The following is a 57,671-nucleotide window of genomic DNA, read 5'->3' on the forward strand; positions in this document are numbered from 1 at the left end:
GCTGACGATGCTCAGACCTTGTCCATACATCTGCGTTAACCGACGATGCGTATTGGTCAAGCCAATACCTCCGGTTCGTCCTGAGCCCTGCTTAGGCCATGCCAACGCCCGCTCGATCTGCTCAGGTTGCATCCCCACGCCATCATCCATAATCTCAATGAGCGTGGCAGTAGCTTCGTGACTGATTCGGATGTGAACTGTTCCGCCAACGACTTTACTTAACACACCATGTCGAACCGCATTCTCAATAAGTGGCTGGATGGTTAATGGCGGCAGGAATAGGTTCAAGTCATCGGGAATATCCCAGACCACGTTCAGCCGCTCTTCGAAGCGTTCCTTCTCAATATAGAGATAGGCACGGGAAAGGTCTAACTCGTGTGAGATCTCAACCATTTTCTCCGAATTGACGAAATGGAAGCTCGTCTGCAAATATTCAATAAAGGCATCACCCAACTTCTGCATCCGCTCTGTATCAATCTCACTCAGAACCATAATGGAATTCAGCGTATTGAATAGAAAATGAGGCTGAATCTGCGCTTGTAAGTAAGCAGCCTCCATACGGAGCCGTTCATCAATCGATTGCTTGAGCACAATCAATGATCTAATCCGGTGCTTCATCTCAACCGCATCTACAGGCTTGGCGATATAGTCGGTAGCTCCTGCGAGAAATCCAGTGTAGATATCCGCAGGCTCATTACGTGCCGTAAGAAGTAGAATAGGTAACTCCGACACGGATAGACGCTCTCGCACCTTCTGTGTCAGTTCATACCCAGACATCTGAGGCATCATCACATCTGTAATGAGAAGATCCCATGTTTTCATATCCAGTAGTTGCAGTGCTTCATTCGCTGAGGCTACGAATTGGACATGGTAAGGTTCATCGGCAAGCATTGCGCGGAGAACACGCAGATTGACGGGATCATCATCAACCGCAAGAATGCTAGCCATAGGTTGGTCAGAATACGGCGAGCTTCGATGTGTGTTTTCTGGTGCAGGTGGAGCCACGAGTATCGGCTCTACCATCAATGCATTTTCGCTCGTGATCGGTTCCTCGGTCTGATCTGGCTGAGCTGGTTGTGAGGATCGGGTCTCTGGTGGGAACAAAATAAAGAATGTGGTTCCTTGCCCCAGGATGGATTGCACACTTAATTCGCCACCATGTAGCTCAACGAGCTGTTTGCATATGCTCAGGCCTAGACCGATTCCACCGCTCACCCGAGCTTGGGGTGTACCTTGTTCATAGGCATCGAATATTCGCTTTTGCGTCTCTGGACTCATGCCAATCCCCGAATCGGTGACCTGAATAAGTACTTGTCCCCTAACTTCACTAGCTGAGACGGTTATTGTACCTTCTTCCGTAAATTTCAGGGCATTGTGAATCAGGTTGTATAGAATCTGAATCAGTCTTCGTTCATCTGCCATCAACCGGGGCAAGGTATCTGGAACGTTCATAACCAATTGAATGGGCCTGCCCTCAGCCATAAATTTGAACATATCGAGGACACCCGTCACGACAGATGCAAGCCCAAGGGGCTTTTTATGCAGCGTAATCCGGTTTTCCTTCAGTCGAATGACATCCAACAGATCATCCACCAGCTGTGACATCCGGCGACCAATCGTAATGACCAGATTTAGATTTTCGACATGGTCACTAGAGGGGGAACGTTGATCAGTAACGGCGATGCTCTCTGCAATGTTAATAATCCCATGTAGTGGTGTTCGTAGCTCATGTGCGGTATTAGCGAGAAATTGATCCTTCTGCCGATCTTCTTCTTTCAGTTGTTCATAGAGACTTTCGATCTCGGAAGAGTTACGGAAGTATTTCTTGAACCAATACGCAGAGAACCCAAAGATCGCTGCCAGCACATCGATCGGATAATATACATTGGTAACTTCACTAATCGAGTTCACGAGCCCCCACAGCACACTAGATAGGCTACATGTTGCGGCGAAGAGCAGAAAGGTCGCGTCACTGCGCTTTTGTGCGGCCATTTTGACAAATAGATACACAGACCAAGTGATTGGAAATAGATATAGCGCATTGGAGAAGCCCAACTCAACCGGATAATAGATGAGGTGAACCGGGGCTACGAGTAAGAATGCACAATAGCTTCCAAGCAAGCCAGCATATATACGAAACATGGTTTCAGCTCGGGAGCTGTTCGAGAAGCTACGAGCCATCATCAGTAAGAAAAATGCAAATAAAGGATAGGAAAGAGCCTTTGCTTTGACCATCCAGGTGAAATTGAGCGGTAGCCAGCTTAACAATAATCCATCATGATCGGAGACCACGGTCATTGCTGCAGATAGAGTCAGCAGGGAGAAAATAAGTAGCCCTCGTTGTTTACGATTGAAGAAAAACATTAAACCGGCATACAGGCTATGTAATAGTAGCGCAGCAAAGGTGACTTTTTGCAAATCAATGGAGAGCCCATGCTCACTTGTTATGGCATCTTGTGTGCCAAAATAAACCGAGCGTATAATGCCCCCGTTAAACGGATCATCATAGTTGGCCGCACGTACAATAATCTCAAGCTCCTCAGCACTATCGAGGTTATAAGCAACGGTGAAGGTTGTCCTTTCTGGTTGATAGTCTTGGGCTTGGGCAGCAGGATGTCCGTATTCAGCGACCACCGTGCCGTTAAACTCGACGATGGAGGAGGCCTGAATTTTCTGCGCCCAGAGAGCGACTTCCTTAATCGATGGGTCGAGAAGAATACGTAGCCGATAGGTTCCATACCCATAGGATTCTGAATGAGCCATCACACTACGCCAATCACTCGGAACGTTAATCATTGGAGCAGATTGGTCTAACAGTGGCAACGTATGCTGCCCCAAGAACGCATTCGGATAAAACTCCCATTCGCCGTCCAGCGACAGCATGGGGGCTTCGGCAAAGTTCCAACCGCGAAGATCCAGCACACCATGCTCAGGATGCGGTTGTTCTGGCATGGCGAAGGACTCGGCCCATAACCAGCGGAATCCGAGTAGAACGGACAAGAATAAAATCGACATGACGACATATCGAGGGATGAGTTTACGAATGAACGGTTTCATAGCTGAGATAAGTTCGACACGATCCTGCAAAATCCTGCATGGGATACATAGGTCGCCTTATTTTGAGACACAGATAGTAGAGACACAGATTATGAAGATATAGCTTCTAAGCGAGCTATGATAAATAGATGCTTATCGCTTCCTCGCCAAAGTGTGCAATAACATCCGGGTAGGCGTTAATGTCAATCTGCTTCAATCGCATGATTCTCTGGATGAAGATCGTATCCGTGAACATTTTATTAATGATAATCCCGCACCAGGTCGGTGTGCTGCTGAAGTAATTCACCAGTGTGTGGATCTCATCAAACTTGAAGTGCAGAATGTAACATACATAGTTCTGGAGCAGTGTGGTGAAGCAATGTTCGCGGTACAGCGTGGAACGATCTTCAGCCAGGAAATCTCTCATGATATCAAATAGGGCCGAGGCATCGTCTTCGTATAGCTGTAGCATCAAATCCACGTTGTTAATCAGCTCTACCACCGCTTCCAGTCCTTCCTCCGAAGGCATGAGCAGTGGAGACGACTTGCCCTCAATGATGCGTAACAGCTCTAGTGTGAGGTGTTTGCTCGCTTGGATGTCGTCAGGATTGATGATGATGTGATCTCCATATTGATCCCAATGTTCACTGTAGTGGTCATGAAATGCTGAGAAATAATGCTGTAATGAGATATTCGTTTGGGTGTGGACTAAGCACTGCTCACGGAATGAACAGGCATAGAGTGTGTCTTCATTCACGGGATGGGCGTACAGATAGAAAAAGAAGAAAAAGTCGCGTAACTGGTGTTTCTGTTCTTCACTAATTCGAGACGCTGCACTACAGTGGGACAATTGAAAGAAGCTATAGCTTTTCATCCTATCATTCATGGCGTTGTAGACATTCGTCGGGCGGATCGTCAGCGTGCTGTTGATCGTGAATAGTAGGTGATACAGAATTAGTTCATCGTAGACATCCATCTGGTGGAACCTCTCGGCGAGCACAGGCTGCCAATCTGGACTTGCAACATAGTGGGCGTCTCGTGGTTGTAGATCGTACATCCAACTCGTAAAAGATTCTTCCGGTTCACCGACAAACGATAATTCTGCACAATCATCCTCATCCAAGCTGTATTGGAAAGCTCCCCACGGAGCTGGCTGCACATCCTGTTTGAATTTGATTCTAAAATATTCATAAATGAATGACTGAATTCTTGGCTGTATCTCCATTGATCATATCCTCGGTTCCTATATGGATTTTACTGTCGGCATAACTACATCTTCTGGTAAACGCTGTGCATTCTGTTCGTTATTAGGAACGATAGCACTCTGATGGATATTGTTCAAGCAGTGCCATCTTGCTATACCATGATCATCTCAAGTTGATCGCGTCTGATTTCAAGTCGTAATACTTTTGCCCTGTTGGGAGTTCATGGAATCTGAGATGATGGGTTCACCAAAGGTTCGGGTTACGAACTTCCGACCTTCGGCCTTCAGGCTATTGCGATCCTTCCTTCTACCATCATATTGAGATAATAGGGTCGCAGCTCTCCTGAAGGATTTTATGTCAGAGAGGAGGCGTCCAGGCTATCACATTCCTTCCTTCTACCCCTAACCTTTCATGTTATTTAGGGATGTGGCTTTCCTGGACTCTTTAATCATGAACAATACAATCTATTTGCGCAGAGCAAACAAACTTATCATTGAGCCGAGCGAATGCGAAGGGCAGAGACAGCTATCCAAAACGATTCTGGCGACAGCCCTCAAAAATGTGGAAGCCCTTGGATATACCTTCTCCAATGAGTTGATTCAAGCGGTGAAGCAGTTGTCCAAGGAGCAATTTGAAGCATTATATACACAGCTTATCCGTGATTTAAAAGTCATGGTGGGTGCCCATGTGGCGTACAAACCAATGTATCCAGGGTTCCCCCTTCAAGTGATGGAGGAGAATGAGGCAGATTTATATCTGAACGCCATCATCCACTATCTGACTCATGTAACCGCAGAGCATCTGGATCAACCATCGGTGGAGAGATCACCCTTCATGGAGCAAACGAAGCTGAACGTGATTGGTCTTGGCACCAAGCAAGCGTTCCAGACGCTAATCTGCCAGATGATCGAAGCCAAGGGTTCCATTTCGCAGACAGACAAGGAAGATATCGATGCAGTACTAGAACATGCAGATGCATGTGAGGTGGATGCCATCCTGCCTGCTGAGATCCCGTTCAAAGAAAATGTAGGCTTCGTGGTTGCTTCATTATTGCAGCATGAACAGGCAAGTATGGAGCGAATCGGTCTGTACTTCAAAACGGCAAGTGATGTCCTCCGTCTGGCGGTTGCCTGGTCGGATGGGGATGTCAGCCTGGCGCTGGCTTCGCCATTCCGTAAATTCAAGCGGCGTGAGAGACGTCTACTGCTCAGCCTGCTAGAGCAATGTGGCTCGATAACAGAGGATATGCTGCGGTACAAGGATCGCTGGATTCGCCTTGGTGAAATTCTACATCCTTCGGAATATAAGCATCGGTATCCGCGATGCCAAGAGGCTTTTGATATTTTGCGTAACAATAAACCGTATTCAACCTTTAACGGCAGCGTAGAGCTTGCTTTTCAATACCGGAATGTGTGGAGTCTCATCGACTTGTTGTCACAACGTCCGGGTGAATTCGCGAGAAGATTGGATCACTTGCTGCGGATAACCGAGGATGAGGTGTATGTCGTGCTGGCATTCAGCGAGGTTGTAGGGCAAGTGTCCACGCCGGTGCTGTTGCAGGTGAAGCAACACTTCGCACAGCGTAATGAACCGCAGGATCTGCGTGTCTTCTTCCCTAAAGGCAATGTGGCGAAAGCAGTCGCGATCCCGGATGAACTGCCTTATATCGATGAAGCGATCTGCCGTGATGTTGTGCAATTATGCGAACAGGAACTGGTAACGCGGTTTGCTACCCTTCCTCCACTGGGGAAGACGTATGTTGATCCAAGATTGCACCATTATCTGGTGCCCTTCTCCCAGAGATCGGCAAGTAAGGCGTTGCATACGATTGTACGTGGGAGCCGTGTGCCGATGGACGAGGGAGATACGATTCGTTTCTTCAACTGGTGGAAAGAAGGAGTCGTGAATGGTCAATCGACAGGTCGTGTGGATATTGATCTATCCGCCGTCATGTATGACGAGAACTGGAACTATGTGGAGCATATTTCCTACACCAACCTTCGGTCATCCAAGTATAAAGCCGTCCATAGCGGGGATATTGTGGCAGCACCACAAGGTGCATGTGAGTTTACTGATCTGCACATCCCGTCGATTGTGAACTATGGTGGACGATATGTGGTCGCTACGATGCTATCCTTTACCAGTCATCCCTACTGCGATCTGCCGGAATGTTTTGTTGGTTGGATGATGCGGAAGAAGCCTGGCTCAGGTGAAGTCTTTGAACCGACTACCGTATCTAACAAAATTGATGTCACCGCAGATACGCAAATTGCGATTCCTGTCATTCTAGATCTGGTAGAGCGTACCGTGATCTGGACAGATCTGGCCCTGACCCGACATCCAGAGCTGAATAACAACGTGGAAGGCAACCGGAAAGGCATGGTGCTGATGGGCAAAGCCCTTACGACGCTGCGCAAACCAGCTCTGCACGACCTGTTCCTGCTCCATGCGAAAGCCCGCGGTGAGCTGGTGGATACGATGGATCAGGCAGATACGATCTACTCGGTTGAGCAGGGGGTTACCCCTTATGATATTGAGCAGATTATGGCGGAGTATCTGGCCTGATGTCTGAATATGTACTTCAATGCATAGAGAAATGAATAGGAGATAGGGAAGAGCAGCCCAGGGCTGCTCTTTTTTGTGGATCAGATATAGATTGAACGGGTACATTTTACGGCTATATTGCAGAGTGGAAGATAAGTTGATGAACTAACCCGTGAAGTATGTTTAGCGAATCAACGAATTAGTTCAATGACTTTAGCTATATTTTCGTTTAAGGATGACATGGTCGTCTTATAGTCTTCTTTAATAATGAAATTCTCAGGATAACTAGTGATATTGTATAAGGTTGTACTTTCGGAAGAGCCAGAAGCGATCTGATTGGTGATCTCTTCTAGTAGTGTATGAACCTCGTTCCAATGGTCAGGGAAGTCTGCATTGTTCTCTTTAACATCAAAATAGTCCCTTAACTCGTAGATCATCAGGTACAGATTCTGATTTGTCTCGATAATGCGCTGTACTTCGTTCGTATTTTCACCATGGTCCATTTTCTGTATGATTGACTCTAGATACGTATAATGGTCTGCGCTCATGCCAGATATAAATCCATCGGAGAAGAATTTAGCTTCATTTCGTGTATGTGCATTGTTTAGGTTCACCAAAAACCTATATATATTCTGAACACCACTGGAGTAATCCGTGTATAAGTTCGCTTTACTTTCATAGATCGGTGGGAGGGTGTCATCCTTTTGCTCCATGTTGTTTTGATTAAATACATAGAATTGAATTACGTTAGAAATAAGTACTGCAGCAACAATGATGAAGATGTACTTTATTGCATTATTTTTTCTCAATGGTCGTTCTCCTTACATAAATATTTACATGCTTAGAAATACAACGCATCCAACGATTAAAAGTTATGATGTTTCTACAGAATGTATCGTACTCCATTAACTAACCATATCAGATCGAGCCTACAGAACGGTGCAAGTAAAGTCGGATGTGAACAGAGGGGTTTTGCTATGCTTCCAATAACGAGGGAGGGATGATGATATGGATTCGCTAACGCGCTTAAATGAAGCTCTGAATTACGTTGAAGAGAACCTGCTGTACACTGTCGATATGAAAGAGGTTGCCCGGATCGCCTGTTGCTCGGAATATCATTTTACACGGATGTTCTCGTTTCTTAGCGGTGTCACATTCTCAGAATACATTCGACGTCGGCGACTGACGTTAGCGGCGATGGAGCTAGGTCGAAACGATAGCAAGATTATTGATCTTGCACTAAAGTACGGTTACACTTCGCCAGACTCATTCACTCGAGCTTTTCAAAGCATGCATGGTGTTACGCCTTCCGAAGTGCGTGATCACAGTCCATCACTCAAAGCCTTCCCGCGGATGACATTTCAGTTAAGCATTCAAGGAGGAAGCGAAATGAACTACCGTATTGAGGAAAAAGAAGCGTTTCGAATTGTGGGCATTAGTGAACGGGTGCCAATCATATTCCATGGTGTGAATCCGCACATTGCTGCGATGGTTCAGCGTCTTACGCCCGAGCTCATTGATACCATTAAAGGGTTATCGAACGTCCAGCCCCATGGATTAATTAGCGCTTCGATTCATTTCAGTGAGGATCGGATGCAGGAGCAAGGAGAACTGGATCACTATATCGGTGCAGCGACAACACAAGAAGCACCAGAAGGTCTGGCACAACTGGAGGTAGCTGCTTCGACTTGGGCAATATTTACCGCTATTGGTCCATTTCCAAGCACACTTCAGGAGGTTTGGGGACGGATCTATGCAGAGTGGTTCCCATCATCCAATTATGAGCTGAGTGAAGGGCCAGAAATACTCTGGAATGAGCATAAGGATGTCACTGATCCGCAGTATAAGAGTGAGATTTGGATACCTGTGCAGAAGAGATGAGATCGCTTGTTGCCCACGTGTATATGAGCAGGAGAAGAGGTTCCATGTGTAGAATGGGTGTGAGATTCGTTTATATGTTGGCTGACTGACGTTGATCGTGCAAAATCATTCTAGGGCGTGTCTGAAAACTGTGAAAGACGCAGATGTTGAGACACGTCCTACACAGGGGGCACCTGAATCGATGAAGAATAGTGGTTTCTATAAACTAAAGTTTCTAGTGACACCAGAAGAAATGAGAAGTACATTGGAACTCTTTCAACAGAAGGAATGTCAATTTACTCTTTCGAATTATGCTGCGACCTCGCACGATCTAGATCAAGTGTGCGAAGCTTATGCAACCTATTTTCAGTATTTCACAGCACAAGAGAAGCCTAACCAACACCCTCATTGGGTGTATTCTGTTGTCTGTAATTTAGATGAACGAACCTCTGGGTTTTTTATGAAAAACGAAGGATATAGCTTCCCAGTTCAAGAACAGTGGGCAGAGGACGAATTCCCGTATATTTTGCTCTCGTTGCCAAAAGGCTTCCAAGTTAATCTCCAGGACGAACAGGGAAATTATTATATCTATGAAGATATTCGGGAGCACCTGCCGTTTACATATGCGTTATTTGCAGAGACTTCACAATCGGTCAAAAAAATGACCAAGCCACTTCGATTTAAGGTATACACGGGGGCATCATTAGATGCGTTACAGGAGCAGAAGCCACCAGTACGGATAAGCTCAAGTGCTGCCCAAGCGATGAGCACCTCCTGGTTCTTTGAAAAATATAGTTTATCTATGAGCGTGAAGTGAGATACAACGTGATATGGAGAATAGAAGGGAGGGACGAGATCCTAGTGAAACAGGTAAGGCTTCTTGTAATATTGTTACTGTTCGCTGTTATGATGAGCGCCTGCGGCGAAACTACGATGACAACGAATGCGATCGTCTCTGTGGTTGCTAAAGATTCATCTGACTCTGACTATTGGATTGACGTTCAAAATATAGACGACCCTGACCAAGAAACGACCAAACTGCATATAAGCGACGAGAATACATGGAATCTTATTGAGATCAATCAACACTACACGGTTACTTACATGCGGGATAAGGGCTCGACTGATGGGAATTTATCAACTATTAAGAAGTCGGAGTCGGAATAATTCAATGTCATAGGTTCATGTGCCACGATTAGAAATGGGGGTATTAAATGGAAGCCCTAAATCTTCAACTAGATGAAGCATGCATCTCATCGTTACATATATCGCAAGAACAACTAGAAATAGTAATTCAACGATGGGATCTGACCAGAATGAGCATAACGATTGCTCACTACACCAGGTTATACGAATACAACTCATTAGGCAGAGAGATCAATACTGTTAATGTACTTCGTGAATCAGAACTGCTTAAGATTGAAAAAAGAGAATTGAAGGAAATGGATCATGATCTAGAAGAATATGTAAATCTAGTCCACCTCCAGTTCATCGGTTTTAGCGATCTTCCTCTATTAGATATTATTGTCGACCCATCAAGAGTGAGTCTTTTATCCAAATAGGCCATTATAGTTTTAGTCAGTATGGGCTATACCTTAAAGAAGGTAGTAATGAACTGTACGCAAGGTCTTTCTTTCACGAGCCTCATGTATATAAGCTGAACCAAGATATGAAGTCATTCTTCTTATTTCATCTCGTGAGGAACGAAGTAGCGATGCAAATGAGGCAGGAAGGCAAATATACTACATATATCTATGCTGATGAGTTACGTAAACTATATGAAGAACTTGATCCAATTGCAATGGACAATGTTGAAGGGTATTGGTCGCATCTAATCGAGGATTACGAAACTGGACTATGAGTCCTTTTGTGCTCCTATGAACATCTAACTCTACAATCCGGCCTAACTGGAGACGAGCATCTGGAAAGTGGTATAATTTTCAACAAGTTGTTTAACGTGAATGAACGGGGAGGATAACCATGAGAGACGACCTATTGGTTCAGCTAGAAGAGTGGCATGAAGAGGATAAATACCAGAGTATTGTAGATGCAGTTCAAGCGATTCCTGTGGAAGAAAGAAATTATGAATTGGTTAACCATTTGGGGAGAGCGCTGAATAATCTGGAGCGTTATGAAGAGGCGGTTGAACAATTCCTGACGGTTGCCGAAGAGGGCAAAGGCGATGCACTGTGGCATTATCGGATTGGTTTAGCATATTACTATCTAGAGCAATATGATCATGCAGAGGAAGCTTTTGAGAGATCGGATGAACTGGAACCTGGGGATGAGGACACCCTAGAATTTCTGGAGTGGATTCGAAACAATGACAGTGATGACTCCGATGAGGAGACAGAAACTGAAGAAGATTCTGAATCTGAACATGAGTCTGAACTTGATTCGGAGTCTGTAGAAGAGATTACGACCTCTGCGCGTACAGTTCCAACAGTACAGCTTAATGAAAACTTCGATCCGACCCACTTCTGGAATGATAGTGAGCAGGCTTTGGAGCAATATGTATCTAATCCGCCAAGTGAAGGGCTCATTGCTTCCGTTGAAGAGGAACTGGTCTTCAGATTACCAGATTCTTATGTTCAGATGATGAAGAACCATAATGGAGGCGTGCCAAACAATCGGTATTTCCCTATTGGTGCAACAGATTCAGGTGTGGAAGAGTACATCGAGTTGAAGGGGATCTTGGGAATTGGCCGTGAGAAACCAAATTCACTGTGCGGTTCGGCGGGAAGCTGGGCTTTGATCGAGCAGGGTGGTTATCCGGAATTTGGAGTGGTTCTTAGTGAGTGCGCCTCTCAGTCCGGAGTGGTCATGCTGGATTATCGTTCATCTGGAAATGACGCGGAACCCGAGGTCGTTCACGTGGACAAGGACAACCAGTATAAGGTGACGACGCTTGCACCAAATTTTGAGACGTTTGTTCAGGGGCTTGTGCATCGAGAGTTCTAAAACTCCAAGGTGAGGGAGAGGCCAACTGGAGGGACAAGGATTCCGCATCCCTGCACGTGGACAAGCTCCAGTGTAGGGGATTAGGAAGCATTGTGAAAATGAAGGTCGCGGACAGTGTCTTTAAATAGGCCAGAGTCCAGTATGAAGTGAACTTAATCAAGTCAAAGCAATCTAAACAAGCCGTAGCAGGAGTGAATGCTCCTTCTACGGCTTATTGTCTTATCTATGATCCATGCGGGTTTATGCCGGGTAACCGCCTCCTGGTGGCGGCCATGCACCATAGAAGCGACGTAACAGTACAATCTCTCCTAGATGATAGGAGTTGTGAGATGCAATGTTGCGCAGCAGTCCGGCGATTGTCTCACCTGGGAAATACGGCAATGTGTCATCCAGTTGAGCTGTCTTCGCAATAGTTACTGCCTGATCAATACCAGCTAGAAAAGCCTGAATATCTGCTGTCCACGTCGCTTCATCCTGCGGACCTGTCTCTTCAGGCCAGCTCTCCATAACATTGGTAGGAAGCTGTGGCTTCCGTCCCTCGATATGAGTCAACATGAATTGTTGCCAGTAGTGCATGTGTTTAACGAGCTGATAGATCGTGTACGGCATATGTTCATGGACGCGCCCGGCGAGCTCTACGCTGATGTCGGGTAGAGCACGAGCAATGGGTAGATGCCCACGTTCCCCAACGAGTGATTGTACCAAAGCTTGTCCAAACGATTGATTTGCATCCGACATGCGGAGTCATCTCCTCTAATTCTCTAATTAAGTTTGTCACCTTAAGAGTAGTATACAATTAAATTTTGCAAAATAAAAATAGGGAGCAAGAGCCACCACACGACCAGTGGTTCAGAGTGATCTATATTGAAAGAAATGGTTTACCGTTAGTATGGATCTAAATTATACAGGTCATGCTACACAACCGATGGGATGAGTATATGGATGCGCATCGCGTTATGATGATCCAGCCGCAGAACTTAATCTTTGCTTCACAATGTGAAACCTGTCACGTACTTTTTACCCCTTTTGCGATATAGTGAGTGGTTAATGGAGGGGTTATATTGGCTATGGCTATGATCATTTCGAATGAAGCACTTGCTCCGCAAATCTATGTGATGAAAGTACAGGGGGACTACAAAGGGAAGATGGGACAGTTCTACATGTTGCGCAGTGGAATGAGTTATCCATTGCTACCTAGACCTATTAGTATTTATGACATCGGGGAACATGACATTTCTTTCTTGTACCGCGTCGTTGGGGAAGGAACACAGCAGTTATCCAAGCTATTGCCTGGTCAGGAGATTAAGCTGGAGGGTCCGTTTGGGAATGGTTTCCCACAGGTCGAGGGGAGCTTGGGTCTCATTGGAGGTGGCATGGGTACGGCTCCATTACTGCTGGCTGCCAAGCATTACCCTCATGCACATGTGTATCTAGGATTTGCGGAGCAATCCTTCGGCGTTGAAGCCTTTCAGGCTGTGGCAGCTTCTGTGCAAGTGAAGGTTGGCGGGAGTATTGTGGAACAGGTGAATCCAGCGCGTTACAAGTATATGTTCTCCTGTGGTCCGACTCCTATGCTTCAGGCTCTTGCGCTGCAAACGGTAGGGACATCTTCTCGTTTATACATTTCCACGGAACGGCATATGGCTTGTGGTATTGGTGCGTGCTTAGGTTGTACAATTCGCACCCGTACAGGTAATCGTAGGGTCTGTAAGGAAGGGCCTGTATTTCCCGTTGAGGAGGTGGAGTTGGATGATCTCCATGGCATGTAATATCGCAGGTGTGTCTATGAAAAATCCGATCATTATGGCTTCGGGTACGTATGGATTTGGACGTGAATATCAGGAATATGTGGCGCCTGCCTTGTTGGGTGGCATCGTTGGTAAGGGGTTAACCTTACATCCGAAGGACGGTAATCAGGGTGTGCGAATCAATGAAACGGCATCTGGATTGCTCAATAGTGTAGGTCTGGAGAATCCGGGGGTCGTTGCCTTTCTAAAAGATGAACTGGATGAAATGACGCGCTGGGATACGGCGGTAATTGCGAATATAGGCGGTGCCAATCTGGAAGAATACGTGCAGGCTGTTGCCTTGATTACGGAGAATGCACAGAAACGGCGTACGATGAATCGCAGGGGAGTGGATATGCTGGAGCTGAACATCTCTTGCCCCAATGTGAAGCAGGGAGGGATGCAATTCGGCGTTCAGACGGAAATGGCGCGAGATGTGGTGCGACAGGTGCGTAACGTAACAACACTCCCGCTGGTCGTTAAGTTATCTCCTAATGCAGAGAATATTACAGAGATGGCGATTATGTGTGAGAAAGAGGGTGCAGACGGCGTATCCCTAATTAACACCTTTTCAGCGATGAAAATTGATATCCGCCGTCGCCGGAGTGTATTTGAGAATACGTACGCAGGTCTCTCGGGGCCTGCGATCAAGCCGATTGCGTTACGAATGGTGCATCAAGTGGCTCAGGCGGTATCTATCCCAGTGATCGGCATCGGCGGAATTAGCTCTGTCGAGGATATTATTGAGTTCACGATGGCAGGTGCGGCAGCCATTCAGATTGGAACCTATAATTTCATTCAGTTGCGGGCAGGAGCGGAATTGGTAGAAGGGCTTGAACAGTGGATGCAGCGGGAAAAGGTGAATTCGTTGGATGAGATCCGAGGAATCATATAAGGGACGAAGGGCTTCTATTCTCATTTAGTTTATATAAACGTAAAGCTGTTGTTGGTAGTCATACCGAGGACAGCTTGTTTGGCGTGAATTTATATGGATTCATAGTCAGATCATTTAATTGATATTGTTGCAGATTTATAGACCCTGACCTATATTAAATAATAACAATTGTAATCGTTAAAAAATAAAACAGTAGATGGATTATCAAGAAGAAGAGAACTGTAAAATTCTGTGTTATAATAATATATCTCAAGACTTCGGAGTCAAGGAGGAAGCTCCTGTGAAGGTCATATTAGTTGACGATGAACGTTTAGCATTGATCGGTCTTCAGAAAATACTAGAGAAAGAAGTCAGTGGAGTTGAAATTCTGGCTACCTACTCTGATCCAACAGAGGTAATGACGGGGGTCATGATACAGCGCCCTGATGTGGTGTTTCTAGATATTCACATGCCGGAGATTGATGGTCTAGAGCTGGGCAGGAAGATCCAGCAGGCGGCACCTGATATCGAGATTATTTTTGTGACCAGTCATGATCAATATGCTGTGCATGCATTCGATTTACAGGCCTTAGACTATGTGATGAAGCCGATTAAGAAGGATCGTTTCCAGCAGACGTTAAGCCGAGTAAGGGAAAGATTAAATTTGAAACGGGAGCAAAAGGGCAGGGATACGAATACACCTCTCATTTGTTGTTTTAATCAGATACAATTCAAGTTACCTGGTCAGGAGGCGCAAACGGCCAAGTGGCGTACAAGTAAGGCCCAAGAGCTCTTCGCCTATCTGCTTCATCACCGCAATCAGATTATTCATCGGAGTACCTTGCTGGAGCTGTTATGGCCAGAGCTAGAAGAGGATAAGACAGTGCATCAGCTCTATACCGCGATGTACCATGTACGCCAAACCCTCAAAGCCTATCATATGGATATGGTTACGATCCAGAGTGGACATCTGGAAGCAGGTTACCGTCTGGAATTAGGTGAAGTTCAGTTAGATAGTGAGCGGTGGGAACAGGAAGTGAAGCAGTGGAAGAGTGTGGACTCCAGTACAGTGGATGCCTATGAGCATGTGCTAGGGTTATACAAAGGCACGTATCTTGGGAACTATGAGTATATGTGGGCAGAGCCCGAACGGGAAAGACTTCGGTATCTATGGTTATTCCATATGAGACAGCTCATCCATTATTATCAGCAACAAGGGCTGCATGAGAAGGTTATCGAGAATACACGCCGGATTCAGCAGTTGCTGCCTGATGAGGAAGAGAGTTATTTTATCCTGATGAAGTTATATGATGAGTTAGATAATGATTATGGTGTAGAAGAGCAATATCGCCTGCTGACGACTAGAATGGAACAGGATTTAGAGATTCCGGTCAGTCAGAGCATCAGGGAATGGTATCAGGATTGGAAGCAGGGTTTAACGAAGATTAGAAAATAATACACGGGTTCCTTGCTTACGCATCTCCCAATATTGAATATTGTATCAACACAGGTCACTGTGTTGTTATATATCCAAGACCGAATACTTTGTTTTCGGTCTTTTTTTGATGGTTGGAAGATGGGTTCCCTTATTTTAATTATTTCTAATGAACGTCCCATATGTTAGTATATTTAACATTAGAAGCGCGGAGTGTAACAATAAGCGCTAATCGTTGTAATAGTAGGTGGAGAGATTGATGCGTAACTGGGTCAGAAATGAAAACGTGCAGATGACCGCCATCGCCTTGGCTACAGCTATTGGTGCACAGTTCAAGATTAATCCTTTTCGGGAAGACTATTTTCGCATCGGTCTAGGTGTCAGCATTTTTTTATTTTTGCTGATGATTATGCCCCACTTATCTTATGTGAAGACAGGAATCCTGACAGGTATTGCTAATCTGATCTTTCAATCTGTAGATCTGCTGAGTCATGTCAGTACGATGCCGATCTTAGAAAGTATGCGTGATAATGTAGGTGCAGGCATGTACTATGTTGTATTCGCTTATGGCTTAAGTAAGATTAAACATCGATTTCATGCGTTCCAGCCACTGGTTCTTGGTGGAATGATTACAATTATAGACTTCTCTTCCAATATGACGGAGCTTCTGTTGCGCGGGATATTTAACGGTACGAACATTTTCTATATGAAGGAATGGTTGTATTTGTTGATTGTGGGAGCTCTGCGAAGCTACTTCGTTATTGGGTTATATAATAGCTTCGCGGTAAGGCAGATGCGGCTTCTTCATGCTGAACAGGAGAAACGGATGGAACAGATGATGAGTGTGAACTCAGGGTTATATGGTGAAGCCTTCTATCTGAAGAAGGCGATGAATACCATCGAAGGCATTACGGCGGATAGTTATGAGCTGTATCGGGATTTGCGAGAAAATGAGATGAATGAATATAGTCAACGGACACTGGGCATCGCACAGCAGATCCATGAGGTGAAGAAGGATTCTCAGCGTATTTTGGCAGGCCTGCTCAAGGTATATGATAGTGAAAAGGCAGTTCATCTTCAATTATCCGAAATGCTGCACTTCGCTGCCAAGGGCAATCGGAAATATGCGGAGATGTTGAATAAACAGATTACGATTAAGAAGCAACAGCAATTCGATTGTGAATCTCCATATTGTATTCCTCTACTCACCGTGATGAACAATCTGGTTGCGAATGCAGTAGAGTCGATTGAGACGCAAGGAACCATTCAGATTCATGTGTACGAACAGGGGATGGATGTGGTTTTTGAGGTTACGGACTCAGGCAAAGGAATTCCAGAATCGAAGCGGAAGATTATTTTTGAACCGGGGTATACGACCAAATACAATGAGGTAGGGATTGCTGCAACAGGCATCGGTCTATCTCATGTGCGTGATATTGTTCAATCCTTGGAAGGTACGATTACAGTAGATGTACCTGAAGGTGCTAAGGGCTCTAAATTTGTCGTGTGCATTCCAAAAGTGAGTTTGGTAAAGGAGGCCGGGGCCGATGACGCTTTCTATTCTGATCGTTGATGATGATATCGTAAGTAGAAGTATGTTAGAGGATATTATTGAGGAATGTGGAGCAGGTGAACTGGTAGGCACGGCAGAGGGGGGCATCGAAGGGGAGCAGATGATCATCAATCTGAGACCCGATGTTGTGCTTATTGATCTGCTAATGCCTGATCAGGATGGCATTGAGACCGTTGCCAGACTCAAGGCACTTGGTTTTGCAGGTAAGTTTATTATGATCTCCCAGGTGGATAACAAAGAAATGGTAGGTGCAGCTTACCAGCAAGGGATTGAGTTCTTCATCCATAAGCCCATTAATCGTGTGGAAGTCGAGCATGTGCTCAAAAGGGTGAATGAACAGTGGAAATATGAGCGTTATGTGCTGGAGATCCAGCAGTCCCTCACCAAATTCAACATTGTGGAGACACCCCCTATTGTGAAGGGACGCACTGTTCGTGATGTATCAAGAGTCATACTCATGGATTTAGGTATTCTGGGTGAGAGTGGCAGCAAAGATGTGATCGCATTGATGGAATATGTCATTGAACAGAAACAGGCTGTGGAATGGCCTTCGCTCAAGGAAATGTACGAAGCTGTTGCACAGACGTATAAGCCGACAGCCAAAGAGGTGGAGAAAGAAAGCAAGGCGATGGAACAGCGCATCCGGCGAACTGTTAATGCGGCGTTGACGAATATGGCTTCGATCGGCCTGACCGATTATAGCAATCACAAGTTCGAGCATTATGCACCGCTCTACTTTGACTTTCAGGATGTTCGGATGAAGATGCGGGCGATGGAAGAAGATCAGTCTGGTGATAGAGGCAAGGTCAACATTAAGAAGTTCCTGCATGTGTTCTACATGGAGACGGTTGAGAAATTAAATGGCGGCTGAACCTGCTAAATAGCGGTTCGGTCTTTTTGTGTTGGCCCATTAACTGTAATAACAAACTTGGTATAGTTGTCTGGGCATTTTTGGTATGATGAGAATACTGGCGCAGAATAAAGTCTAAGAAGAAGGGTTGTGTGATGATGGAAAATAATAAGTTACAGCACTATGCATTACCCGATGTTGCCCAGTTGAAGGTTCATGGTAGAACAACGGAGAGCAGGTCGCCGCTAACGTTGTTTTGGACAGGTAGCGCGGTGGAGCTGAACGTGACCGGGACAGAGCTATGGATAGAGGTCGATTCCAAATATGAAGTGTATGAACCATGGATCAGTGTTCTAATTAACAATGTAGTTGTAAGCCGCCAGATGTTGGTACACGGAAGGTATTGGGTGTGTATTTTCAGAGGAATGAACGAAAGCGTTACCAAAAATGTAAGAATCATAAAAGATACTCAGGCCATGAGTGGAGATCCGGGATGCTCGTTACAGATTCATGCGTTGAAATCGGATGGTGTATTCCAGTTGGTAGAGGATAGATCGTACAAGGTGGAATTCATCGGAGATAGTATTACATCAGGTGAAGGCGCAATCGGGGCTCAGGCCGAGGAGGATTGGATTCCGATGTGGTTCAGCGCGATTGACAATTATACGGCCATGACAGCGGAAGCTCTTCACGCAGATTATCGCGTCATCTCTCAGAGTGGCTGGGGCGTTATGACGAGCTGGGACAATAATCCCAATGCCAACATTCCACAGTACTATGATCAGGTGTGCGGTCTATTAACGGGGGAGATGAACGAAGCGCTTGGGGCGCATAGCCCGCATGACTTCAATGCATGGCAGCCGGATGTGGTGGTCGTGAATTTAGGCAGCAATGATGGCGGTGCCTTCCAGACACCAGAGTGGACAGATCCGAACACAGGGATCGCGTATAAACAACGATTGAATGCCGATGGGACGTACCATGGAGAAGACGTGGCTAAGTTCGAGCAAGCAGCATACCAATTCTTAATTCAATTGCGGAGAAATAACACCAAGGCACACATCGTCTGGGCTTACGGCATGCTTGGATTTCCGATGATGCCTGCGATATATCGCGCGGTGGATATCTACATGAAGGAAACGGGCGACCGAAATGTGTCGGTCATTCAATTACCAAATACAACGAGTGAGACAGTAGGTGCCAGAACTCATCCGGGGATGTTATCCCATAAGCGGGCAGCCGAAACCTTAACAGAGCATCTGAAAGGCATACTGCACCATTCCTAGAATACAGAACAAATTATGGCAAAGGAAAAGCGTTAGACACGCTGCCAGAGTTCTCTTCTAACGATACGAAATGAATGCAAACAAGCCCGCGACCTACGCCGTAGGCTTGTTTGTATTGCATTGGTTATAGAATTTTGTATCCGGAGTAGATTGTGATCGTTAGTAAATTGGCGTAGTCATTCCATAAGTTTAAACGCCTAAGCAGGCATTAAGCGTGTGCATGTTCTGCCTCATAGCGGATCGCAATGATCTGCCCGAGCGTCTTGGTCTCGATGGTCTTCCATAGACTCGGTACCGTGCCTTTGGGGAATAACGGGATGCCTTCACCCAGAATTTTCGGAATAATCGCCACTTCAATCTCATCCAGTAGATGCTGCTCCAGCACCGATTGAACCAGCTTTCCACCGCCAACAATCCATATATGCCCTGTTGTAGAAGCCTTAAGTCGGGCGATTAACTGTTCCACCGGCTCATCTGTAAATTCAACGTGCGGAGCTGGCGGCTGCTTCGCACGGGACATGACATATGTTGGACGATCAGCATACATAAAATCCTCAGCTAGTGTGAGCACTACCTCATAGGTGTCACGTCCCATGACAACGGAACCGATGTCTTGATAAAATGCTGCATATCCATTGTCACCTCCATCTCCCTCCACATCCATCAGCCAATCTACAGAACCGTCTGGTCTTGCGATATATCCATCCATACTCATTGCAACATACAAGATAACCTTAGTATCTGACATATGCATCGCTCCCTTCTTCTTGACTTTATGATACACTCTAACTATGACAAAAGTTGACGTAATTAAAGGTGGGAAATGATGAATAATCGCAAACTTGCCATCATGAGGCTGATGGATTCTAGGCGGAAATTTACGGCTCGCGAGCTGGCTGAGCGGTTCCAAGTGTCTATTCGTACGATCCAACGTGACCTGGATGCGTTGCAGTCGATGGGCTTTCCTCTATATACCGAAGTCGGTGTACATGGAGGATACCAGGTGCTACCGAATAGGTTATTGCCACCCCTCCAGCTCCATCAGAACGAGGCATTAGGTTTATTTCTAATGCTTGAATATTTGGAGAAAGTACCAGACTTCCCTTATGGATCGGTGCGAGAACATCTGGCAGAGCAGTACTTTTCGAGTCTGCCGCAGGATGTACAGGATCTCGTAATGCGAATGAGAAAACATATTACTTTTCTTCAGCCACATTCATCGGCGCATGCTCAGCCAATGACAACTACCATTTTGGATGCAGCGGTGGAGAAAAGAGGTGTTACCTTCCAGTATTCTTCCCGTAATGGACAGAAAACAGTAGAGGTCTTTCCAATCGGCATTTATTATGATCGTGGGTACTGGTACATGCCTGCACGCCATAAGGAGAGAGTGTTGCTATATCGTGTGGATCGCATGAGTGATCTTGAGATTACGGATGAAACGGATGGATCTATCCCGAACCTGCATGATTGGCTGCGTGCGGAGGATGAGCGGGAACGTGTGGAGGTCGTGCTACATTTTACGGATGCGGGTGCAAGGCAAGCTTCGTCAGATGTCGTATTTAAGTCTGTGCAGGGTCATGAGTGGAAAGGTGCAATTCCCGTAGCTGAGTTGCCATATACAGCACGTGGGCTGCTGGCGTATGGGCCAGAAGTGAAGGTTGTGGTTCCAGTAGAATTGAAGCAAATGGTGCGTAGTATGCTGGAGAAAAGTCTGGAGCAATATCTGTGAAGAGAACGTTATGATAGCATTTCCTCATTTTCTCAGTAAGATCATAAAGTTATTGATCATTGTTAACAAATGTAAATTACTATAGATGATACGACATGATGTAGAAGGAGATGAGAGTGGTGAATTTGAATTTAAATAAAATTACAACGATTATTTCTATAGTTTTACTCATCATGATAGCCATTTTTCGGAACAACGTTGCAGTCCTCATCTTCAGTGTGTTCATGATTGCGCTGATGGGGTACACCGCGTTTCGCGTGAGAACCAAATGGAATATAGCCACTGCTGTATGTCTAAGTGTGATCCTTGTGAGCTGGAATGTGTACCTTGGCTTGGAAAATCTATAACAAAGAGACCAGCCTTCTTCGCAAAGGCCGATCTCTCTAGACCACTTATACCAGACATTCACCATATTGATTCGTACATAACGAGCAGTGAAATGCAACGGATCGGTCGTGAAGCCATAGGTCAGATTGTTGGTGCGGTCTATTGAGGCAAAATGGACTCCATCGATGCTGATATGCCGGCCAACTGTTGGATGAGGCTACCCATGAGGTTTGGTAATTGCCATCATTGCTGTTGGATGCAGATGAGCAGTAGGCTGTGGAGCTGGCAGTAGCCGTTTTGCCTTGCGCATGATTGACGAGGGCAGGTATAAATACCGCATCACCTACTGGATACGAATTCAACTGCGGGATACGCATCACCAACTAGAGAAAGCATCGATACCAATACACAACAATAGGGATAGCAGACTTGGTATTAAGCCCGCTATCCCTATGTGATTTTGTATCTATTCTCTAGACGGTGAATAAATTTACTTCTTGCCCTTACGAACCTTGAGTTGCATCTTTTTAATCGTTGTATTTTGCATAAGCTCCAGTACGAGTGATCCTTTGCCATTCAGAATCTCCACATCCGTCACATTATCCAGAATCGTAATGATTCCGATGTCGTCAGCAGTAACGCCTTCAAGCTTGGCGATGGTGCCAACGAAGTCAACAGCACGGAGTTTCTTCTTCTTGCCCCCATTGAAGTTCAGCTTCATAATCTGCTGATTCAATTGTTCGCGCTTGTCCTTTTTGCGCTCAGGTACAATCTTAAGCCGCTTCTCGAATTCTTCTCTGCGGCGATCCACAGCATCTTCAGAAGGAGCCTTAATCACAGGAATCTCGAATCCAATATAGGATTCAATCTCAGCGAGGCGTCTGCCATCCTTCGGCGTGATGAAGGTAAAGGCTTTACCTGTCTGACCTGCACGCCCAGTACGGCCTGTGCGGTGAACATAGCTTTCCTTTTCAAGCGGAATATCGTAGTTGATGACATGTGTGATATTGGTAATGTCGATACCCCGAGCAGCTACATCCGTCGCAACTAAATAACGGAATTGTCCACGCCGGAAGGCATTCATGACCTCAATCCGCTCGTCCTGCTCCATGCCGCCATGGATGCGATCTGCCGGATAATCGAGGTCAGCCATCACGCGGAACAGCTTATCTACATTCTCCTGCGTGCGGCAGAATACGATACAGCTATCTGGATTTTCTACGATGAACAAGTCTTGTAGCAACGCCGTTTTGTTCACCTCAGAAGTATGAATAATCGCATGTTCAATCGTGGCAGTTGTCAGTCCGCTTGCCTTGATCTCGATCTCCACTGGGTTGTTCATGTATTTACGGGATAGATTGGCTACATCTTCCGGGAAGGTTGCGGAGAAGAGCATTGTTACACGCTCCCGTGGTAGCGCCTGAATAATAGCTCCCACCGTCTCAATGAAGCCCATATTCAGCATCTCATCGGCTTCATCAATGACCAGATAGGCGATTCGATCCAGTGGCAGTGTTCCGCGTTCGATATGATCCAATACCCGTCCGGGTGTACCTACAGCGACATGAGTTCGTTGCTTTAACTCGGCCTTTTGGACATGGAATGGCGATTGTCCGTATAGTGCGGTTGCCTTGATGCGTTTGAAACGGCCGATGTTGGTGATGTCTTCGGTAACCTGCAATGCCAGCTCGCGGGTAGGGGTCAGAATCAACGCTTGCGGTTTATTCTCGTTCCAATCGACCTGTTCACAGAGCGGGATGCCGTATGCAGCCGTTTTACCACTACCTGTCTGTGATTTGACGACCAGATCTTTATTCTCTAGGGCGACTGGAATGACTTTGGACTGAACCTCAGTTGCTGTCTCATAGCCCAGACTGTCCAGTGCTCGTACAATTTCTTCTCCAAGCTGAAACTCACTAAATTGTTGCTTGCTCATGATTAACCTCTTTTGCATTAGTTTTGAATACTACATATTAGCATTACACCGTACTATTTGCGTATACCTTCTTATTATACTCGATATGTTGGAGCGTTAACGGAATATTTGATGTAATTCAGATGTAATCATTAAAAATTAAACGAAAGGAGATCCCCTGCTCAAGCAGAGGTTCTCTTTTGAATTATTAGATGCTGTCTCTAGTGGAGTGTGACCAATACTATTAAATCCACTCTTCCCTAGCAACTTTGCACAGGAAAGATAGAGTTATAGAGAATACTATGAAACTATAAAACAGAAGGAGGATGATTTTAATGGGATACAACAACGGGAATTCGTACAACAACTATGCTATCGTATCAATTATTAAACAACTGGGATTGGGTGCCAATATTAGAGTTCATTTTCAAGGGCAAACGCATACCGGAAAATATGCCGGACTGAACAATGGAGTGCTTATTCTTAATAGATCGAATAATGAGACTGCTTATTTCCCAGTCAATCAAATTACAGCAATAGACGTTATCTAAAGAAGAAAAGACAAAAAGAAGAAGCGGAGAACTAGATTCTCCGCTTCTTTTTTCTTGGAAATATGACCTGCACAGCAGAAATCATGCGGGGATGGATATAGACAAGTGAATCACTCTTATTGATCACGACTGAATCAAAGGCAAACCCAGCATAGATTCCCTCAATAGACTTGGAATTTAGATATATTCGTACATGAGCTCCTAATTTGCATCTTTGCAATATATACACACTAAACATCGTAGTAGTCCTCCCATCGTCTTTATCGATAGGATATGCTAAAAAGATAGGTTTGCGTGGATGCTTGCTGAGATTTTAGCTTTCTAGCAGATTAAGTCTTGTGGGAGGATAGAGTGCTACTCGTTGCCTATTCAACATGAATTTATAATAGATTGTGCAGTATTTCTGATTACTTCAACATACTTACATATTTTCCATATACATAGACAACGCGTCCATCCAGTTTCACTTTCAACCAGCCATACTTCTCTGTGCTAATTACCTCAAGAATGGTTCCTTTAGGTACAGCCGTGACGATCTTGGCTTGGGATGAAGCACCAGCGCGAACATTCAGGTAAGCTGCGGTTACTTTGGCTTGTTTAACCTTGTTGTCTTTTACCGTATCAGGCTTCGTTGAACCTGGTGTAGTAGCAGGTTTGCCTGGTTTAGCTGGTTCTGGTGTTGGCTTCGGTTTCGTTGGTGTGACAGGCTTCTCCGGTGCAGGTGTAGGTGTACCCTCACCATTTCCAGCCGCAGCTTTACGAGCTGCGTTCAACTTCTGATAGAACTCACCTTTGGTTGATACGCCCGAGAATTGTGCTGCATCTACGTTTGCTTTGGCAGATAGGGCTTCAATCTCTTCTTGCGTCACAGCATCCAGAATGTTAATGGAGGCAATGTTGGTGTATTTTCCATCTTCTGTGTTAGGCACAGACATTACGCCCTCATTGATAAGCTCTACAACATCTGCACGCGCTGGTGCAGTGAGGTCAACGCCAGTGATGGTCCAGTTGTGCTGAATCTTCGGTTCATAAACACCGTTCATAACATCTTGCAGGTAGGCAATAGATAGGTTGCGAATGGTACCTTGAATCTCGCCGAATGCCGAAGCATCCTTGGAGGACCAGAGCATCTTGAACGTACGCCCTTCCAGTGCGCCGCCCTTCGCAATTAACGCTTCCATCCGGTAAGCATTCATGCCGAGCTTGAGTGTATCTTGTTCTTTGACTGCTTCACCATTGCTGTATTTGAGGTTCGTAATTCGGCTACCGTATGGCTTGGTGAGATCAATCTCATAGGTTACGCCGCCGAAGAAATCATTCGTACTGTACTTGGAGGCACGGCGCTTCGGATCAAAGCTAATCGTTACATCTCCTGGGCGTGTCGAGTTAAAGTACCCTACAGACCACTCCATGTAATCCTTCAGGTCACGTCCCGTTACTTCATATACAGTGACTTCACCGAAGGTATATTGATAGTTGAAGGCGATATCTTTTTTCTTGATCGGGCCAATATCTAGCTTGGCTTTGTCGTTATCAATCTGGTGTGCAACCACATCAGCATCGCTGTAATGAATCATAACTTCGGTGAAGAAGTCGGATAAAGGGGTCTCCTGAATCTGCACAGCAGGGATACCTTTGATCTCATCGGCAGGGACAAGGTTGGTACCTTTCAATTCAGCGACTTCGATGTTGGCATCTGCACGAGCGAACTCGTGGAACGGGTGCAGTGTCTCTTCAAGTCCTGCATCAGACACCTCGTAGGTACCATCTGCTGCTTTTACAGCGAGTGCCTGGGCTTCTTTACTTTTCAAAACAACGTTGTCGCCGTCTTTCTCAAAAGTCAGGTCGATTCGTGAGATGTGTGATCCGTATTTGTTCGGTTCGGAGATCAATACGCCGTTCACCGTTTGTGATTCGATTAAAGTATGCATATGTCCGGCAAAAATAGCCGCCAGCTCTGGGTTCGCATTCGCGATATCGGTTACTCCGGTTCCCGGATTGCCGTTCTCGTTGTCGAGACCCATATGCATAAGTCCAACCATGACATCTACTTTGCCTTTAAGCTCAGCAATGGCTTTTTTGGTCTCTTCGACAGGATCCTTAACAATAATGCCATCTAGGTGATCGGTACCTTTCTCGAACTCGGTAATCATCGGTGTGTTCATTCCAATGACGCCCACTTTAATGCCATCCTTCTCAATAATCGTATAAGCAGGCATGTAGCGGTCGCCGTTTTCTTTGAAAATGTTACCTACGAGAGGTTGTCCGTTGAATTGGGAAGAAATCTTCTCCAACACATCCAGACCAAAGTTAAACTCATGGTTACCCATAACCCATGCGTCATATTTCATCTCGTTCATTGCGACCATCATGGGAGATTGTGGTTGGTCATTGAAGAGCTCAGCAGAGTTATCCTGAATCATATCTCCTGCATCTAGCAGAATCGTATTGGGATTCTCAGCTCGTACTTTTTTAACGATGGTATAGAGCTGTGTCATACTTCCTGTTGGGTTTGGACCGTCTAGAGCGTAGTCCCATGGCATAAAACGCCCATGAATATCGGATGTGCCGAGCAACGTAATTTTAGTTTCTTTTGCTGATTCGGCTGCTTCAGCCGGGGCTGAAGTGAATGGAGCGAACAAAATGGAGGTACATAAGAGAAATGATAAAGACCATCCGGCGAAACCTTTCGTTGAAAATTTGCGCATGTTGTAATCTCCCTTGTTATCTAGTGTATGTAAAGATATGTGTCATTTTATACTAGATAAACATGAAGGGAATGTAAACCCGTATGTAACAATTATGTTCGATTGGGATAGGGTGAGCCCGGTTCTTTGGAACCATTCAGGCGTGAAGGGCATTACATTGTGGGGATATAACCAAAGACAGACGTGGGTACAACGGATCTCACCTGGTGAATAGTAGCGGCACGGAACGTCCGGCCTTGCAGTGGCTAGAAACTACCTAGCGAATAACCCTAAACCGTCGCATAGTTGGAGCCAAAAGCTGTCTAAAGGTTACCAGTGAATAAGAAGGAGCCTTATCTTGATATTACAAGATGAAGGCTCCAATTGATTTATCCATTTAGCTTATCTATCTTATCTATTTATGAGAAAGTTCAGCGCTTGGTGTGTCAATGATTAACGGTGTTGTTACCCAATAACAATGCTATTGAAGGAGTCGGCATCCAGCTCGAATGTTAGTGTCTGTTCTTCATAGGCGAGATGAAGCTCGCGCTTATCCTTGAAGGGATTGTTAATGACAATCACTAGACGACCATCCTCATTGCGGAAAGCGACTGCTTTACCAGCCCAAGCTCCTGAAAGTCCTAATCTCCGAGCACCTGGCGCCACTTGGTGAGCAAAATGTTTCATGACATAATACTCCGGATTGCGAGTGAGTTCCTTCAGCTCCGGATCAACTGTAATCATGGAGTTCTGCTCCCATCCCCAAGTACTGCGACCCTTCGGCTCAAGCACCATATTCCAATAGATGTACGCGTTCACCCCATTGCTGAAATAATGCTGGTATAGATTGAATACATATTTGGCATAGTTCCAGGAGTTGTTCCCGTCACCACATTCATTCTCGGTCTGCATATAACGAAGCTCGGGATAGCTTGCTACAGTACGTTGAATCGCATTTTTACCTGCCCATTGGTAGCCGACACCCTTAATATAGGCGTACGCTTTAGGATCGCTGAGAACAAGCCCGGCATATTCATCAAAATCATTCGTTTTCTTCTTCATCAATTCTTCCCATGGATCGGGTGCGTTGATCGTGCCTAACCAGATTTCCGTGTCCAAGCCGTGTTTGTCAAAAGCAGGGCCAAGATAATCGGCAATGAATTCACGGAGCTGTTCACCTGTCCACATGCAGGAAGGGAACTTCTGATCCGCAATGACCTCATTCTGAACATGAACCTGATGAATCGTTATACCCGCCTCTTGGTAAGCCTGTACGAATTTCACAAAATACAGAGCATAAGCTTCTAGAATTTCCTTCTCCCAGCGTAATGTGCCATAGTTATACGCTTTGGGTGTCTTCATCCAGGTTGGTGGACTCCAAGGGGAGGCGAAGAGTTGTAAGTTCGGATTATACGTGAGTGCTTCCTTAATGTACGGAATAAGATATTTGAAGTCGCGTTCAATTGAAAAATGCTCCATCGCCACGTCCCCATCAACCTCGTTGTGGCTATACCATTGCTCTGCATAATCACTTGCCCCAATCGGGAGTCGGCAGATGTTGAATTTATGTTCACCTTCAGGGTGAAAGAGGGAATGAAATACTTCACGCCGCTGCTCATCATTCAAGTGGGATAGGGCCATATAGCCCAGCTCATTGAAACATCCACCGAATCCTTCAACAAGCTGGTGCTCAGCACCGCTCAGTGTTAAGTTAGCGCTTTCTTTTGACGGTGTAAAAGAGATTTCTTTCCATGCAGTATCAGGTGTCGTAGAGTATCCTTGTATGTTTAGTGACAACTAATGTTCCTCCTCGCCTAAACCTCGGTTATGGTGTACAGTACAGTCAGTATAACAAGTCTTCTATGAAATGAAGATACACTGATCCGCGTAAAATTTGCCCTAATCCAAGGTGGTGGAATCCATGATTATCCCAGAACAATATCGTTCCTATTTATCGCGAGAGAGTCGCTGGCTACCCGCTACCAATTGGAATGTGAAGCTATTTGGTGCGCATATGCAGCAGGTGAAGCAAGGCTGGCGGGTACCGACGGAATCTCATCTAGCCTTTGAATTAATTCTTATTCTGGAAGGAATGCAGACGACGAGTATGGAGAATATTCATTACGAACTGCATCAAGGGGATATTCTGCTTATTCCACCAGGCTGTAGGCATACGAATGAATGTAATGAGGAACAAGGTTTAACCTACTTTATCGCTCATTTTAATGTGGACGAGGTGTTGTTTCGGCAGGAGATGAGTCAGCATGTGCAATGGTTATTTCCGAATGGCAGTGAAGAGAACCAGCGCATCAAGGATGTTATGCTGAAGTGGGTAGGGCTACTTAACCGCAATGAAGAATATACAACACCCGATCTGTTTCGTATGCAGGCAGGTCTGCTGGAGATTCTAGCGGTTTTAGCAGAACATAGCTCTTCACGTGCCAAGGAGGCTGTCTCTCCGACAGTAGCTCACTATGCGAAGCTGATTGCCGAGGCGATCAAGAGCCAGCTTAATATGGATTACATTCGAGATGGTGGGGTAGGAGACAAGGTAATTCGAATTAAAGAAATTGCATCCTCACTCCAGATCAGTACAGGGTACGCGCTGGAGACGTTTCAGAAAGTGTATGGTATCTCTCCTCGTAAATACTTATCCGAACTCAAGCTTCATGAAGCCAAGCAGCTCATTCATCAGCCCGACCTAAGTCTGACTCGGATTGCTACGATGCTTGGATATTCTTCTCTGCCCCATTTCAGTCGGCAATTTAGACGTTGGACAGGCATGAGTCCGAGTGAATACAGACAGACCGTTGGAGGTATTCATTTTTTCGAATAATTAAAAAAAGGCTTTCCCGGTATGGTTCCAACTAATGGTAAGGAACGATAACCCGGGAAAGCCTTTTTCGTTGTTCAAAAAGTACGTTTTTGATTACAAAGGATGCTTGGCGGCATTTTAGTGTAAGACGCAATTATATATGAGTTCGTTTAAGGCTGAGATTGTTCTCTGACCAATGGTTGCTTATTCTCGAAGATCAGGATCGTTTTGCTGCTGGCAATGTAGCCAACAGTTGTATCCAGTTGCTCAGAGATAAAGCGCACAGGCACGAAGGCTTTTCCGTTTCGCATTAACAGAGGTGCATCATCCATCATTAGTTGATCATTCACTCGCACCTGCTTGTTATCAGCGTTCCAGTGAATGGTCTGATCATTCTGTGTAATGGTAACCTCATGCGCAGCGGCATTCCAGTCCACATGGGCATTTAACTGCTCTGAGATAAAGCGTAAAGGAACGTAAGTCCGACCTTCATCAATGAAAGGTGCTGCATCCAGGGCGTATGCCTGATCCCCCACATAAGCTGTCGTAGAACCTTCAACTAAGCGTTGAAAACTACCCTGAGGGGTTCGTTTCTGCTCCCGTACATTCATCTGGTTCAACAAGCGCATCGTGTTACTTCCGCTGGTTACATCCAAATAGTTATTCTGTACCGTCAGCCCCCCAGATTCACTCTCGTTAACCGAGGTCTGCACATTCGTAGCAAAGGATACCGATGCGTTGATATCCGTGATGGTGTTCGTCGTATCTGCCCGAGTAAAAGAGAGCCCGGCGATTGGGCTTAGATCCCACACCCGATTATTAGCTAGTTGAAGCGCCTTGAGCTGCGTTAATGACGCTAGCGGTTCTAGGTCATAAATCTGGTTCGATTCAGCGTTCAGCTCGGTTAGATGGTGCATATTTGCAATAGCATGTAGATGCTGGATCTGGTTGCCACTAATATCGAGCGTCCGTATTCCTGTCATATGTTCAATGGGCGTCAGATCTGAAATTTCATTTCCCGCTACATTGAGTTTACGGAGGGTGTTAGGCAGATCAGCGAGATCGTCCAGATGCTGAATTCGATTGTTCGCTACATTCAACTGCTGCAGCTTGGTGGAATGTGCAAGTGGAGAGATGTCTGCAATCTTATTGTTAGCCAGCTCAACCCAAGTTAGATCAGACAGATCCGTCAGCGGTGTAATATCTGTAAGCTGGTTTCCACTAGCAAAGAACGTATGTAGCCGGGTGAATTCATCAATAACATCAATAGAAGAAATTGAATTGTTGCTAATCAAGAGTCGTCCGAGATCCTTCAGATCTGCAAGTGCATCAATAGACGTAATGTAATTGTTCCGTACATCAATCTCTCGAAGCTGGGTCAGATGCGTTAGCGGTGTCAGCGTCTCAATCTCGTTACCGTATAGCCGCAGATGCGTCAGGTTAGACGCCTGTTCAAGCCCTGCTAGACTTTGAATGCCCGCATTGCTTAGATCCACAACTGTAAGTTGTTGCAGATCAGATACAGTCAGGGGAGCATCCAGCGGTTTATTCAAAATAAGCTTCAAGCCATCTTCCAGTGCAGGGTCTTCAATAAGTCTGTCGCCCGATTCACCAGTTGGGTACGCCAAAGCTTGCCCGGCTGAGCCAATACTTAGGATAAATAGTAGAACTAGTAGAGCCACTCTTCTCATTACAACGATTCCCTCCGATTCTATGAATTGATGATGCGCCATTCGTTTGCACAACTTCTATGTAGTTCAAGCCTTATCGTCATGATATAGAGAGATCAGGATGCACACATCCCTAGTTATTAACCCATCGTATGAAAAAAGGAACACCTTATTCAGGATAAGCAAACAACTCTACTTCTATTTTATATGAATGTACCTTACACTGCACACTTCTGAGCATCTTTGCGCCAAAAAATTTAAATGCCTTCTTTTATTGTAATTCAATGCACGTTAAGAAAGGGTATAGATAGGTAAATACGCCATTTGGAGGAGAAGGTGCGAGTATGCGTCAAGCCATGATTATCAGTAATCCATCGTCCGGTAAAGAACAGGCTCAGCAGTATGTGTCCCAGGTCAAAAGAATTTTGGCATCACAGCAGTATGAGGTTGTTGTCAACGAAACAGCTCAAGAAGGAGATGCGACCAACTTCTGTCTAGATGCATGTAAAAACAGATGTGATCTCGTTATTTCAATTGGAGGGGATGGAACGCTGCATGAGACGATTAACGGCATGATGGATCAGGATCACCGTCCTACGCTTGGCGTCGTACCCCTGGGTACGGTCAATGATTTTGCACGAGCCCTTCATATCCCCCTTGATCCGGAAGAAGCTATTCGCGGGTTGAGTTCGAATCAAGTGCGTGCGGTAGATGTCGGGAATATGAATGGACGACTGTTTGCCAATGTTGTAGCAGCAGGTTCACTAGCCGAAGCGTTGTCCTCTGTTTCATCCGAAGAAAAATCGAAGCTAGGTTCATTTGCCTACCTGAAGGAAGGACTGAAGGACTTGGTGAATACCCCTGCGAAACGGCTCACCATTGAACATGACGGTCAGAGCTGGGAGGGCGACTCTCCCTTATTCCTCGCTGCGCTAACCAATTCCGTTGGTGGATTCGAGAAGCTGTCTCCAGATGCGGTGGTGGATGATGGGGTTATTCATTGTTTTGTGATCCGGAATATGAGTATGCTTAACACACTGACTTTGGGCACATCCTTGCTGTTCGGTAGCTTGAAAGACCATAAAGATGTGGAGTATTTTACTGCAAAAGAATTACGTGTAACATCTGATGAGCCCATTGGAACCAATGTAGATGGAGAGGAAGGGCCGTCACTACCCATCCAGATTCAAATTCTTCCTCAGTATATGAAGGTAATCGTCACAGAAGAAGTACAAGTCGAAGAAGATTAGAGAATACATGCGGTGCGTCATGGTTAGTCACAAACGGTCATTTTTCCATAGAAGAATTCGAAAAACCCATTGAAACCGATTGCAGATGTATGTCACAATCATAGACGGAAGACAAGTACCATCAACGATGATTGTAGCAATACAATTAAACAAAATATCCGAATATGGAGGGTAATCATCTTGAGAACAATTAAACTTGGCAGTAGCTCGCTGGAGGTACCGGTTGTAGCGGTTGGCTGCATGCGGATTAATACATTAGATGGTAAAGAAGCGGAGCATTTTGTTCGTTCTGCAATGGAGATTGGAGCCAATTTCTTCGATCACGCCGACATTTATGGAACAGGAAAATGTGAGGAGATCTTTGCAGAGGCTGTGCAGATGAGCCCTCAAGTTCGGGAAAACATCATTCTGCAATCCAAATGCGGGATTCGCAAGGGGATGTTTGATTTCTCGAAAGAGCACATTTTGAATTCAGTCGATGGTATCCTGCAGCGTCTGAAAACGGACTATTTGGATGTGCTGTTGTTGCACCGTCCGGATGCACTTGTTGAGCCGGAAGAGGTGGCAGAAGCCTTTGACCTGTTGGAGCGCGAAGGTAAAGTTCGTCACTTCGGCGTATCTAACCAGAATCCGAACCAGATTGAACTACTCAAAAAATATGTTAAACAGCCACTGGTCGCTAATCAGCTCCAGATGAGCATTACGAATACAACGATGATAGACAGTGGAATCAATGTGAACATGGAGAACGAAGCTGCAATTAACCGTGATGGTAGTATCATGGATTATTGCCGCCTGCATGATATCACGATCCAGCCATGGTCTCCTTTCCAATATGGATTCTTCGAAGGGGTCTTCTTGGGAAGCGACAAGTTCCCTGAGCTGAATGCGAAGATCGATGAGATTGCAGCGAAATATGATGTGAGCAACACCACGATTGCAATCGCTTGGTTGCTGCGTCATCCGGCACAGATGCAGCCCGTGACAGGTACGATGAACCTTGAACGTCTGCAAGACTGTGTTAAAGCGTCGGATGTACATCTTACTCGTCAGGAGTGGTACGACATCTATCGTGCTGCTGGGAATGTATTGCCATAAGCCTAGCAACAATGGCGTAGTGTTCTCTTAGAAATGGTCATGAAAACACGAGTGGATCTTTGCTCGTGTTTTTATGCTGTTCAGGTTATCAGGCTGAAGCTTTTATTGCATAAAATCGAAGGAATACTACCGTGATATAAAAGGATTAAATTGTAATTAATACAAATTAGTTCAAATTATTTTATTGACCCATACTTCATAAATACATATAATTACTTTAAAAATATCATTAATCTGGAATTCATTTCATCAACTTAATGAAGCGGATTCATTCGTTTATGTTTTTTTATTTTGGAGGGTGGTGTTCGTTTGGAGTCCACAACCACGATACGCGATCATTTGGAGAGTTATCTTAAGCGTGAGCAGAGGTCTATTAGCTTCTTTTCAGACACGTCAGGCATTAATTCAGGTACGCTGAGTAACATTCTTAATAAAAATCGCCCGATTGCTATGCAGCAATTGGATCGAATTACTGCGGCTATGGGATTAGAAGAAGGTCACTTCTATGAACTATACATAGATGAGTGTTTTGTGCATGCGACTCCTGACTGGCGGAGACTAGGGCCATTCCTCCATCGTTGTGCCGATTTGAATAAATTGAATTGTATTGAAGAGGTTATCCGTTTAATGATGGATAATCTATCCTATATTCCCTTGTTGTTTGAAGTGGCAGAAGAATTCTACCGTGATGGCAAACACGAACCGGCGATTCTTCTATACGAAACGATTGCCGAGAGTGAGAAAATGCAGCACTCGGAGCGGTTAGCCTTATGTCAATACCGCCTGTTCAAGCTGGGTCTATCCAAGGATCAGCAACGGAATCTGATCATCGCAGCACAGTTTGAATACTATGTAGATCGACTGGATGAACGATATCAGTTGGATGCCTTGAATGAGCTTATTAATGCATTTGGTGCACTACATCGTTGGAATAAGGTACAAGAGCTATCTGAAAAGTTACGAGTGAAAGCAACAATTCATTATGAATTGAATGGTAGAAAGAAGCCGGAAGAAACCAAACGCCCCATCATATTTTATATTTTATATTCATATCTAGCGGCAGGTAGTGCCTGTTATCAGCTCAAAGATTATGATCAAGCGCTTGAGTACGTGTCACTCTACGCGGTGAATAATTGGGTGAAAGAGTGTAACGAGGAAGAGGCGCTAGTCATCACTCAGTTTCAGGAATGGGCTGTGGGGAATCGTTATATCTACCGCTTGATGGCAGGGCAGTTCGAAGTATTGCCTGATTATTTGAACTATATATCAACGCGAGAGAATGAGATATTTCCAGCATTGTGCGATATCGTTACAGCAGCCAATCGATATAACGGAAATATCGATTTTGTGTTAGAACAATACGAATCTTACTTCACATACCAGGATCAAAGCAACCGAATTGGAAAGGTCAGCAAACAAGTCACTGATGATCGATATGTACGTCTTTTAGCTGACTTGGGAGCATATTATCTGAAGAAAGATGAGTTTCATAAAGGTATTGAATTTGTCATAAATAGTCTGAAATTTTCACTTGAAATTTGTAGTGGTAGAGCTATGCTTAGAGGTGTCGGGCTGTTTGAGCAATACAGGGATTTTGCGACAGACACCGCTAAACAGCAGTACAAAAATATAATTAGTGAGGTGCACAAACTCAATGAAGAGAACGTTGGCTTTGCTGATAGCCACATGTAGCATTTGGGTAAGTATCGTAATTCCTGCTCCTGAGCCTGTCTCTGGAAACGAAGCTCCAAGCCCCTCAATAGCGAGACCTGCTGATCATGGATTTGGTACCTAGCACATAACAAAATTAGAAGACGCCTCTGAAGCCTATTCAGGGGCTTTTTAGTTTGGAAAAATTAGTAATGTCATATGACTATAGTCCTACCGATTGACATAATCAGCTAAAATATGACAAAAGGAGGGGACACTATGGAACATACTGCGTTGATCGTCCAGATTGAATCGGCTAGGGAATTACTGTACACCATTGAGATGAAATATGGGAATCTACTGCACCCAGAAGTTATTCAGCAGTCCGTAGTGTTAGACGGTCTTATTAATCAATTCAATCAAGCGAAGCAGAAGGCATCCGTGAGAACACAATGATTCAACGAGCTAGCTTAGCAACGGATTAAGCTAGGGATAAGACTTCGAGTTAATCTTAGTGAAGCAGTTTTAATTTTGAAAAATAAAGATGAGTATGCATTTGACTATTTACTTTGCTGTCTTCGTGTACTATAGTTAGCTACATGAGTAACTAACCAACTAACAAACTGAATGACTAACTAACTAACTAACTAACTAACACAACAGACACAGACTATTATCATTAAATAACGAAAGTTGGATCTGCATGAAATCGACTTTGGATGAATCACAGCCTATTTTCCATCAGATTGCGATGATGATTATGGATGATATTGTAGAGGGCCGACTAAGGGTGGAAGAGCAGGTTCCTTCCACCAATGAACTTTCACGGTTTTACAATATCAATCCAGCCACAGCACGTAAGGGGCTGCAATCGCTAGTGGACAAAGGCGTTATTTACAAACAGCGGGGAGTAGGCATGTTTGTAGCGAAGGGAGCGCGAGATATGTTGCTAATGGAACGAAAGGAACACTTTTACGAAGAGTATATTAGACCACTGCTGGAGGAAGCACGGAGAATTCATATGAACGAAGATATGATTATTGACTTGATTAAGGGCAAGCAAGATAAGGAGGATGAATCATGATCCAATTAGAGCAGGTTAGCTACAGCTATCAACAGACCACCGTACTCAAGAATCTGAATTTCCATGAAACGGAGCCTGTTATCAGCGGGTTATGGGGAAGGAATGGTGCTGGTAAGACGACACTAATGAGTTTGATTGCGGGTCATAATCGTCCTGCAAGCGGCACAATTCGTGTAATGGGGCAGAATCCATACAACAACCTCAAGGTGCAGGATCAGCTATGTTATATCCAAGAATCGCATCCACTCGGCAAAAGTTGGACTGTTCGGGATCTGGTTCGATTCGGACAGTACTTTCACTCTAGTTGGGATCAGGATTTGGCGGAACGGCTTATTGAGATGTTTGAACTACCTACTAAAAAGAAAATCGCCACCTTTTCCAAAGGTATGAATTCTGCGGCACAGATGATATTGGGACTCGCTAGTAATGCCGATGTTACCATACTGGATGAACCAACGAACGGATTGGATGCGGAGAAACGTAAGTATTTTTACCGCGCATTATTGGACAGCTATGAAGATCACCCGCGATTAATTCTCGTGTCCAGCCATCATATTGAAGAGATTCAGCCTTTGTGTGAGTCACTTATTGTTCTTCATGATGGGGAGATCCTCATACACCAACAGATGGAGGAGGTACGCGAACAAGGGGTTCTGCTAACAGGGGGAATTCAAGATGTTAGTGAAGTTGTGCAACATGCAAAGGTGTTAGAATCTTCTGAACTTGGCTCAACGTTGAAAGTGATGATCGATGCCCCATACTCTGCCGAGTGGAAGGAAATTGCTCGTGATCATCGTCTTTCCATTGAGAAGGCTACACTACAAGATTACCTCATAAACATTACACGGAAGTCGGAGAGGGTGAGAGGATGAATGCAATTCGTGGAACACATCGACTAATTCTGGAAGATATGCGTTGGTTTCTTAAATTGTTTACGTTGATAACCTTGTTGCTAGTTCTAGCCTATGTCGCAGTAGGACTTATATTTGATGTGAGTTTCCCAGCAGCGGCATTTGGCCCTATGTATGGGGGGATATGCGGTTTTGCTGTTTCAGGAATGGTTGCTATATTTCCTGTCGCCATCGGGCTAGGCAGCACAAGAACTCAGTTTATGAAGTCGTTCTACCTGAACTCAGCGGGGATGGTTATTGGAGGGATTACCGTCCTGAACGTGATTTATGTTCTGATGCATTTACTCCATGCGAGCGGAATACTGGGTGTGACATTATACCAGCCAGGTCAGTTGTATATGAGTGCGTACGAATGGTACTCCTATTACTGGATCGATCTCATGGTTGGATTCCTCATACTGGGTCTTTCTGCATTCGTTACGGTTAGTTGGATACGTTTAGGCTTCCGAAATTTCTTCATCCTATTCTTCACCATTGCGCTTGGACTCACGTTATTCATTACGCTGTCTGATCTAAGTGGATTGGTTCGCTGGATTATGGAAACGAACAGTGTCTTGCTATTCACTCTCTTAGGTGCAATCGGTGGTTGTCTGCTATTATCCACTTACCCTATGATGAAACATGTGCCCCTTGTACGAAAAGGTAGCAAAGACTAATGATAAGCCGGTGAAAGACCTGAAGGAAAAGGCGCTTCTCTCGCAACGAACCGGAAAGTAGGCAATAGTTAAATAAAAACGTAGAAATCCATGGTGATCAGAAAAACACGAGGGAGCATCAGCTCGCCTCGTGTTTTTGCGTACGTTTGTTTATTTTAATTAAGCCTGAGCTTGCGGTTTGAATCCTTCCTCATGAAGGTATTCGCCAGCTTCACTGCGTGATTCATAAGCCATCTCTAGATCCTGACCGGCATACACACACCACATGTCATTATCATATTTTAACGTGAGCGTTTGTCCTTCTTCATTGATCCAGACTCCGCCGCCTGACGAGAGTGTAACTGGAGGAGCAGATTCTTTTGAAGCTGGGGCTTTCTCAACCACTTCAATTGCGTCTGGGTTGTAGGACATCGCCTGAAGTGTTGCATCCAGCAATGTGCGCAGATCTGTTTCGGAGTAATCACGAATATTGACAAACCCTTTGGCATCCGTCTCATAGTTTGGCAGCAGCCCTGCATAGATATAACCATTACCGTTCGGGTGAATATGAAGTGCTACAATCTTCTTCTCATAGGCGCTGTCCTCGTAGTGGAAATTCACACGCCCCAGAGAAACATTTTTGCGCTGCAGCTGAGGATACGATTCTAAAATTTTAAGCTTTTGTTCAACGTTAAGCATATATGCCTCCTGTTACTTGTTAGGTAGAGGGATTATACCACAGGTGAAGGTTGTAAACATCTTCTGCTCATGAGGAGAATGCAGCATTACGAACAATCCTCATTATTATGATCCTTATGACCCCATTATAATACGTTGCCCAAGGGCTTTCAGGTGCTCCATCACTTGCAGATAAGGATAAGGCCCATAGCTGATTCGTGCCACTCCTAGTGCAGCCAGTTGTCTAGGTGAAGGCTCGGGGGAAGTGACCATCACGTTGACGGGAAGCGGCGACTGATCACACAGTTTTTTAATCCATTGTGACTGCTGTAATCCTGGAACGAATAGACCGCTAGCCCCTGCTTCTGCGTAAGCCTTGGATCGTGCGATGGCTTCATTGAGTAACGCTTCATTATGCTGCTCAGGAGCCTGTTGCAGAAATAAATCTGTGCGTGCATTGATAAAAAGAGGAATGCCTGCTTGCTCTGCAGCATCTCGAGCGGCAGATAACCTCAAACAATGCTCTGTGACCGTGTACAGACCTTCGCCAGTGGGAAGCTGATCCTCGATATTGATGCCTACCGCGCCATGATCCATGATTTGCGATATATTTTGCTTCAATTCTGACGCGGACCTGCCATACCCTCCCTCTATGTCGATGGTTACAGGCAAATCTACGCTTTTTGTAATGCGTTCGAGGTTAGCCAGTACCAGCTGGAACGGCAGAGCTTCTCCATCCTGCTCACCGTGGGCTGCGGCAACAGACCAGCTTCCGGTAGCAATAGCTGCGGCTCCTGTAGATTGAATGGTCTGTGCACTTCCAGCATCCCACACATTCACCAGCACAAGTGGTTTCCCCTTCACATGGTATTGATGAAATTGCTCAGCTTTATCTCTGATCGTGCGCTTGTTGGCGTTCATCTTGGTTTACTCCTTTATATACGAAATGCGCTGTTGAATTTACTGTTACGGCCTCTGTTTCTCGTGTTGGAGCAGCCAGTTTTTGCGAGTGATTCCCCCGCCGTATCCGCCAAGTTCACCACTTGTATTAATAACTCGATGACATGGAATGACGATCGCCAGTTGATTCGCTCCATTGGCTTGAGCTACAGCGCGACAAGCTGTCGGTTTACCCAGAGCAATTGCAATCTCTTGATAGGAGCGTGTTTCCCCTGCTGGAATCAATGATAATTGCTCCCATACCTTCTTTTGAAATGGTGTTCCTAAATAGAACAACGGTGTGTCGAACGTTGTCAGTGTACCGTCGAAATATTGTTCAAGTTCTTGCTCAATGGATTGAATGGGTGGAGTCATGCCAGGCACAATCGCTGACTTGGTTCGTATCCGTAGGCGTTCTACTTCGCGTTCAAGCCCTCGACGATCAATAAATTCAAGCAAATATAGTTGCTTCTGATCAGCTACAGCCATCATGGGGCCAAGGCGGGTGTCAATCCAGGACGCTTTGAGCACCTGTCCTTCATTTATATGTGTTGGGGCAGCACCCATAATGCGTGAGAACGCATCACGGAAGCCACTACTGGATTCATACCCTGTAGATAACTGGCTATCAATGACGGTGTGACCTGAACGGATATGTTTAAGTGCAAGTCCCATACGGCGAGCACGAGCATACTCCACAAAAGTCATGCCAAAGCGTTTTTTGAATTGACGCCTTGCCGTTGATTCATCAATAGATAGGTCTTTGAAATCCTGCTCTTTCCATCGTTTCTCCGGATTATTCTCAACAGCCTCAACTAGCAGGCGTACAACGTCTGATACGTGATTGGGATGGGATAGCGGGCGACAGCGCTGGCAAGGTCGGAATGAAGCGAGTAAGGCCTGTTGAGCGGTCTCATAGAACTCGCAGTTTTCGAATTTTGGTTTTCGAGCTGGACAAGTTGGGCGGCAGAATACACCTGTCGTTTTGACTCCAACATAGAACAGTCCTTCATACTTTGAGTCTTTGGTAAGAAGGGCTTGATAATATTGTTCTTTCAGATCATCAGCAATCATGGGCACACGTCCTTACGTTTATGAGAATGGATCATCGAACTGCATGCTCCTAGTATAAAAAAATCTTACCTATATTATCGCCGAAAATCAGGCATGGATTTTTTATTTTTTCTTAGTTATTTCCGTCGAAATAATGCGTAAATGATAGATCTATGCATATTTATATAGAAATCTGCCGATGTTGTTCAGAATTTGTTTAGAATGGAGTGGTATAATGTACCTACCTACAGGGATTAGTATAGGTCTATGATACCTACTTACACATATAGGTGAGAGGGAGTACTGACCCTTGAACAAGTGCAAAATAATGAACGGGTTACGCATTTGTAGGCGTGATGACTGAAGACATCGGAGATAGACAAATTGCGCGATTGTTGTTTGAAGGTCCAGGGGGGATCATCATGCGCTCGTTACATATAGGAATAGGAGCCAGGTTCGGAGGTTGACGAATGATGAGACATTCTACGTATCAGAGCATTTATGAGCCGGTGAGTCCAGCATCGGTTCAATGGAGTACAGGCGAGCTTAGAAAAAAATTGCTTCAACTTAAGGCGCGACCGTTGTTATTGAAAATTGCCATCATCTCTCTTATTGTGATTATTGGTTGTAGTACGATGTTAACTGCATTTGCAGGCGGAGAGGAAGACCTGCTTTCGGGGAGAAAGGTCATTGTTTCTCAAGGGGATACGCTATGGAATCTTTCCGTAGAGTATAAGCCGCAACAAATGGATACCCGGGTATTTGTAGAAGTTTTGAAAAAAATAAATAAGCTATCTTCTAACTCTATTCAAGCGGGGCAGGTCTTAATTTTGCCTCAATATGATGATAAGTAATAATATAGCATTGGTATAGCCCTTGGCTGTAGCCGTTCATCTGGTCTGCAATGTAGGAGATAACATAAATGAATAACGAACCTAAGTATCTTAGCGGATATTTAGGTTTTTTTGTTCCTATGCATAGAGATTACATAATATGGAGCTTCATGAGGAAGGATATCGTGTATTAGTTAAAGAGATGGTTGAATACATTAGCATATTTTTTGAATACGTATTTATCAACAGGAGGGATTCAATGATGAAGATCACATGGATGAAATCAACACGTTGGATAATTGCGTTATTGTGCATCATGGTGCTAACGAGTGCGTGCGGTGCTCGTAACAATAATGAATCTGTACAGGAACATGCATATCCGCAGTCGAAGGAGCCAATATCCGAAGCAGGGCCTGACTCAATTCCTAATGCTGATGCGAAGCAGGATAACGGATCGTACTCAGCGCAATCTGAATCCTCGGCTGATGCTGGAGATGGAATTGTGATCACTATCGATCAATCGGACAAGCTGACGGAAGCGAAGAGCTTTCGCTACTCGGTGAAGGATGTGCCAGAAGGATACACGTTATCTGAACTGCGGTGGACATCCAATCAGATCACAATCATTAATTCAGTACAAGAAGCAACTCAGCATGAAGCAGACGAGAATAAAGCAGACGGCAAGAAGGAAGGTTTCTACATCAAGGATGATAGTCAGCCCATGGAATTCAAATATACAGATGAAATGAAGGGTGAACGTGGTAAAGTAACGTTGGTGTATACGAATGAAGCTGGACAAGAAGTTTTGGCGGAACAAGAAGTCAAGCTGAAGAAATAAACAGCATATTTCTAGACTCACCCGTTTGAAATGGTATGAGCCCAAATGAATGCAATGCGCTAGAAATGCAGCACCTCCAAGTTTATCAGCCGATGTTCAGTCGGTTCGACTAGCTTGGAGGTGTGATTTGTTTTTGGATTAAATAGAGCCTTAAATCTAGAATCTGGGATTGCTACATAAAGTCGAAGAAATAACGCACAACATGAAACATGACGGGTGATGTGTAGGTAAGGCTGTCGACCCTGCTTAAATAGCTTTTCTTGAGTTCATCAAACTTGTTATCATCCCCAATTAGCAAATCCCGCTTCAATACAGATACGGTCAGACTGCCAAAGAAACCTGCGAGGCTGATCAGCACCCCAATGAACAGGGCGAATCCTGCATCAAACGGTGTAAGGTACGGATGGATGAAGTAGGAGGCTGCCGTTGTGATGACCAAGGAACAGGCGAATCCTTCCCATGTCAAAAATGGATTGGCCGTAGGCACGACTTTTCGCTTGCCCAGATAGAGAGAGACCACATAATGGATGACATCATTAAGCTGAGTTAGCACCACTAAGAATAATACTAGCTTCGATCCATACTCAGGTGTAGCAAAAGGGAAGTAAGCAAGGTGGCTGAGTCCGAACACCATGAGCATCAGTCCCCACTGTGTAGAGCTGACACTGCGTAGGAAGCCTACCGTTCCTTTGTTAATTAATCGCGGGAGAGGCAGTACTAAGAAAACATACAACGGAATGAAAATGATAAACATCCCATACCATCCAATATAGATCCAGTAGAACTGAGCGGGTACCGCTAGATATGCCCATAGGAACAACCTGCGGTCAGCTTTGCGTGTACTGCGGATCATGGAGAAGTATTCCTTGAGTGCGAAGAAGGCAAGCACCATAAGGGAGAGCAGGGAAACGATAGGGTTAAATAGTGTGGCAAGACAGAAGATTAGGAGCATGCCCCACCAGGTTTTGATTTTGTTGCCGATGCCCGAATAGTCTTTGTCCGGCTGTAACTTTGCAATGATTTTGTACACGATATGTATAACGAGTAGTGCAGTGAATATTAAGGTTAATGTGAATAATGAACTGCTCAACGAAGGATCACCTGCTTATCCAAAATAAGATTCCATAAAAGGGTACCTATGTTATTATGAAGGAATAGTGACCATCTGATAAGGGGAAATTTTGTTATGACCGATCAACGCTCCATCTATATCCTGCTCACGAATACAGGAACCTTGTTTACCAAAGTCATTCAGAGTTACACCAAAGCACCCTATAATCATGCCTCGATCTCATTTAACCGGGAGTTATCCGAGCTATACAGCTTCGGTCGTAAACATCCAAGCAATCCGCTGAACGGTGGGTTTGTGAAGGAAGATATCCAGACAGGTACATACAGCAAATATCCGAACACGACATGTGTTATTTACGAGCTTCAGGTGACAGACCGTGAAGTGGAAAAAATGAAACGTGTGCTACATATCTTCATCCGTAGCCGCCAGAAATATATGTATAACTTGCTTGGCGTCATCGGCATTACGCTGAAAGAGCCTGTCGAGTTTAGCAACTCCTACTTTTGTTCACAGTTTGTAGCAGAAATATTACAGCGATCCGGAATCAAGCTCTGGAACAAGCTGCCTGCCTTAGTGACCCCGGATGATTTTCGCCAAAGTGAAAGACTCGCGCTTGTGTATGAAGGGAAGCTGAGTGATTACAAGCCGAGAAATGGAGATTTGGACGTGGGAGAATAATATGAGATGAAACAAGCCTGTTGCTATGGATTTCTGCCAACAGGCTGTTTGTGTAACACATTATGAATTGATCTACTGATAAGTTCATGATATGCAAGTAAAGAACAAGTTCAGAATTTAGTAGAAGTAGCTACAGTTACTGTGAAGTTACCAAATCGCAGAGCCCACTCTAGAAAATAATCACCTTATAGTTGGTTAATAACCAATGATAATTTGACGATGATCCCGGTACTTTCTAATCTAACGAATCATAGTGAAGTTATCCCACGATGAAGTAGGAGATTCAACTACTTTGGAAGCTTTCTTTTACAAATAACTTCGCCAGGTTCGTTATAATCAGCATCTCAGCATTATCGGTCGTACCTTATCGTAAAATACTCATTCTTGTGCAGAGCTTGGATAGAAGCTACCCTCTTGCAGTTGGTTTACAAATCCCTGGAGCCAAATATAATATTGCTCCGCATGTTGAAGTTTGTGCAGGTCACGTAGTGCCTCATTTCGGTCTTCTGGCGAGGTATGCTCCGAAAGGATGATTGCCGATAGATCAGGAATGACTTCTCGTATGCCCTCTAACATCACATCCACTTCCCGCTGTAGCTTCGATCCGAAGAAGTTCTGAAAGGTGCGATAGAAATCCGTTTCAGCCAGGTACTGATCCTGCCGATCCTTCTTCTCCTCCAGCTTATATATCATCTGTGACTCCGTAAGTGAACGAACAGCATAGCTCATATTACTTTTACTCATGTTCATAGAGGTCTTCATCTCTTCAAGTGTCATCGGTCGATCCTCAAAATACATAACCCCATACAATTTGCCAAACGTATGATTAACCCCATACAGATCCATCGTGTTGGCGATGGCGTCGATGACCTTCTCCCTCAGCTCATACCGATCGGGCAATGAAGAATGATTCAGGTTCCCGGTAGTTTCTTTCACCACAATGTCACCTCAAGTTTATGATAGCGTTCCCACTAGCTTCTTCATATTTTACATGAATCAATTCAATTTTAACATAACTATGAAATAGATTTTTCAATACAATTGTACAATCATTTTTGTACGGAATAAATAAACAATTGTTTCATGCCAAACTTTTCTAAAAGATTAAAGAAAAATTGAACATAAGGAGTGGGGGAATTGCGATTAAAGCTATGGAGGGAGTCTGAAGCGGTATTTTTCACGTTGCCGGCTCTAATCCCTTTGCTGGTGTTCTGGCTGGGGCCTCTCGGATATATCGTTTATCTCAGTTTCACCGATTGGGACTTCATGAGCCCAGACAAATTATTCGTTGGTTTAGATAATTACAGCTATTTACTGACCAACTCTGAATTCTATCAATCCTTGAGGGTGACGTTGTTATTCGGATTAGGAAGTGTCATTCCAACCATCGTTGGTGGATTAGCACTGGCGATGCTCATGAATAGCAAGATCAAATCAACCGGAATCTTCCGGACATTACTCTTCTCACCATGGGTAACCCCAACGGTTGCGGTATCCATCGCATGGTCTTGGATCTTCGAGCCAGAGGTAGGGCTTGCTAATCTCATGCTGGGCTGGGCGGGCGTATCTCCCATTGGTTGGTTGCGTGACATGGATTGGGCACTGGTTGCGGTACTGATCGTTACCCTGTGGAAGTCGATTGGCTGGGCGATGGTGTTCTATCTGGTTGCACTGCGCAACCTGCCCTCTGATCTGCTCGAAGCAGCTTCCATTGATGGGGCAGGTAGTTGGGACAAGTTCCGAAGTATTACACTGCCGCTGATCTCACCAACGACGTTCTTTCTCTCCATTATTCTGACGATTCAGTCACTACAGGCTTATGACCAGATTAACGTCATGACGCAGGGTGGACCAGCGGGATCGACAAGAACGTTGCTGTATATGTATTACCAGTCTGCATTTGAATCCTTCAATGTAGGTGAGGCTTCATCCATCGCCGTTGTGATTATTCTGATCTGCGTACTGCTCTCGGGAGTATCCTTCCTGCTTGGCAGACGTTTGGTGCACTACTAATGACAATGACGATGCCTAATAAGAAGATTCAGAAGAGGATGAAGCGCAAGGAGATGCAGAATGTGTCGGTAAAATTGAAACTAAGTAAACTCATACGCTATCTGTTACTAGCAATGATTGCGCTAGGTACAGCATTTCCTTTCTATTGGATGGTCATTAGCGGATTCAAAACAAATGATGAGATCTGGCAATTCCCGCCGACCTTCTGGCCGGAAACATTCTTGTGGAGCAATTACGTGGATGCTTGGAATGCCGCACCATTTGCTCGTTACATTTTGAACAGTACCGGGGTAGCCTTGGCGATCTGTCTATTCCAAATCGTTAACTCCAGTATGATGGCGTATGCACTGACTCATATGAAATTCCGCCTCAAAGGTGCACTGACCTCCTTAATTCTGGTGGGTTATATGATCCCGAGTACGGCTGTGTATCTGCCGAGTTACATGGTGCTTAGCGAGCTTAACTTGCTGGATTCCTACACAGGCTTAATTGTATCCAACTGTGTTAGTGTATTCTCGATTTTCTTAATCCGTCAAGCGTTCATGCAGGTATCTCATGAATTGGTAGAAGCAGGACAGCTGGATGGTGCATCACATTTCCGAATCTTATGGACCATTATCGCACCACTTGTTCGATCAAGCTTCGCCGTAATGGTACTGATTACGTTTATCGAACAGTACAACAATTATTTCTGGCCGATGCTGATCACCAAAGACCCTGATCTACAGCTTGTATCGGCTGGTCTGAGAAGCTTCTTCGTCGAAGGTGGGGCATATGGACTGGCGTGGCCGCAAATTATGGCTGCGAGTGCCTTCACCATCGCACCACTCCTTGTTCTCTTCTTGTTCACGCAGAAAACGATCATGCAGAGTGTCAATATGACGGCTGGTGTGAACAAGAACTGACACGAGTCACCGAACACCTAGCATCAACTAGATATACGTTATCAACCGTACTAACCACATTTCACCTAAACGGGAGGAACAACAATGAAGTGGAGTCAAGCGAACATGACATGGAAAAACAGACTGAGGTCCAACTGGAAGGGTGGTATGTCCCTCGTACTGGCAGCGAGCTTTGCTCTACTGACAGCTTGTGGATCATCTACACCAGCCGAGTCCAATACAACGGCTGCTGCAAGTGGAACAGAAACTCAGGCGAAGGCGCCGGTAGAGATTGAATTTTGGTATGGTCTCGGTGGTAATCTGGGTGACAACATGAAGAAGACGATTGATGCGTTTAATGCTTCCCAGGACGAAGTCGTTGTCAAAGGAATTGTACAGGCAGACTACACAGAGACCGAACAGAAGCTGCAAGCAGCGATTGCTTCCAAGAAGGTTCCAGCGGCTGTGCTTAGTGCCAATATCGACTGGGCGCGCAAAGGTTATTATGCACCTATGGATGAGATGATCGCAGCAGATTCGAATTTCCAGAAGGATGACTTCATTCAAACGTTCCTGAACCAAGGCGAAGTGGACGGCAAACAATACTTCCTGCCAATGTACGGAACAACTCAAATCATGTATTACCGTATGGATACGCTCAAAGAGAACGGAATCGACCCAGCAAGCCTGACGTCATGGGAGAAGCTTGCTGAAGCAGCAGCGAAAATGAGCAAACAAGAGAATGGCAAGACCACCTTCTACGGCTGGCAGCCCATGTGGGGTAGAGACAACATGATTGATGCCGTCATGGGTAAAGGTGGACAGATTCTTAGTGAGGATGGCACAACGGTTATGGTTGATTCCCCAGAGTGGATCGAGACATGGGATCTGTTCCGTAAATGGATTCACGAAGACAAGATCATGGGCATCGAGTACGGTGGTCAAGGTTGGGAATATTGGTACAAAACGATTGATAATGTGATGAAAAATAAAGCAGCAGGTTACACGGGCTCCAGTGGTGACCAAGGTGACCTGGACTTCAGCATTGTCGCTGCAATGCAACAACCAGGCTGGGAAGGTATTGGTGAAGGTAAGCCCGTTGCCAATGCAATTTTGGCAGGTATCCCGGCAGCAGCAAGCCCTGAGCAACAACAAGCAGCATATAAGTGGCTGACGTATTTCTCTAAGAATGAAAATACAGCTGCATGGTCAATGAACACAGGTTATATCGCAGTTCGTCAATCTGCTCAAGATGATCCAGAGTTCAAGAAGTTCAGTGAAGAAAATCCACAAATTACAGTACCACTTCAACAAGCAGCTCATGCATCCGCTCCATTCCGTGATCCAACGGGTGGTAAGATCAATGATGCATTGAAGGATGCAGCAGATAAAGTGCAGATCAACAACGTTTCGGCAGCAGAAGCACTGAAGGAAGCGAAAGAGAAAGCTCAGAAAGAGCTTGATCGTATCGCGAAGTAAGGCTAAGCTACCTTTCACTGTAGATCTAGAATAACTTAATCAGTATTGATACTGGGATTATATTGACAACAGAAGCAATCAAGCCGGGAGGGCGGTACATGCAAGATGTACCGTCCTTTCGGTTCATTACGATGGTAGATAAGGAGTTTATCAGATGCAACAAGAGGAGACGTATGTAGGTGGATTGCCTCATCCGATTCAAGCAGTCCTATTTGACAAAGACGGGACTTTACTTGATTTTACAGGCATGTGGGGGTTCTGGACCGATTGTGTGCTTAATGACTTCAGAGAACGGTTGGCTGCCAGAGAAATGCATATCGATGCCGCTGATATTCCACTAATCTGGGGTACGTTCCATGATGAGCAGGGACGTATGAATGGATATGATGTACGCGGACCACTCGCCATGGGGACGATGGATGAAGTATATGCCGTACTGACCTGGCATGGATACCGAGCAGGATTGAGCTGGGCTGAAGCCAAGATCATGGTGCGAGATTGCCTGGCGCATGCAGAGGAAGCGATGGAGATTCATCGTCCTGCACATCCACTACAAGGTGTCCGTAAATTTTTAGAGCAATGCCGTAACCAAGGTGTTGCTATGGGAGTTGTCACAGCAGACGACACCCCTAGTGCGGTTAAACATCTGCAATGGATGGGGCTGGAATCATTCTTTGATGTCGTGATCGGTACGGATCTTGTGCATCGCGGCAAGCCTTTTCCCGATATGGTGTCGCTCGCTTGTGTGAAGTTAGGCATACCTGCTTCGCAGGTTGTCGTTATTGGTGATACGGATGGTGATATGGAGATGGCGCGTGCGGCTGGTGCGGCTTATAAGATTGGAATCGGAGAACCGGGGCGACTTACACTCGCAGATCGAACGATTCAGTCATTTCATGAACTTCTGAATGGTGGTTTGGCGAATGACTAATGCTCAAACGTATCTGGGGTGGGTACTGCTCGCCCTCGCCATTGGACTAGAGCTGAGCGCCACCATTTTGCTCAAAGTATCGGACGGTTTCTCTCGATTATGGCCTTCGGTGATGATGTTTGTCTGTTATGGGGCAAGCTTTACGTTTCTCAATTTCGCAGTGAAATATATGCCTCTAGCTGTGGCTTATGCAATCTGGTCTGGCGTGGGGATTACACTTATTGGTGTTGTGGGTCATTACTATTTTGGTGAACGTCTCCGGTTAACTTCTATGGTATGGATTGGCTTTATTCTGATTGGCATTATTGGACTGAAATGGAGTGATTCCTGATGAAAAATGAACATTTGCCTGAGCTACCTCTAGCCAGCTTTCAGGTGATTACGGATACGCATGTACGAGATGATGCAGGTCATATTCATAACCGGCATATGGAGCAAGCTTTGGCGGATATAGCAACCTTCAGTCAAGGAAGCAGTGGCATTATGCATGTTGGTGATGTGACGGATCGAGGTCTACCGGGCGAGTATCGTGAACTAGAGCGCATACTGAATCAACACGCTGGGAACTTGCCTGATATCCGTTACACAGTGGGGAATCATGATATTGGCGCCATCGTGTTTCAAGAACCTCCGCTGGCTCTGATGGCAATGACGTCTGCCGAAGTAGCAGAGTTGTTAAAGCAAGATAAACATGTGGAGCTAACAATAACGCAAACGAGGGCTGAATCAGCTGCGCTGGTCGAGCAGTTATCCCGCGGTTTGTATACCGTACCTACTCATGCTTCTTCAGGTGGGAAGCCTGTTCCTTCCGAAGCTGAGCCGATTACGGTTGCCGAATTGTGGCATCGTCGGTTGAGTGATTTTGTAGCCAATACAGGTATGCAACGTGCTTATCACGATCACTGGATTGATGGGTATCATTATATCTTCTTAGGTACGGAGCAGCCTCATCCGAAGGATTGTGAGTTGTCTGCCGAACAATTGGTATGGCTTGAGCTTACATTGGCTGAGCATGCGGCGTTAGATCGTCCAATCTTCCTGTTCCTGCATCAGCCACTCATGGATACGGTAGCGGGATCAATGAAAGAACAAGGCTGGTACGGGGTGAATCAGGATGCTGAGCTTAAGGCGATTCTGGCTCAGTATCCACAGGCTATTCTTTTCACAGGTCATACCCACTGGCAGCTTGAAGCACAGCGTACGATGTACGATGGAGAAGGGCGCATGCCAACGATGTTTAATGCCTCTTCTGTTGGTTATCTCTGGACGGATCAGGACGAGCATCTGGAGGGCAGTGAAGGACTTCACGTGGAGATTTACAAGGATCGGGTCGTTGTGAAGGGACGAAACTTCGTGACAGGTGAATGGATTGAGGGTGCGGAGTTTACGGTACATTATCCGGCATTGGATTAATCATGAGGCAATCATAAGTGGACAGAAGTGCACAGAAGTGCACGTGTGCGAGTTTGTCTACGTTAAGGGGGTCATCCTTGGATAAGGGTGGCTCTTTCAGTTTCAGGTAGATTATTCCATTCTATTTTTGGTACAGTGTAGGTTGGATTGTTTTAGTTTGGATATGCTGCCTCTGAAAGCATGCACACAGCATGACCTACCAAGACCATAGTGCTCACGGTCAGTCCTCGAAATTTCGGAGAAAGGAGGCTAGATTAATGAAAGGGCACTATGCCCTACTATTAATACATATCAGCCTGATTGTATCGGTTGTTTCTTTTAAGGGTTAGATTAGATCATACAGAGGTGGAACTTAAGAATGCCGCAAGACAGAAGTTACAGTTTGAAAGAGGTAGTTAAACAACTAGGCTTAATACTGCTATTGCCTGCAATCCTTTTTATCATTACATCCTTAATTCTAGAGAGTATAGGCATAAAATATGTAGATACAACGTTTATATTTTTATTGTTTCAAATCATAACGTATACGTGGTTCCTTGCTATTAATAAAAGGTTCAGAGAATACATACGTGATCCATTATGCTCCAAAGTAAAGATAAGGACAGCTGCCTTCTATATCATCGCTGGGTTTGTATTGATGGCACTAACTTCCGTACTAGTCTTAGGAACTGGAATAGAGACCAACGAGGGTCAGCGGCATCTCTTTGAATCGAGTGATCTTCATTCTGCCATGACGTTTCAAACGATCTTTGCTGCCCTAGCTATTTCTACAATTATTCCGTTCTTCGAGGAACTGCTGTTTAGAGGATTGCTCTTCACGACACTATCCAACAAATATGGAGCATGGTGGGCAATAATCATCTCTTCGTTGATATTTGGTATGCTGCACGGTGGTGTTTTTATAGCTACATCCATTTTTGGGCTCGTGTTTGGCTACATTTTTTATAAAACAAAATCACTGCTCCCAGGCATTGTACTCCATATGATCTGGAACTCATTAAGTGTGTTTCTCACATAAGACATGTCGACAGAGAGAGCAAGTTAGAAGAAGAAAGTTCCACGTGAAACGTAGTAGAATAGCAGGGATTGGGTAAAGTTGTAAATGGGTATGCCAACGATTTATACTCAAATAGATACACATGCGAATCACTTAAAGTGCGTGTTCAGAAGCTTACTTTTTGAGAAACCTTTTAAATGTTAGTTTAACCTATCCATGGAGAGGAAGTAGAAGCGGCATGAGAGAACTTCAAGTTGAAACGAAGTATGGTACAGTTCAAGGCGAGCTTTTGCATGGTACACGTGTGTGGAAAGGTATCCCGTATGCCAAACCGCCAGTAGGGGAGTTGCGTTTTCAAGCGCCAGTACCACCGGAATCATGGCATGGAGTAAGACAGGCTACACAATTTGGGCCTGAGAATATACAGCCTCGCCACGATTCAGATTGGACAGGTGGGCAACGGCCAGTGGAATCAGAGGACAGTCTATATCTGAACATCTGGGCACCGGAAAAAGAAAGCACTAATCCTCTACCTGTTATGGTATGGATTCATGGGGGTTCATTCGTATCGGGCTCAGGCAGTCAGCCGATGTACGATGGAACGCAATTAGCGCATAGAGGTGATGTCATCGTTGTCACCATCAACTACCGACTTGGGTCACTTGGTTTCCTGCATATGGCTCCACTCGGTGAATCCTATGTAACGAATGCAGGTCTGCTTGATCAGGCGGCAGCTCTACAGTGGGTGAAGGACAATATCTCGGCGTTTGGCGGGGATGCGAACAATGTTACGGTATTCGGAGAATCGGCAGGTAGCATGAGTATTGCAGCTCTAATGGCTATGCCTGCGGCGAAAGGATTGTTTAACCGTGCCATCATGCAAAGTGGAGCTTCACAGTTCATCACTGCGGAACAAGCATCTGCGATGCGTGAGGGAATGTTGAAGATTCTTGGCGTTGAGCTAGACAATCTGCAAAAACTGAGAACCATTCCGGCAGAGGAGATTATCGCAGCAGGTGAGATTCTTAAACAGCAGATCGGAGCTGGGATGGCTCTGTTATTCCAGCCTGTACTGGATGGCAATACCCTACCTCAGACTCCACTTGAAGCGGTGAACGCAGGTTCTGCGCAGGACATTCCTGTATTGATTGGAACAACACGGCATGAAGGTGCGCTGTTTATCCAGCCACATGTGCCTTTCTCACCCGAGATTGATATGGTACAAGGTGTGGACTTTATGGCACCAGATCTGGAGAACCGTGTAGCCATTGCAGATAGTTATCCCAAAACGGCAGATGGCCAAGCTCAGGTGATGACGGATCTCTTCTTCTGGCGTTCATCGTTACAATATGCGGCCGCTCAGCAGAAGCATGCACCTGTATGGATGTATCGCTTCGATTGGGTAATGCCAGAGCATCCATTGTTAAAAAGAGCCATCCACAGTATTGAAATGTTCTTTGTGTTCAATACATTACCCGTGTTGAAATTCATGAATGCCGAGCCGGATGAGGCAGCAGCAGAACTTGCGCTCAAGGTGCAGGATGCCTGGATTTCCTTTGCCAAGCACGGTAAGCCGGAGACTGCGGGTGTAGCTTGGCCTGCATATGAACAGGATCGTGCAACGTTAATTTTTAACCATGAAATTGAAGTCGTGCATGATCCTGAAGCGTCTAAGCGGGAGTTACTAGGTCTATAACGTATAATGTGTATAACGTGGTATAACGAAGTTCGTTACTCTATTTTCCCAAGAGTATGAACACCGCGGTGCACATTTGGATTTTCATATTTAAAGGTCAGCTGGGTTGGAACAAGAATAAGGCGACTTCCATATTACTGTAGATGGGAGTCGCCTTTTCTTATGCAGATTGATGGACGTTAGTATCTATAGAAGCCTACATCTATTTTCTAGAGGCGCGCGTGTGGGATACCTCGTCAAAGTAGAAGGAACGTTTGCCTCCAGAGAACAGCACCATCAACACATGAATGATAAGGATGACGTAAACGACCATGTACAACATAATCATACCCACCGACAGCCAGATCAGATAAGGCTGTAGGAGCCCATCACGTGTATTTTGGAAAGCATAATCGTTAACCAACCGAATGATCGTAAAGGACAGCCATGGCACATAAAGAGCAATGAATCTTTTGAAAATAGAGCTATACGTAGGCTCACCTGTCTGTTGATTAACATAACGGAATCGCAAGATGGCTGAGCCTGGAGTCACTCCATTTCGCAGCCATGGAACAAAGAACAGTACAATAAATATACCTACGGAGGTATTCAGCACATCGTTGATCACATTAGAATCGGTGAAGATTGACAGCACATTAGAGATAAACACGACGATAATCCCATCGATCATTAATGCGAGCAATTGTGCCACAGGATATACGCGGTTCTGCTCCACAATCTGTTCGCTTTTCGCCTGGATGCTTGCCCGTGAAGGAAACAGTGCGAGTAGAATGGGTGCTGTGAAATATCCAAGTACCGCGCCTGATGTGTTCGCTAATAGATCATCCACATCAAATAGTCGGTAGGGACAGCTGTAATAACCGTAAAGTCCAGTGAGCTGTGTTAGCTCGAAGAATAAGGAAAGTCCGAAGCCACTAATCAATGCAACTTTCCAGTAGGATCTTTTTTGTAAGAAGTACCGAAGGTAAACGCCCAGTGGCATAAGCAATAGAATATTAAACAAAACCTGTAGGAACGCTCTACCCTGAATCATACCAAGATAGGTGGAGGGCTGTGACCATACGATGGGCGTCTCGCGCATAATGTCCTTCACAAACGTGAACGGGACAAGGTTGTAATAGATCGTGTCAGCCGCATGCTGCGCGCAGGTGTTTCGTGTTGCTGGCAATGGGAGAATGACGAGACAGTAGGCAGCCAGAATGTAGAAGATAAACGAAAAGCTAACGAGAAAGCGAGACCAGCTAAAAAAGCCGTCTTTGCGATAACCGTAGATTAGCCACGGAACGAGCAGGAACATCGACATGACGACGAAGATAGCCAATGCCGCCTGTACAGGAAATACATAGGAAGACATGTGAGAGAACTCCTTTATAACGTAATAGAGATAGATCTGTTTATGTGACCCTCAATGGGGAAAGCTTCGTAATTTATCGCTCAGCGTGTTGGACTGGATAGTTATATGTTAAAGCGATCCCCTTAATGTAAGGGATGATTGAACCTTAAATTTGGTTTAAATTCGGTGAGTTTACTTTGGGTATTAGGCATATCTAGGTGGAAGACTGTGGCGTAATCCCTTATACTTGCGATGAAGCCAATATAAGAGGTTGTTCAAAAAGTCCGCTTTTGATTACGAAGGATGCCTGTCGGCATATCAGCATCGAATATGGGATTCAGCCGAAATGTCCGTTGCTCACGTAGTTTTGCCTACGCTCTGCTACTCCATTTCTATCTTCATCCCATCTTCTCGGTACTGAAAACCGCCCTTTTTGAACACGCACTATAAGAATGGAGAGTTTAATACATATGTCGAATTTGCCTAACTGCCCGAAATGTAATTCCGAGTACACCTACGAGGATGGCAACCTGCTCGTGTGTCCAGAATGTGCTCATGAATGGTCTTTGGAAGCTGAGAACGAGAATACAGAGGATAGCAAAGTTGTGCGGGATGCTAACGGAAATGTGCTGAATGATGGTGATACGGTAACGGTCATTAAAGACCTGAAGGTGAAAGGTAGCTCACTCGTCGTGAAGCAGGGCACCAAGGTGAAGAATATCCGTCTGATCGATGGAGATCATGATATTGATTGCAAAATCGATAGCCTAGGTGCGATGAAGCTCAAGTCCGAATTTGTGAAGAAAATCTAGTTATATGTTAGTCTGAGCCGTAGTAACGACCTCTAAGAAAGATGTAGCATGTAAAAGAATGTTCAATTTCGCATATTGTGCGAACTGGATGTTCTTTTTTTGTTATTAGACACGTCAATAAAAAATGAACCTTTCCAAGCAGGGCTTTGTCTATAGATTTGAAGCAGGCAGAAGTACAGAAAGGAGGGTGGATTTTGAGCGACAAAGAATTGTTCGAGATGTACAACAAGGATGTGTACCGCACCTGTTATTACATGCTCCATCATGCGCAGGATGCGGAGGATGTATGCCACGATGTGTTCATCACCGTATTTCGGCAGGACTGGAGAAAGGTTGAATATATGAAGACGTGGTTGATGAGAATCACGGTGAACCATTGTCTTAATTTTCTCAAGAAGAAGCAATCTGCTAAAGAGCGGGAGAAGAAACAGTTTATGCTCACAGCGCAGACCACAGCGCATTCCGCAGATCAGGCAATGGAACAACTAGAGGAATCGGAAGCGTGGAAACAATGGATTCATGAATTACCTGAGAAGATCCGTTCAGCCATACTGCTGCGGTATGTGAATGAACTGAGTTTGTCAGAAGCTGCGGAGATTCTAGAGGTGCCGATCGGAACGGTGAAGTCCAGAGTGTATAAAGGGCTGCGGCTATTACGAAAGAAATGGGAAAAGGCCAGAAAGCTCCATCAGAAAGGGGAAGTATATGGTGAAAAGTACAGAAAATCTATTGTCTCATCATCTGAAAAATGATAAAGATATGCCCTATCCTGACTTTGATGCAATGTGGAATCAGATTAGCCAGGATCAAGAACGTTGTCCCGCATTACATGTATCAGGAACCAGAGAATACGCAGGACGACGTATACAATTCAAGAAGACGGTACTGATTGGAACGGCCGCAGTTGTGTTGTTGGCAACACCGGTATATGCCGCAGTTCATTATAACTGGGATGATCTTCTGGATGGCAGAAGTGGGATTCAGCATGCCTTACAGATGGAGCTTGGACAGCAGCTTAACCAGTCGATGACGTTAGATGGAGTAACGTTGACGCTGGATACTGCTTTTACAGATGATAACCGTACGGTCATCTTGTATACACTTGATCCTGGGAAGTATACGGGCGACAACATCGAGTTCTCCTCTATCGGTCTTCAGGGTGAGGATGGCAAGCTGATTGAGGGCAGGTACAACCATGTATATGATTCAGATGAAAGCAAGTTTAAGGGATACTTTGAGACCGAGTGGACACCCCAAGGTAAGCTTGCAGATGTTCACTTTACCGTGAGCGGCATTCAGATGTTAGTTCCTGCAGAGGCTCCACTTACCATCGATCCGTTGCAAAAGAAGGTGCAAAACTTCAACATCGATAAGGACGGTCTGGGAACGTTAGAAGTGAGTGCGTTCAATGACAAGCAAAATCAGGTGATGTTGTCTACGTCTCTAACTTTTGAGCAACCTGAGGTTCGTGACTATGCCTTCCCTCAGGTGATCATCTACGATCATGATGGCAATGTAATCAAGGGAAGCACCGGAGGTGTCTTTGGTACACCGGGCGATCATGGCGAATACACCGCAGAGCAGTACTATAGCCTAGAGACGTTGAAGCAATCGGCTGCATCCTATGTGCTAGCTTATAATAGACAGGAAAGTCAGGTGAAACAAGCGTTCAACATCGACATCCAATTGGATAAGACGGAGATGCTCAGTGGAACGAGTACAAGAGCACTGAACTTACCTATGGAAGGTCTGCCCGAAGGAGCGCTGATCAAAGAAGCCATTATTACCCCCACACAGATCAGAGTGATTATTAGTCACCAGGAGAAATATATGCCATTGTCCTATGTGAATTACACACTGGATGTGGAGGGAGCAACGTTGCACGGTGGGTTGATGAACGGTGGCCTGGAGTATGAAACAGAGCTTCGTTTTGAGGTAACGCCGGGTATGGAAGTGAATCAGGACACCCCGATCACCTTGATCGCTAGTCACAAAATCAACCGATTCCACGGTGAATTCGAGCCGGTTACGTTGACACAGATCAGTGAGAAGCCGCAACAATTGGATACCGTGCTCGGGGGTTACGTTGTTCATTGGACATATTATCGCAAAGATGGGGATTTGTACGTGGAGCGGTATAGCGACAATCCTCGGTTTGGCGGGGTGAATCAGACATATATGATCGAGAACGGTAAACGAAGCTATGGCAACATGTCCAAGATTCAATTCTCCGGTGATGGCGATAACAAGGGTATCGATCAATACAAGCAATACACAGCGGATACG

Annotated in this window: 53 protein-coding genes and 2 pseudogenes (2 of these 55 running past the window's edge); 39 read left to right on the forward strand and 16 right to left on the reverse strand. The window is 45.2% G+C overall.

Annotated elements, in window-relative coordinates; genetic code table 11:
* Nucleotides 1-3,057: the 5' portion of an ATP-binding protein gene (locus J2T19_RS20720; protein WP_307219088.1), read on the reverse strand. The gene continues 66 nt to the left of window position 1, outside the view; 3,057 of the gene's 3,123 nt are visible here — the first part of the coding sequence; the start codon lies at nucleotides 3,055-3,057; its stop codon lies off the left edge, out of view.
* A 115-nt stretch (nucleotides 3,058-3,172) separates the two neighbouring features.
* Nucleotides 3,173-4,261 carry a hypothetical protein gene (locus J2T19_RS20725; protein WP_307219090.1) on the reverse strand — a complete coding sequence of 363 codons (1,089 nt, stop codon included), beginning with the start codon at nucleotides 4,259-4,261 and terminating at the stop codon, nucleotides 3,173-3,175.
* A gap of 430 nt (nucleotides 4,262-4,691) precedes the next feature.
* On the opposite strand from J2T19_RS20725, the gene J2T19_RS20730 reads away from it, so the two are divergent.
* Nucleotides 4,692-6,806 carry a TerD family protein gene (locus J2T19_RS20730; RefSeq protein ID WP_307219092.1) on the forward strand — a complete coding sequence of 705 codons (2,115 nt, stop codon included), beginning with the start codon at nucleotides 4,692-4,694 and terminating at the stop codon, nucleotides 6,804-6,806.
* Between the two features lie 170 nt (nucleotides 6,807-6,976).
* On the opposite strand, the gene J2T19_RS20735 is transcribed toward J2T19_RS20730, so the two are convergent.
* Entirely contained in the window at nucleotides 6,977-7,594 is a 618-nt protein-coding gene (locus J2T19_RS20735) for a hypothetical protein (protein ID WP_307219094.1), read from the reverse strand.
* A gap of 199 nt (nucleotides 7,595-7,793) precedes the next feature.
* On the opposite strand from J2T19_RS20735, the gene J2T19_RS20740 reads away from it, so the two are divergent.
* The 6 genes from J2T19_RS20740 to J2T19_RS20765 all read left to right on the forward strand — a co-directional run bounded on the left by J2T19_RS20740 (nucleotide 7,794) and on the right by J2T19_RS20765 (nucleotide 11,606).
* Nucleotides 7,794-8,666 carry an AraC family transcriptional regulator gene (locus tag J2T19_RS20740; RefSeq protein ID WP_307219096.1) on the forward strand — a complete coding sequence of 291 codons (873 nt, stop codon included), beginning with the start codon at nucleotides 7,794-7,796 and terminating at the stop codon, nucleotides 8,664-8,666.
* A gap of 130 nt (nucleotides 8,667-8,796) precedes the next feature.
* Nucleotides 8,797-9,462 (forward strand): hypothetical protein, encoded by a 666-nt coding sequence (locus J2T19_RS20745; protein WP_307219098.1) that lies wholly within the window; start codon nucleotides 8,797-8,799, stop codon nucleotides 9,460-9,462.
* A gap of 44 nt (nucleotides 9,463-9,506) precedes the next feature.
* Entirely contained in the window at nucleotides 9,507-9,812 is a 306-nt protein-coding gene (locus J2T19_RS20750; protein ID WP_307219100.1) for a hypothetical protein, read from the forward strand.
* 149 nt (nucleotides 9,813-9,961) lie between these two features.
* On the forward strand, nucleotides 9,962-10,207 hold the full coding sequence (locus J2T19_RS20755; protein WP_307219102.1) for a hypothetical protein: 246 nt from the start codon (nucleotides 9,962-9,964) through the stop codon (nucleotides 10,205-10,207).
* Nucleotides 10,208-10,359: 152 nt separating this feature from the next.
* Nucleotides 10,360-10,506, forward strand: a complete 147-nt coding sequence (locus tag J2T19_RS20760; RefSeq protein WP_307219104.1) for a hypothetical protein — start codon at nucleotides 10,360-10,362, stop codon at nucleotides 10,504-10,506.
* Between the two features lie 119 nt (nucleotides 10,507-10,625).
* Nucleotides 10,626-11,606, forward strand: a complete 981-nt coding sequence (locus J2T19_RS20765) for an SMI1/KNR4 family protein (protein WP_307219106.1) — start codon at nucleotides 10,626-10,628, stop codon at nucleotides 11,604-11,606.
* 240 nt (nucleotides 11,607-11,846) lie between these two features.
* Here J2T19_RS20765 and J2T19_RS20770 read toward each other — a convergent pair whose 3' ends face one another.
* Nucleotides 11,847-12,344, reverse strand: coding sequence for a DinB family protein (locus tag J2T19_RS20770; RefSeq protein ID WP_307219109.1), 498 nt, complete (start codon nucleotides 12,342-12,344; stop codon nucleotides 11,847-11,849).
* Nucleotides 12,345-12,673: 329 nt separating this feature from the next.
* Between J2T19_RS20770 and J2T19_RS20775 the strand changes: the two genes are divergently transcribed.
* The 6 genes from J2T19_RS20775 to J2T19_RS20800 all read left to right on the forward strand — a co-directional run bounded on the left by J2T19_RS20775 (nucleotide 12,674) and on the right by J2T19_RS20800 (nucleotide 19,411).
* On the forward strand, nucleotides 12,674-13,375 hold the full coding sequence (locus tag J2T19_RS20775) for a dihydroorotate dehydrogenase electron transfer subunit (RefSeq protein WP_307219207.1): 702 nt from the start codon (nucleotides 12,674-12,676) through the stop codon (nucleotides 13,373-13,375).
* Nucleotides 13,356-14,288: a dihydroorotate dehydrogenase gene (locus J2T19_RS20780; RefSeq protein ID WP_307219110.1), complete on the forward strand. Its 933-nt coding sequence runs from the start codon at nucleotides 13,356-13,358 to the stop codon at nucleotides 14,286-14,288. Before J2T19_RS20775 ends, J2T19_RS20780 begins: the two co-directional genes overlap by 20 nt.
* A gap of 280 nt (nucleotides 14,289-14,568) precedes the next feature.
* Nucleotides 14,569-15,723, forward strand: a complete 1,155-nt coding sequence (locus J2T19_RS20785; protein ID WP_307219113.1) for a response regulator — start codon at nucleotides 14,569-14,571, stop codon at nucleotides 15,721-15,723.
* 238 nt (nucleotides 15,724-15,961) lie between these two features.
* A complete protein-coding gene (locus J2T19_RS20790; RefSeq protein ID WP_307219115.1) occupies nucleotides 15,962-17,275 on the forward strand; it encodes an ATP-binding protein in 1,314 nt (437 codons plus the stop codon).
* Entirely contained in the window at nucleotides 17,250-18,146 is an 897-nt protein-coding gene (locus J2T19_RS20795; protein WP_307219116.1) for a response regulator, read from the forward strand. Before J2T19_RS20790 ends, J2T19_RS20795 begins: the two co-directional genes overlap by 26 nt.
* 134 nt (nucleotides 18,147-18,280) lie before the next feature.
* Complete coding sequence (locus J2T19_RS20800; protein ID WP_307219119.1) at nucleotides 18,281-19,411, forward strand: SGNH/GDSL hydrolase family protein; 1,131 nt, start codon at nucleotides 18,281-18,283, stop codon at nucleotides 19,409-19,411.
* 208 nt (nucleotides 19,412-19,619) lie between these two features.
* On the opposite strand, the gene J2T19_RS20805 is transcribed toward J2T19_RS20800, so the two are convergent.
* Nucleotides 19,620-20,159 carry a dihydrofolate reductase family protein gene (locus J2T19_RS20805; protein WP_307219121.1) on the reverse strand — a complete coding sequence of 180 codons (540 nt, stop codon included), beginning with the start codon at nucleotides 20,157-20,159 and terminating at the stop codon, nucleotides 19,620-19,622.
* A 78-nt stretch (nucleotides 20,160-20,237) separates the two neighbouring features.
* Here J2T19_RS20805 and J2T19_RS20810 point away from each other — a divergent pair, with 78 nt between their 5' ends.
* Nucleotides 20,238-21,143, forward strand: coding sequence for a helix-turn-helix transcriptional regulator (locus J2T19_RS20810; RefSeq protein WP_307219123.1), 906 nt, complete (start codon nucleotides 20,238-20,240; stop codon nucleotides 21,141-21,143).
* Nucleotides 21,144-21,262: 119 nt separating this feature from the next.
* Entirely contained in the window at nucleotides 21,263-21,490 is a 228-nt protein-coding gene (locus tag J2T19_RS20815) for a hypothetical protein (protein WP_307219211.1), read from the forward strand.
* Nucleotides 21,491-21,546: 56 nt separating this feature from the next.
* On the opposite strand, the pseudogene J2T19_RS20820 reads toward J2T19_RS20815, so the two are convergent.
* Nucleotides 21,547-21,805 (reverse strand): annotated as a pseudogene (locus J2T19_RS20820) (beta-xylosidase); the annotation flags it as partial.
* Nucleotides 21,806-21,960: 155 nt separating this feature from the next.
* On the reverse strand, nucleotides 21,961-23,406 hold the full coding sequence (locus tag J2T19_RS20825) for a DEAD/DEAH box helicase (protein ID WP_307219125.1): 1,446 nt from the start codon (nucleotides 23,404-23,406) through the stop codon (nucleotides 21,961-21,963).
* Between the two features lie 314 nt (nucleotides 23,407-23,720).
* Here J2T19_RS20825 and J2T19_RS20830 point away from each other — a divergent pair, with 314 nt between their 5' ends.
* Complete coding sequence (locus J2T19_RS20830; protein ID WP_056703109.1) at nucleotides 23,721-23,936, forward strand: hypothetical protein; 216 nt, start codon at nucleotides 23,721-23,723, stop codon at nucleotides 23,934-23,936.
* Between the two features lie 407 nt (nucleotides 23,937-24,343).
* Here J2T19_RS20830 and J2T19_RS20835 read toward each other — a convergent pair whose 3' ends face one another.
* Nucleotides 24,344-26,644, reverse strand: a complete 2,301-nt coding sequence (locus J2T19_RS20835) for a 5'-nucleotidase C-terminal domain-containing protein (RefSeq protein ID WP_307219129.1) — start codon at nucleotides 26,642-26,644, stop codon at nucleotides 24,344-24,346.
* 118 nt (nucleotides 26,645-26,762) lie between these two features.
* On the opposite strand from J2T19_RS20835, the pseudogene J2T19_RS20840 reads away from it, so the two are divergent.
* A pseudogene (locus J2T19_RS20840) lies at nucleotides 26,763-26,904 on the forward strand (endo-1,4-beta-xylanase); the annotation flags it as partial.
* Between the two features lie 184 nt (nucleotides 26,905-27,088).
* Here the strand turns inward: J2T19_RS20840 and J2T19_RS20845 are convergent.
* Nucleotides 27,089-28,420, reverse strand: a complete 1,332-nt coding sequence (locus J2T19_RS20845) for a glycoside hydrolase family 30 protein (protein ID WP_307219131.1) — start codon at nucleotides 28,418-28,420, stop codon at nucleotides 27,089-27,091.
* Nucleotides 28,421-28,544: 124 nt separating this feature from the next.
* Between J2T19_RS20845 and J2T19_RS20850 the strand changes: the two genes are divergently transcribed.
* Complete coding sequence (locus tag J2T19_RS20850; protein WP_307219133.1) at nucleotides 28,545-29,459, forward strand: AraC family transcriptional regulator; 915 nt, start codon at nucleotides 28,545-28,547, stop codon at nucleotides 29,457-29,459.
* Nucleotides 29,460-29,608: 149 nt separating this feature from the next.
* On the opposite strand, the gene J2T19_RS20855 is transcribed toward J2T19_RS20850, so the two are convergent.
* Nucleotides 29,609-31,129 carry a leucine-rich repeat domain-containing protein gene (locus J2T19_RS20855; RefSeq protein ID WP_307219135.1) on the reverse strand — a complete coding sequence of 507 codons (1,521 nt, stop codon included), beginning with the start codon at nucleotides 31,127-31,129 and terminating at the stop codon, nucleotides 29,609-29,611.
* Nucleotides 31,130-31,452: 323 nt separating this feature from the next.
* Here J2T19_RS20855 and J2T19_RS20860 point away from each other — a divergent pair, with 323 nt between their 5' ends.
* The 7 genes from J2T19_RS20860 (at nucleotide 31,453) to J2T19_RS20890 (ending at nucleotide 37,757) form a co-directional block, all read left to right on the forward strand.
* Complete coding sequence (locus tag J2T19_RS20860) at nucleotides 31,453-32,358, forward strand: diacylglycerol/lipid kinase family protein (RefSeq protein WP_307219137.1); 906 nt, start codon at nucleotides 31,453-31,455, stop codon at nucleotides 32,356-32,358.
* Nucleotides 32,359-32,538: 180 nt separating this feature from the next.
* Nucleotides 32,539-33,456, forward strand: a complete 918-nt coding sequence (locus J2T19_RS20865) for an aldo/keto reductase (RefSeq protein ID WP_307219139.1) — start codon at nucleotides 32,539-32,541, stop codon at nucleotides 33,454-33,456.
* Between the two features lie 309 nt (nucleotides 33,457-33,765).
* On the forward strand, nucleotides 33,766-35,148 hold the full coding sequence (locus J2T19_RS20870; protein ID WP_307219142.1) for a transcriptional regulator: 1,383 nt from the start codon (nucleotides 33,766-33,768) through the stop codon (nucleotides 35,146-35,148).
* Nucleotides 35,149-35,385: 237 nt separating this feature from the next.
* A complete protein-coding gene (locus J2T19_RS20875; RefSeq protein WP_307219144.1) occupies nucleotides 35,386-35,562 on the forward strand; it encodes an aspartyl-phosphate phosphatase Spo0E family protein in 177 nt (58 codons plus the stop codon).
* Nucleotides 35,563-35,809: 247 nt separating this feature from the next.
* Entirely contained in the window at nucleotides 35,810-36,190 is a 381-nt protein-coding gene (locus J2T19_RS20880; protein ID WP_307219146.1) for a GntR family transcriptional regulator, read from the forward strand.
* On the forward strand, nucleotides 36,187-37,062 hold the full coding sequence (locus J2T19_RS20885) for an ABC transporter ATP-binding protein (protein WP_307219148.1): 876 nt from the start codon (nucleotides 36,187-36,189) through the stop codon (nucleotides 37,060-37,062). The genes J2T19_RS20880 and J2T19_RS20885 overlap by 4 nt, the downstream gene beginning before the upstream one ends.
* Nucleotides 37,059-37,757: a hypothetical protein gene (locus J2T19_RS20890; RefSeq protein ID WP_307219150.1), complete on the forward strand. Its 699-nt coding sequence runs from the start codon at nucleotides 37,059-37,061 to the stop codon at nucleotides 37,755-37,757. The genes J2T19_RS20885 and J2T19_RS20890 overlap by 4 nt, the downstream gene beginning before the upstream one ends.
* A gap of 159 nt (nucleotides 37,758-37,916) precedes the next feature.
* On the opposite strand, the gene J2T19_RS20895 is transcribed toward J2T19_RS20890, so the two are convergent.
* The 3 genes from J2T19_RS20895 to J2T19_RS20905 form a co-directional block, all read right to left on the reverse strand.
* Complete coding sequence (locus tag J2T19_RS20895) at nucleotides 37,917-38,435, reverse strand: hypothetical protein (protein WP_307219152.1); 519 nt, start codon at nucleotides 38,433-38,435, stop codon at nucleotides 37,917-37,919.
* A gap of 114 nt (nucleotides 38,436-38,549) precedes the next feature.
* Nucleotides 38,550-39,335 (reverse strand): isocitrate lyase/PEP mutase family protein, encoded by a 786-nt coding sequence (locus J2T19_RS20900; RefSeq protein ID WP_307219154.1) that lies wholly within the window; start codon nucleotides 39,333-39,335, stop codon nucleotides 38,550-38,552.
* A gap of 45 nt (nucleotides 39,336-39,380) precedes the next feature.
* Entirely contained in the window at nucleotides 39,381-40,427 is a 1,047-nt protein-coding gene (locus J2T19_RS20905) for a bifunctional transcriptional activator/DNA repair enzyme AdaA (RefSeq protein WP_307219156.1), read from the reverse strand.
* Nucleotides 40,428-40,876: 449 nt separating this feature from the next.
* Here J2T19_RS20905 and J2T19_RS20910 point away from each other — a divergent pair, with 449 nt between their 5' ends.
* Together J2T19_RS20910 and J2T19_RS20915 are read left to right on the forward strand one after the other, a co-directional pair.
* Nucleotides 40,877-41,260, forward strand: a complete 384-nt coding sequence (locus tag J2T19_RS20910) for a LysM peptidoglycan-binding domain-containing protein (protein WP_307219158.1) — start codon at nucleotides 40,877-40,879, stop codon at nucleotides 41,258-41,260.
* Nucleotides 41,261-41,501: 241 nt separating this feature from the next.
* Nucleotides 41,502-42,077 (forward strand): hypothetical protein, encoded by a 576-nt coding sequence (locus J2T19_RS20915; protein ID WP_307219160.1) that lies wholly within the window; start codon nucleotides 41,502-41,504, stop codon nucleotides 42,075-42,077.
* A 172-nt stretch (nucleotides 42,078-42,249) separates the two neighbouring features.
* Here J2T19_RS20915 and J2T19_RS20920 read toward each other — a convergent pair whose 3' ends face one another.
* Entirely contained in the window at nucleotides 42,250-43,167 is a 918-nt protein-coding gene (locus tag J2T19_RS20920) for a phosphatidate cytidylyltransferase (RefSeq protein WP_307219162.1), read from the reverse strand.
* A gap of 96 nt (nucleotides 43,168-43,263) precedes the next feature.
* Here J2T19_RS20920 and J2T19_RS20925 point away from each other — a divergent pair, with 96 nt between their 5' ends.
* Nucleotides 43,264-43,827: a hypothetical protein gene (locus tag J2T19_RS20925; RefSeq protein WP_307219164.1), complete on the forward strand. Its 564-nt coding sequence runs from the start codon at nucleotides 43,264-43,266 to the stop codon at nucleotides 43,825-43,827.
* Between the two features lie 378 nt (nucleotides 43,828-44,205).
* Here the strand turns inward: J2T19_RS20925 and J2T19_RS20930 are convergent, their stop codons facing one another.
* Complete coding sequence (locus J2T19_RS20930; RefSeq protein WP_370874918.1) at nucleotides 44,206-44,766, reverse strand: GbsR/MarR family transcriptional regulator; 561 nt, start codon at nucleotides 44,764-44,766, stop codon at nucleotides 44,206-44,208.
* A gap of 198 nt (nucleotides 44,767-44,964) precedes the next feature.
* On the opposite strand from J2T19_RS20930, the gene J2T19_RS20935 reads away from it, so the two are divergent.
* The 8 genes from J2T19_RS20935 (at nucleotide 44,965) to J2T19_RS20970 (ending at nucleotide 53,240) form a co-directional block, all read left to right on the forward strand.
* Nucleotides 44,965-45,840, forward strand: coding sequence for a carbohydrate ABC transporter permease (locus J2T19_RS20935; protein WP_307219168.1), 876 nt, complete (start codon nucleotides 44,965-44,967; stop codon nucleotides 45,838-45,840).
* Nucleotides 45,841-45,953: 113 nt separating this feature from the next.
* On the forward strand, nucleotides 45,954-46,745 hold the full coding sequence (locus tag J2T19_RS20940) for a carbohydrate ABC transporter permease (protein WP_370874920.1): 792 nt from the start codon (nucleotides 45,954-45,956) through the stop codon (nucleotides 46,743-46,745).
* Nucleotides 46,746-46,829: 84 nt separating this feature from the next.
* Nucleotides 46,830-48,203 (forward strand): ABC transporter substrate-binding protein, encoded by a 1,374-nt coding sequence (locus tag J2T19_RS20945; RefSeq protein WP_307219170.1) that lies wholly within the window; start codon nucleotides 46,830-46,832, stop codon nucleotides 48,201-48,203.
* Between the two features lie 154 nt (nucleotides 48,204-48,357).
* Nucleotides 48,358-49,134 carry an HAD family hydrolase gene (locus tag J2T19_RS20950; RefSeq protein ID WP_307219172.1) on the forward strand — a complete coding sequence of 259 codons (777 nt, stop codon included), beginning with the start codon at nucleotides 48,358-48,360 and terminating at the stop codon, nucleotides 49,132-49,134.
* Complete coding sequence (locus tag J2T19_RS20955) at nucleotides 49,127-49,465, forward strand: DMT family transporter (protein WP_307219174.1); 339 nt, start codon at nucleotides 49,127-49,129, stop codon at nucleotides 49,463-49,465. Before J2T19_RS20950 ends, J2T19_RS20955 begins: the two co-directional genes overlap by 8 nt.
* Nucleotides 49,465-50,547 carry a metallophosphoesterase family protein gene (locus J2T19_RS20960; protein ID WP_307219176.1) on the forward strand — a complete coding sequence of 361 codons (1,083 nt, stop codon included), beginning with the start codon at nucleotides 49,465-49,467 and terminating at the stop codon, nucleotides 50,545-50,547. The genes J2T19_RS20955 and J2T19_RS20960 overlap by 1 nt, the downstream gene beginning before the upstream one ends.
* Nucleotides 50,548-50,905: 358 nt before the next feature.
* On the forward strand, nucleotides 50,906-51,565 hold the full coding sequence (locus J2T19_RS20965) for a CPBP family intramembrane glutamic endopeptidase (RefSeq protein WP_307219178.1): 660 nt from the start codon (nucleotides 50,906-50,908) through the stop codon (nucleotides 51,563-51,565).
* Nucleotides 51,566-51,782: 217 nt separating this feature from the next.
* Entirely contained in the window at nucleotides 51,783-53,240 is a 1,458-nt protein-coding gene (locus tag J2T19_RS20970; RefSeq protein WP_307219180.1) for a carboxylesterase/lipase family protein, read from the forward strand.
* A 202-nt stretch (nucleotides 53,241-53,442) separates the two neighbouring features.
* Here J2T19_RS20970 and J2T19_RS20975 read toward each other — a convergent pair whose 3' ends face one another.
* Nucleotides 53,443-54,594, reverse strand: coding sequence for a VanZ family protein (locus tag J2T19_RS20975; RefSeq protein WP_307219182.1), 1,152 nt, complete (start codon nucleotides 54,592-54,594; stop codon nucleotides 53,443-53,445).
* A gap of 449 nt (nucleotides 54,595-55,043) precedes the next feature.
* On the opposite strand from J2T19_RS20975, the gene J2T19_RS20980 reads away from it, so the two are divergent.
* From J2T19_RS20980 to J2T19_RS20990, 3 genes are all read left to right on the forward strand, one after another.
* The gene (locus J2T19_RS20980) at nucleotides 55,044-55,385 is read left to right on the forward strand and encodes a zinc ribbon domain-containing protein YjdM (protein ID WP_128104109.1); all 342 of its coding nucleotides are present in this window, start codon (nucleotides 55,044-55,046) and stop codon (nucleotides 55,383-55,385) included.
* 194 nt (nucleotides 55,386-55,579) lie between these two features.
* Complete coding sequence (locus J2T19_RS20985; protein ID WP_307219184.1) at nucleotides 55,580-56,137, forward strand: RNA polymerase sigma factor; 558 nt, start codon at nucleotides 55,580-55,582, stop codon at nucleotides 56,135-56,137.
* A protein-coding gene (locus tag J2T19_RS20990) for a DUF4179 domain-containing protein (RefSeq protein ID WP_307219186.1) crosses the window boundary here: on the forward strand, nucleotides 56,094-57,671 show its 5' portion. The gene runs 81 nt beyond the window's last position; only the first 1,578 of its 1,659 coding nucleotides appear in the window; it begins with the start codon at nucleotides 56,094-56,096; its stop codon lies beyond the right edge, outside the window. Before J2T19_RS20985 ends, J2T19_RS20990 begins: the two co-directional genes overlap by 44 nt.

The organism is Paenibacillus tundrae, from assembly GCF_030812775.1.
In the GTDB taxonomy this organism is placed as follows: domain Bacteria; phylum Bacillota; class Bacilli; order Paenibacillales; family Paenibacillaceae; genus Paenibacillus; species Paenibacillus tundrae_A.

Coding starts and splice junctions, on each gene's coding strand:
- J2T19_RS20725 (WP_307219090.1), bottom strand. CDS start 4,261: ATGGAGATACAGCCAAGAATTCAGTCATTCATTTATGAATATTTTAGA.
- J2T19_RS20910 (WP_307219158.1), top strand. CDS start 40,877: ATGATGAGACATTCTACGTATCAGAGCATTTATGAGCCGGTGAGTCCA.
- J2T19_RS20835 (WP_307219129.1), bottom strand. CDS start 26,644: ATGCGCAAATTTTCAACGAAAGGTTTCGCCGGATGGTCTTTATCATTT.
- J2T19_RS20765 (WP_307219106.1), top strand. CDS start 10,626: ATGAGAGACGACCTATTGGTTCAGCTAGAAGAGTGGCATGAAGAGGAT.
- J2T19_RS20950 (WP_307219172.1), top strand. CDS start 48,358: ATGCAACAAGAGGAGACGTATGTAGGTGGATTGCCTCATCCGATTCAA.
- J2T19_RS20855 (WP_307219135.1), bottom strand. CDS start 31,129: ATGAGAAGAGTGGCTCTACTAGTTCTACTATTTATCCTAAGTATTGGC.
- J2T19_RS20795 (WP_307219116.1), top strand. CDS start 17,250: ATGACGCTTTCTATTCTGATCGTTGATGATGATATCGTAAGTAGAAGT.
- J2T19_RS20900 (WP_307219154.1), bottom strand. CDS start 39,335: ATGAACGCCAACAAGCGCACGATCAGAGATAAAGCTGAGCAATTTCAT.
- J2T19_RS20755 (WP_307219102.1), top strand. CDS start 9,962: ATGAGCATAACGATTGCTCACTACACCAGGTTATACGAATACAACTCA.
- J2T19_RS20890 (WP_307219150.1), top strand. CDS start 37,059: ATGAATGCAATTCGTGGAACACATCGACTAATTCTGGAAGATATGCGT.
- J2T19_RS20885 (WP_307219148.1), top strand. CDS start 36,187: ATGATCCAATTAGAGCAGGTTAGCTACAGCTATCAACAGACCACCGTA.
- J2T19_RS20770 (WP_307219109.1), bottom strand. CDS start 12,344: ATGTCGGATGCAAATCAATCGTTTGGACAAGCTTTGGTACAATCACTC.
- J2T19_RS20730 (WP_307219092.1), top strand. CDS start 4,692: ATGAACAATACAATCTATTTGCGCAGAGCAAACAAACTTATCATTGAG.
- J2T19_RS20895 (WP_307219152.1), bottom strand. CDS start 38,435: ATGCTTAACGTTGAACAAAAGCTTAAAATTTTAGAATCGTATCCTCAG.
- J2T19_RS20880 (WP_307219146.1), top strand. CDS start 35,810: ATGAAATCGACTTTGGATGAATCACAGCCTATTTTCCATCAGATTGCG.
- J2T19_RS20810 (WP_307219123.1), top strand. CDS start 20,238: ATGAATAATCGCAAACTTGCCATCATGAGGCTGATGGATTCTAGGCGG.
- J2T19_RS20740 (WP_307219096.1), top strand. CDS start 7,794: ATGGATTCGCTAACGCGCTTAAATGAAGCTCTGAATTACGTTGAAGAG.
- J2T19_RS20800 (WP_307219119.1), top strand. CDS start 18,281: ATGATGGAAAATAATAAGTTACAGCACTATGCATTACCCGATGTTGCC.
- J2T19_RS20860 (WP_307219137.1), top strand. CDS start 31,453: ATGCGTCAAGCCATGATTATCAGTAATCCATCGTCCGGTAAAGAACAG.
- J2T19_RS20970 (WP_307219180.1), top strand. CDS start 51,783: ATGAGAGAACTTCAAGTTGAAACGAAGTATGGTACAGTTCAAGGCGAG.
- J2T19_RS20925 (WP_307219164.1), top strand. CDS start 43,264: ATGACCGATCAACGCTCCATCTATATCCTGCTCACGAATACAGGAACC.
- J2T19_RS20980 (WP_128104109.1), top strand. CDS start 55,044: ATGTCGAATTTGCCTAACTGCCCGAAATGTAATTCCGAGTACACCTAC.
- J2T19_RS20940 (WP_370874920.1), top strand. CDS start 45,954: ATGATTGCGCTAGGTACAGCATTTCCTTTCTATTGGATGGTCATTAGC.
- J2T19_RS20850 (WP_307219133.1), top strand. CDS start 28,545: ATGATTATCCCAGAACAATATCGTTCCTATTTATCGCGAGAGAGTCGC.
- J2T19_RS20780 (WP_307219110.1), top strand. CDS start 13,356: ATGATCTCCATGGCATGTAATATCGCAGGTGTGTCTATGAAAAATCCG.
- J2T19_RS20960 (WP_307219176.1), top strand. CDS start 49,465: ATGAAAAATGAACATTTGCCTGAGCTACCTCTAGCCAGCTTTCAGGTG.
- J2T19_RS20790 (WP_307219115.1), top strand. CDS start 15,962: ATGCGTAACTGGGTCAGAAATGAAAACGTGCAGATGACCGCCATCGCC.
- J2T19_RS20945 (WP_307219170.1), top strand. CDS start 46,830: ATGAAGTGGAGTCAAGCGAACATGACATGGAAAAACAGACTGAGGTCC.
- J2T19_RS20760 (WP_307219104.1), top strand. CDS start 10,360: ATGCAAATGAGGCAGGAAGGCAAATATACTACATATATCTATGCTGAT.
- J2T19_RS20975 (WP_307219182.1), bottom strand. CDS start 54,594: ATGTCTTCCTATGTATTTCCTGTACAGGCGGCATTGGCTATCTTCGTC.
- J2T19_RS20965 (WP_307219178.1), top strand. CDS start 50,906: ATGCCGCAAGACAGAAGTTACAGTTTGAAAGAGGTAGTTAAACAACTA.
- J2T19_RS20905 (WP_307219156.1), bottom strand. CDS start 40,427: ATGATTGCTGATGATCTGAAAGAACAATATTATCAAGCCCTTCTTACC.
- J2T19_RS20915 (WP_307219160.1), top strand. CDS start 41,502: ATGAAGATCACATGGATGAAATCAACACGTTGGATAATTGCGTTATTG.
- J2T19_RS20830 (WP_056703109.1), top strand. CDS start 23,721: ATGGGATACAACAACGGGAATTCGTACAACAACTATGCTATCGTATCA.
- J2T19_RS20955 (WP_307219174.1), top strand. CDS start 49,127: ATGACTAATGCTCAAACGTATCTGGGGTGGGTACTGCTCGCCCTCGCC.
- J2T19_RS20875 (WP_307219144.1), top strand. CDS start 35,386: ATGGAACATACTGCGTTGATCGTCCAGATTGAATCGGCTAGGGAATTA.
- J2T19_RS20805 (WP_307219121.1), bottom strand. CDS start 20,159: ATGTCAGATACTAAGGTTATCTTGTATGTTGCAATGAGTATGGATGGA.
- J2T19_RS20825 (WP_307219125.1), bottom strand. CDS start 23,406: ATGAGCAAGCAACAATTTAGTGAGTTTCAGCTTGGAGAAGAAATTGTA.
- J2T19_RS20775 (WP_307219207.1), top strand. CDS start 12,674: ATGGCTATGATCATTTCGAATGAAGCACTTGCTCCGCAAATCTATGTG.